We start from the raw sequence: 57,547 nt of genomic DNA, 5'->3' as shown, positions 1-57,547 counted from the left end.
TCCGCAATTGCGGTACTTTTGCTTATATTTTTATATGTTCCAAATATTTTTGGATGCACCGTGAGTATCGTTCCTTCAAAGACTGAGGTGGAAGTTGAAGAGACGATTTCAATTGATATACTGAGAACTAAAACCCATAAAACCTGCGTTCTTCCCCTTGATGAGACGAAAATTGAAGTAGTGGGGGGAGAAATTGTAAAAGAGTATCCGTGGATCACAGGCACGCCTGACAAAAAAACTATCGAAGTAAAATTTACTACAGTTTCCGATGCGGTTATTAAAGTTACAAGAGATTGTCCTAAGGGTGGGTTAATGGTTTGGACTGCAACAATAAAAGTCGTTAATGGTAGTGATACGAACAGTACTACAACGGTTTCCTCAACTCAGGACTCGTCTTCAAGTGGGACATCTTCAAACACGACTGCAACATCGAACACGGGAGCATCAAATAATACAAATGTGAATAATGCTTCCTCAAGCACCGTCACCCCTAATACTTCTTCGAGCACTCCTTCCTCGAATAGTAGCTCTGTTTCTTCATCCAATAGTTCTGAAAGTACTTCAAGTTCTCAAACACAAACAGATAACTCTAAAACAACTTCTTCGGAAGAGCACATAGAGAATCCCTCAAATTCTCAAACAAATACTAACGAAGTTAACACCCAAGAAAAGACTTCGAATACAAGCACCTCAAACATAACGCTTCAAGATATTTTTACTACTCAAAATATCCTATACCTATTGCTATTGTTCCTTGCGCTTCTTCTTTACATCCTCAAGAAGTTTAAATTACGGTATTTATTGCTTTTGTTCTCAGTTGCGGTGCTTGGATTTTATTTTGGTGGATGTCCTTGTATTATGGGGTATATAGAGAAGATATTCATAAGTGCTGTTGGTTCAAAGGTATTTATATTAGGAATTGTTATGATTGGAATAATTACGCCTATAACTCTTTTTAAAGGTAGGATTTTCTGTGGTTGGGTTTGTCCTCATGGTGCATTGCAAGAATTTCTTTTTCAAAAGAAAATTGCTTTAAAAATAAGTCCAAGTTTGGATAGAAAGCTAAAATATATTAAATATTTGGTGCTAATTTTAGTTATTGCTTTTGCAATTGTAAATGGTGTTGGTATCCTATGTAAATTTGAGCCTTTCAAATCCATATACAGCATATCTCTTACAGGGATTGCTCTTATAATAGTTATTTTAACGCTTATCTCTTCGGTATTCATTTACAGACCATGGTGCAGATATATTTGCCCATTTGGTGCTTATCTTGGAGTAGTTGCCTTTATTGGTAGTAAATTACATCTTGTAAACGGTAAAATTTCAAATTCTTGTATCTTATGCAAGAATTGTGTTAGAAACTGTCCTGCAAATGCAACAATTGAGAAAGTTGACCATTATGAAATTGATTGCAAAGAATGTTTTATGTGCGGCGATTGTCATACGTGCTGTCCAAAGAATAAGCCGTAAAAGGGAATTGCTTTTAGGGGTGTATACCTTTAAGTTGTCGTATGCCTAAATAATTTACCCTAAAAACCTTTCTTTAAGTCTTATTGGGATATCGCTCAGTTCTCTTCTATGGGAGTAGATAAGAAGCAATGCATTCAAGAACCAAGCAAGAAGAAACTCTCGATATAAAATATAAACAAAAACGCCAATGAATAGGAATGAACCTACTACCCTAAGAGCATTGTATTCAGGCGATTCCTCATAACCTTTGTGAAATACGAGAGGATATAAAATCAAAGCAATCGCAAAGAGTATTGCGATTTGGAAGTTCGTTAACGCAACCCAAATCCCAAATGTTGTTGCAACTCCTTTTCCACCTCTTCCTTTTAGAAGTGGTGAAAACATATGCCCCAAAAGTGGTGCAATGGCAAGTATACTCAATGGAACACTCCCGAAAATGTTATTTTTAGCGATAAAATACAAAGGCAATGCCCCTTTAGCAAAATCAAGGAGGCTTCCTATGATACCTGCAACACGTCCTGCTGCGTGCCACAAATTGAACCCACCAGGATTTCCATCTCCATATCTTCTTATGTCTTTGTGGAGTATAAGACCTATAAGGTAGGAAAACATGATAGAACCTGCTAAAAATTCAATTAAGAAGTAAAGCGCAAACAATCTTATTTGTTCCACTTTATTTCACCTACCTTCTTGTAAATATTTTTACATCTTTCCACTCTACAAAGCCTCTTATGAAAGTTGCATAAAAAGAATATGAAATAACATAAAGGGTGAAGAAAACAACTGCTGGATAAAATATTGAAGCAATTACCGAAAATTCACCAACTCTTCTTGCAAAAATGTAAATCAAAAATACATATGCAAAGTAAAGATAGAAAAACGGGTATATGCGATAGTATAAAGGTGGAATAAGAGAGCCGAAAAGGAAAAGCATAATCGGCAAAACAATCGAAAAATCTACAATTGCACTTCCCAGTGCGGAGTTTTTTGACCAACCTTTGAAAAGTGAATTAAACCCTTCCGGATACATCCTGAATTTGACAAGGTCGGAACCAAGGAAATTCGTGATAGGTATATTTGCCTTTAAAAATGCCTGCCCAAGTTTAAAATCTTCAACAACCTCATTTTTGACAACGTAATGGGTCCCTACTTTGATATAATTTTCCCTTGATACGGCAATCAAAGGACCATAAATGCCGATTGGCTTTGTGTTTTCAATGATGGTAAAGCTTTTTGATGCCATGGCAGATATGATGGCAAAAATCATTGATAGATTTTCGTAAGGCTTTTTTACAATATGTTTTGGCCACACTGATACAACTCCTTTTGTTCTTAACACTTCCGAAACAATACTTTTAATTGCATTAGATTCAAATTCTACATCTGCATCAACAAATATTAGGATATCTCCTTGTGAATTTTTAAAGCCTTTAAGACATGCGTATGGTTTTCCAAGAAAGCCATTCTCACGCTCAATTATACGCACGACTTTTGCTCCAAAGGATTGTGCGACCTCAAAGGTTCTATCAGTTGAATTATCATCTACGACAATAACCTCAAGGTTTGGATAAGTGCAATTCTTAAGGCTTGTAAGTATCTTCTTGAGATTGTTCTCTTCATTTCTTGCAGGAATTATAACCGATACTAATGGTGTATCAATGGAGTCAACTTTTTCAAGAAACCTCCCTCTATAAAATGCAAAAATTCCACTAAAAATCCCTAAAATTGCTAGCAATATTAGTATTTTCATTATCATCATCAAAATTATAGCATAGTTACCTACAAGTGAAAATGATTTTTGTTACTTATATGATATAATAATATATGAAACGAAAATGTGGAAGAGGTTGTGCAAATTTTACAGACATTGGTGTTTCTCAGAATATAGTCTTGAGAGCGTGGATTTTGTCGTATCTAAAATTGAACGGTCCAAAGCATGGTTATGATATTATCTCTGGATTTATTGAGACTTTTAAGAATTTAGCAGAAGACTTTGGCCCAAGTGAGATGGGTGCCTTTTATAAGATAATGAGAATGTTTGAAATGGAAGGCCTTGTAACATCTTCGTGGGAGATAAGTGTTAGCGGTCCTGCAAAGCGTGTATATACGATAACAGAGAAAGGCATAGAGGAACTTAAAGACCTTGAAAAGAAACTCCAATTTTCAAAGTCAATAATAGAAAAACTAATAAATATGATTAAGGAGGCAAGTAGATGAAAATTGCATTTGTAACAGATGAGGCAAATGGCCTTGAAAGTTTAATCTCGGAGCACTTTGGTCATGCTCCTTACTTTGTAATTGTTGAGGTTGAGGGCGATGAAGTAAAGAATGTTGAGTCAATTAACAATCCCTTTGCAGGTGCTCATGCACATGATGATGTTGCAAATTTTCTTAAAGAAAAAGGTGTTGAAATGGTTGTTGCAGGAAACATGGGAGAACACATGATGTCTGCTTTTGATGATGCTGGTATTGATGTAGTCGTAGGTGCAGAAGGAACTGTCGACGATGTTATTGATGATGTTATCGAAGGAGATTTTGAGGAATATGACGAGGACTTGGAGGAGTTTGAAGAAAGTAATTATGAAGATGAAGATATCAAGGAATTGAGGCAAGATATCGAATCGCTCAAAAAAGAAATCCAACAGATAAAATCAATGCTTCAAAGTATCGAAAATAAACTTAAAGGTTAAAGTTTTTAAAAAAAGGAAGACGCTATAAAAAAAACGATTACCTAAAAGAGAAATCGAAACCACTTTCGCAAGATGAACGAGAAGAGCGTTATAAGTATCTTGGAAAAGAGGTATTAGATTTTAACGAACCCGGGCTTGATTCAATTTCTGAATTCTATGGGATCGCACATGCAATTTGGGACGATTGGGCTGATGGAAGAATTGATATGAATACTGCTTTGCGGAGATTGTCCTTGCTAAAACTTCTAAGTTTCAAAGGAAAGAACAAAAAGATTCAAGATGTAGATGACGAAGACCTTGAAGAAGTAAGAAAATTTATTGATTATGTAAGACAAGTCATTAAAAACGATGGAAGAAGGCACGGAGAAATCATTACAGAGGATTAAATCTATCTTTGAGTTACATATAGTGACTCACTTTCGATAAATATAGAAATTAGAGAGACAAGCAAAATATAAGGAATTAGGGATAAATTTCCCGTAGTTTCAACACCAATAACTGCCATTGCAAAAGGAATATTACCAATTCCACCAATTAATCCAAATGCACCTACTATTCCTAAAAATACTATCTCATTTAGAGTAAGAAGATTCGGGAATATGTATGCAATAAGTTTTCCAAAAGCAATACTTGAAATCTCTCCAATAAAAATGCTCGGCACAAAAAGTCCACCACCTTTTCCTATAATTACTGTGATAGCGCTTGCAATCATTTTAACGAATGGAAGAAATATAAGTTCTTTACTTGAGAGTATTGAAGGATTGTCTTTAATATAGTTAATCCATTCCAAACTCCCTCCCAAAGTTTTTGGGAAGAATGAAATTATGATCCCTACGATGAAAAGGCCAATTGCAGGATAGATAATCTTGATTATCATTGTTTTTCTAAGCAACTTTTTTCCTTTTAACATAAGCCTTATAATTCTTAAAAATACTACTTCAAAGATTCCGATAAAAATTCCCAACAAGACTACTAAAATGAGTAGTTTTATGCTAAATTTTTCGGTTATTCCAAATGGTATTAGCCTTGAATGTATTTTTGCCAACCTTGAAAATACTTCAAAACTTACAATGGAAGACACTAATGAATAAGGCAAAACCTTTGCATTTAATAATTTCTTTTGAATAATTTCTGCACCTAAGATTCCACCCCCTATAGGAGACATAAAAATTGCACCAATTCCTGCACCAATGGAAGAGGCTAAAAGAATTTTTCTTGCAGGAGTGCTTATTCTAAAAATGTTTCCAAGGAAGTATCCAACTGCACCACCAATTCCTCCTGATGGCCCTTCGTAACCTGCACTTCCACCGGCTCCAAGTATTACTGATGAAATCGCAAATTCGCTTGCAAACTCTTTGCCTGTGATTTCAGAGTCGGTATAAATAGCATCAATAATCCTTTCTGTGCCGTAATATTCTTTATCTTTCAAGAGTTTGTGTTGTATAAACCCGCTTAACAAACCTGCAAGTGTTAGAACGGTGATTAAAAGCATTTTTTGTCTTACATCTAATGTAATTGGAAACTCTTTAATGCAAAGGACTTTTTCCAATACAAAAAAGTTTATTCCCTTAATCACTGAATAGAATATGAATACCGCAATTCCTGTGAGTATTCCTACAATTGCATTTATTAAGAGAAATTTTAAAATAAATTTGCCTTTGAGCCTAACACTTTTTGCTCTTAATCTAATTACAGGTTTCATCAGTTTATTTCATTATCCACTACAAATATGTTGCCTTGTGCAATTTTCTTAATCCTTTGTAATCTTTTTTAGCAGATTCTACGAGATACTATTATATTATTACCTATTTGAATTATATACGAAATTGTTCTGAGTCAAAGGAAAATCCCTATATGATTTTTCCCAACATTATATTATGGGAGTTTTCTTATAACTTTATCTAACCACAGATATTGAGTCAAGTGTACTTTTTGTTATAATAGGGCAACATGAGAAACTTATTTGCGCCATGGCGAAAAACATATATTCAAAATGCGCATAAAAAAGATAGGGATTGCTTTATTTGTGTTGCAGCAAATTCCTTAAATGATGAGGAGAGCCTTGTTGTGAAAAGGGGAAATTTTGCAATTATAATACTCAATCGATATCCATATAATTCAGGGCATGTGATGATTTGTCCCAAAAGACACATTAAGTTTCCTTACGAACTCAATGAAGATGAGCAAAAAGAAATCATGCAGTTTTTAGGACTTGCAGTTAAGATGCTTGAAAACGTTTATCACCCAGAAGGCTTTAATATTGGCGTTAATATTGGCCGTGCAGCAGGTGCAGGCGAAGAGCATCTTCATTTCCATGTAGTCCCTCGATGGGGTGGGGATACAAATTTTATGTCCGTATTTGGGGAAACAAGGGTAATTCCCGAAACAATTGAAGAAACCTATAAGAAATTGAAAGAGGAATTTAACAAGGCGTAATTTAGATTACCTTACAGAATCTCTTTTTTCAGAAAGTTGTGTTGTTGGGACTTCTATATCGAGTTCTCTTAATTTGTATGCAACATAAAGTGCTGCTTCAATGCGCATTTTTTGGATATCGCAGCCAATTTCATAAGGCTTGAAGATATCGCCGTTCATAGTATAGTTATTTGCAAGGCAACCGCCAGAGCAATAGAACCTTGCCCAACATGTTGCACATTCTTTTTTATTAAAGAGAAAATTTGCTTTTCTGAATTTTTCTTGCAATTCTTTGTTTGTAATGCCTGAAAATACATCTCCCAACTTTGTTTCTTTTATGCCATCAAATTGATGACATGGATATATTGAGCCATCGGGTGATACTGCAATATATTCAACACCTGCACCACATCCATGAATACGCTTTTGAATACATGGGCCTGCCTCTAAGTCGAGATTAAAGTGGAAGAAGTTCCAAGTGCTTTCTTTTTGTGAATTTACGTATTCTATTGCAAGGTGCTCATACTCCTTTTTAAGAATTTGCAAATCCTCTTTTTTAATTCCAATATCTTCTTCTTTTGTTACGACAGGTTCAAGAGAAATATATTTAAAGCCAAAGTTATGTAGATCCATAACGGTTTTTGATATTTCAAGCGTATTGTGTGTATAGGTGCCCCTTACGTAGTATCCACCAGATTCGGCTCTGTGCTCTGTCACCTTCTTTATTTTCGGAAATACCAAATCAAAAGTGCCAAGACCACTTCTCAGTACTCTATATTTGTCATTTACATGCTTATCACCATCGAGGCTTAATACGATACTCACATCGTTATCATAGAGAAACTTTTCAATCTCATCTGTTAGAATGCTTCCGTTTGTTGTTATTGTGAATCGCCATTTTTTATTCTTATAAGTTTCTTTTGCATACTCTATCGTTTTCTTTACAACCTCAAAATTGAGGAGGGGCTCCCCTCCAAAGAAATCAACTTCAAGAGTAACGCGTCCTGATGAATTTTTTGCAAGAAAATCAATCGCAGCCTTTGCTACATCAAAACTCATCAAGGCATCAGATCCGCCATAATTGCCCTTTTTTGCAAAGCAATAAAGACATCCAAAGTTGCAGGAGTGTGCAACATTAAGGCACATTGATTTTAATATGAGATTGGACTCAAAATATTTTGGAGGTTTTGAAAAAAGAATGCCATCTCTAATGAGTTCATCGACTTCTTCTTGTATTTCGAATGCAACCTCCCCAAACTTTTCCTTTGTTATGTTAAAGGCTTTTTCTTTTGAATCTGTTTCTTGAAGGCTTTTCAAATAAAAATACGTTATCTCATCCAAGTTTAAGAGGCTTCCCGAATTTACGTCAACAGCAAAAAATTCCCCGTTAAAGGGGAAGAGATGCACCAAAGATTCGTCAAACATTCAGACTACCAGATCCACCTTTTAACAGGTTTCTTTATTTCACAAACTTGGTTTCCAACAGTTACACTTGTCTTGCATGCGGACTTACAAGGCGTTTGACATGCCCTGCAGTCATGTGCCTTATCGATATTCCAGAATGGCTTTTTTGCTACAATTTTTACATGCTTTACTGTATTCATCTTATCAAGCCTCCTTACAACATATTATAAATTTTAAATCCATTTTTTGCAAGTTGCGGTAATAATTATTTAGAGATTTTGGTAATTGGTGAATTTTATATTACAAAATCAAGGTAGTTCTCTTTTGTAATCACTTCGAAAGTCGAGTTTTTATAAGTCTCGAAGAATAACTTGGGCGGTTTAACGATTTTATTCCACTTTATTTCAAAAGAGAGTATTTCTCCTTGAGATTCTTCTATTAGGTCTATCTCACCATTGCTATACGTTCTCCAAAAGTACAAATTTGTAAAAGTCCTCAAGTATTTATGTTTTTTTAATCTCTCGGCTATTACAAAATTTTCGAAAAGAGCACCAACATCATCTCTTGAATCTAACTTGTTGAAATTGTTTATTATACCGTTTCTTATCCCTGTATCATAAAAGTAGTATTTGTTCTTGACGTTAATTTCACTTCTTGGACTTCTAATCTTCAAAAACTCTATTAATTTTTGAAAATTGTTTTTGATTTATTGACAGAAATTGTATAATTTTGTAAGATGACAAATTTAAAAGGGGTTGTAATAAAGGAGTTTGAAAGCTCTGGGAAAAAAGGTATTACACTTTCAACTGATGACGGTGTATTCAATATTGTTTTTGAAAAACCTGTTGAGTTATCAAATGTTAAAAAATTGAGTCTTGTAAACCTTAAAGAAGTAGGTGGAGGCTTTCACAGAACATTTTTGTTTAGAGATGACTCTTTTGTGTCATTTTACCCAGGCTTTCTTGTCCAGCCAGAAGAAATTGAGGAAGACAGTTTCTCAACACTCTTTAAGATTTTTAGTGGCGCTCCCCTTAAGGAATCTTTCGAAAGCGAAATCTTTTATGCAGTTAGAGGCATAAAGGAAAGCGAGCGTTTTAAATCCTTAATTGAAAGATTTCCAAAAGACATCAAGGCAAAGTTCAGTTTTTATCCTTATATTTTTGATACGACCTTTGGGTTTTTTATTAAGGATGCACTTTTCTTTGGAAGGTTTCCCGTTGTATTTGAAGGGAATCTTACTAAAGGTGTAGTTCAAGCGCTTTCCTCAAAATTTGAAGAGTATTTAGTTATGAGCAGTGTCGCTACCTTTGAAGAGAGAAAAATTTCTCTTATCGATAAGAAACAGGTGATATCAAAGAGAAACAACTTTGCAAACCTTGTTTATTCATTCTTTAAGGTGCTTGAAAGCAATGTTAACAAAAACAATCCCAATATGGTTGATTATGCATATATCCTCGACCATAAAGAGATATTTGAAGAACCAATCAATGATTTTCTTAAAGAATTTAGAGATGCACGCAAACACATTAAAAAACTTCTTGAAGGGACGCTTGAAAACATTAAGACAACGAGACTTTACAATGCCGAAGGCGATGATTTTACATTTAAGGCTCTCATCAAGGATAACGAATTAAACCTTGATAGGGGTACTCCTTGTATGCTTTTTGAAAGGCCACCTCTTAATATGAGAATTTTTGGCATAGTTAAGTCAGTTGACTTTAATTCAATTTCAGGTGCAGTTGATTACAAAACCGTGTCGCCTGAATTTATTGCACCCCTTAAAACAATTAGAAAAGAAGTTAAAGGAATTGTTAACATAAAAAGAGCATCAGACACTTTGAGGGATTTTCTTATAAACGGAAGATTTTTACCCCACGTGGATAAACTTTTCGGAAATGCCGTTGAGTTAATTGAAAGTGCTCCAACATTTGCGATTATCAAAGGTGATTTTGGAACAGGCAAAAAATTTATTATCGGAGAATTCTTGCGAAAGCACCCAGAAACAAGAAGTCTCATATTCTCTAAAAGTTTTTACAAGCCACTCAGAGAAATTTTTGGAAATTTTGTAGAAAAACGAGTAGAAAACCTTGAAGGAACATACGATTACATTTTCTACTTTGATAGAAATATCGATAAAATAACTATATTAAATTTTGCACCATTTACAAATAATATCATTGTATTTACCTATGATAGCGCGGTTCCATTCGAAAATCTTTTAGACGACCAGAGAATCTTTACACTCGCAAAAGCAGTTGGCTTTGATAAGTGTATTCATAGATTTGTTTCAAAATTTTATCCCTTGCGTTCAGAGGCCACTTTAGATATTTCAGAATTTAAAATTCTTAACAAAGAAAATATCGAAAGTGAATTTATTCCTCTTGTTAATCCAGAAAAAGTTGTGCAGTTTGTGGGTGTTAAGGGCAGCGTTGAATTTGAAAAAAACAAACTCAATAGAAATGAAGCGAATTTTACCATAACTCTTATAAAGCAATTCCTAAAAGGCGGTGTAGAGCGCTCATCAATTGAGGTAATCGTTCCATACGAAAGACAAAAGGCCTATATTATAGAGCAATTGAAAAATAATCAAATTGAAGGTGTAAAAGTCTCTCTTGTAGATGAAGCAATTCAATCTCCAATTGTGATAATAAATTTTGTTGATTTAGAAACTCTTCCAAAGATTTTTGAAGACAAATTTAATCTTGCCTATGCTATAACAAGGGCAAGAAGTAAAGTAATACTTGTTGGTTCGCCAACTTTAACCAAAAAAGAAAAATTTTTATCCTAACAATTTTCTTCTAATATAAATTAATGGTATCTTTGGGGTATGTAGTAGCAATTTTAAGCCAGTTATGGCAGGATTGTCCATAAATCCGTATTGTAGCAAAATTTCAGAAATTTTTTTTCTGTTTAGATTTTTGATTATTTCATCTTTATCACTATCGGTTAAGGAGGTATATACGTCTCTTAAAAAAATTTCTTTTTTGAATTCGTTTGATAATACTTTTTTCCATCGGTTATCATAAGTTTCAAGAATCTTATAAAAATTTGCGCTATCTTTAAATGCTGCGATTACTGTTTCACTAAGAATATTTCCTGCTATAAAGCCTGTCAGAAGTCCACCACCCGAGAATGGCTTAACTTGTCTTGCAGCATCGCCTACAAAAAGAATATTTTTAAAAGCGGTTTTCTTTGGTATGCCGATTGGGATGCTCCATACAACTGGTTTCCCTGTAATTTTTGCACTTGAAAGCACTCCCCATGTTTTAAAAAGAAAGTCTAATTTATCGAGAAGATTTCTTCCAATGTCTTCACCAAATCCAACACGAGCATTGTTTTGGTTTGTTGGTATAGCCCATGCAAACCAATTGTGCGCAACTTGGTTATTCATATATATGAAAGCGATTTCAGTGTCTTTTAATGGAATTTCTACATCAATTTGCACTGTGTAGATTGTGCTTCCATTAATTTCAATATTTAACATCTTTTGAATTGCAGATGTTGAGCCTGTTGCAACTACAATGACTTTTGTACTGAAAATTTTTCCATTTGTAAGGGTAATGTTGGATTCCCCATTTTTTATTTCGATACTTTCAATGTGAGCATTATAAAAGAATTTTGCTCCGCTTTCCTTTGCCCTTCTTTCCATAAGGATGTCGAAGTTGCTTCTGTCAATAACTGCAGCATAGGGAGTGTCTCTTTTAAATTGAAAATTGCTTTCTTTATAGGAGAAAACTTCCGCACCTTTTATATAATTCAAAATGAGAGAATTGTCTAAGTTTGTAAGTTCGATAAATTCCATTGGGACAAGCCCTGAGCAGTGGTTTGGGAATCCAATTTTCGTTTTTGCCTCTAATACTGCAACCGAGATTCCTTCCTTTGCAAGATTATTTGCAACATTGCATCCAATTGGCCCACCGCCAATAACTATCACATCAAACTTTTCCACAGTAGATTATACAACAAATTTACTAATGAAGGAGTGAGGTCTATTCCTTATCATACACCTACCCAGAAAACATAAGGAATTATTTTTACTTTTTAAAGGTAATTAGAATGGGGATTCACCTTCTTCTGTTGTTAGTCTATCAAAGTAGATTTTGCAAGGTGTCCACACCTTTAAGAGAGATTTAAGGATGCTCCTAAGTCAAATTAAAGGAGGAGATTCCTCAGGCTAAAGCCTTCGGAATGACTTTTAATTGGCACTCCGAGGAATGAAATGACGAGGAGTCTTCGACATTTAGGGGGAGTTAGAGGGGGAGAATTGGTAATCCCCCTCTAACTAAAAGAGGAGATTCCTCGCCTTCGGCTTCGGAATGACTATGTATGTGTCATTTCGAACGCAGTGAGAAATCTCCGCCTTTCAGGGGGGGTCATAGGGGAGTGAAGTTTATCCCCTACATTAAAAATAGGAGGTTCTTTGCTTTATCTTCTTACCTCAGACTTTGCTCTCAACAACTCTAACAACAGTTTAAAATTTTTTATTAATGAAGGTAATATGGACTATGGGCTCTTCTATTTAAAAAATAATACACCCCGCCATAGGCGGGGCATGATTTGTAGAAAATAATATTAAGTTTTGTATCAATTTATGTCCATTTCTCATCAAAATACTTTATTGCTTCAATCATGAGCGTTTTGAATTTAGGAAGATTAAGATCAAGTGCAACATAGGCGTTGGGCTCCTTTTTTAAGACGTTATAGAAATCAACGACTGTTTGCCCCCTTGTGAATTCACCCTTTGTCTCAATATCTACGTGTAGGTGTTTAAGTGTAAGAATCGTTGGGTCAATAAGATATGATACGGCGAGTGCATCGTGGATTGGTGCTCCATCAAAACCGAAAAATTCGTTATTTGCCTTTCCGAAAAATCTTAAAAGTGGTGCAATTACACGTGACACATGACCGTTAAGACTTTCAATATAATCGATATCTTCAAAAGTTAAAAGTGCTCTGTTTGTGACATCAAGCCCAACCATCACTATAGGAATTCCGCTTTCAAAGACAATCTTTGCAGCCTCTGGATCAACATAAATATTGAATTCAGCACCCGGCGTAAAGTTTGAATCATGGAAGGCACCCCCCATGAGAACGATTTTCTCAATTTTGTCTTTAATTTTTGGCTCTTTTAGGAGTGAAACCGCAATGTTTGTCAAAGGTCCTGTTGGTACAAGATGAATTTTCTCATCTGAATTCATTACTGTTTCAATAATAAAGTCAACTGCGTGTTTGTTAGTCGCATTTCCTTTTGGTTCAGGAAGATTTGCGCCATCAAGTCCTGAAACTCCATGTATTTGAGGTGCTGTAACAAGATCTCTTAGAATTGGTTTATCAAATCCCCTTGAAACTTTGACATCAGTTCTTCCAATGAGATTCAATACTCTTAAAGCGTTTATATAGGTCTTCTCACCTGTTTGATTGCCTGCAACAGTTGTAATTCCTAAAACTTCAAGTTCCTTGCTTGAAAGTGCAAGAATTATTGCAAGCATATCATCATGTCCTGGATCACAATCAAGTATGATTTTTTTCATTCTTCACCTACCTCTTTTTCTTTTGCAGTTCTTGCAGAATAAATTGTTAATACCAAAACTGTCACAATATATGGGATAACCTGAATTATCTCTGATGGGATATTGATAGGCGCAAGGAAGTTTGCAAGTGCGTAAACAATACCAAAAAGAAGCGACCCTAAAAGTGTTCCTAAGGGCATATTTCCACCGATTGAGGATGCCGCTATTGCAATGAAACCACGCCCTGCTGTCATATCACGTCCAAACCATGAGACATACCCCATTGAAAGATAAAGACCACCTAACGCACCGAAAACTCCTGAAATTATAAGCGCATATAGTTTTATTCTTACAACATTTATACCCACTGAACTTGCTGCATCTGGATTTTGCCCTACGGCCCTTATTTTAAGCCCTAATGGTGTGTGAAAAACAATTACATAGTAGATTGCAACCGACAGAAACGCAATATAAACAAGAATATTTTGATTATTTAAGATTCCGCCTAAAATTGGAATTTCAGAGAGAAAATCTAATTTTATTATTGGAAATACAAGACTTTTGAGCGAGCTTGAAACCCCTTTATCATGCGCAAATATGTAAAGTAGGAATACTGTTATACCTGATGCAAACAAATTCAAGGCAATTGCTGCAAGGATAATATCTGCCTTTAATTTCAGGCTGAAGTAACCAAGTATCAAGGCTATAAGAACACCTGCGGAAATTCCTGCAATAAGTGATAACCATAAATTCTGAGTAAATGCAGAAACAACTACTCCTGCAAATGCTGAGACGAGCATGATTCCTTCAAGGGCAATGTTTGTTGAACCAGAAAGAGACGAGATTGCAACTCCAAGTGCAGGGAAAATAATAGGTGTTGCAACTCTTAAAACCGAAAAAAGAAACGTTGTTGAAAGTATGCTTTTAAGAAGGGGATTCATTTTCGAGCACCTCCTTTTCTGCAACTTGAACGGTAATTCTGTATTTAACGTTTTCAAGGAATGCCTCTGCTGTAATAAGAAGGATAATGATTGCTTCAATTACACTTATTAACTCATAGGGAACATCTGAAAGAAGGTTTAAAACCTGTCCCCCAATTCTTAAATAAGCAAGGAAAAATGCCGCAAACATTATGAGTATTGGATTATTTCGTCCAATAATTGAAACAACCACTCCATCCCAACCATATCCTGGAAGCGATTGCCACAGGAATCGCCTGTGAATTCCCATTACCTCTGACATTCCGCCAATGCCTGCAAAAATGCCACCAATTATCGATGACAATACTATAACTTTGAATACATTTATACCGCTATACTTTGCAAAATGAAAGTTGAATCCAACCATTCTAATTTCATAGCCAAGTGTCGTATGGTACAGGAAATAGTAAGCAATAAAAACCGATGCAATAGCAATTAAGAAGCCTATGTGTATTCTTGTATTGGGAATGAACTGCTTCAAATATACGGTATCGGGAAGTCTGTAAGATGTAAGGTATCCTGCAGATTTATCTCTAAAGTGGTAATTGATAAGATATATGGAAATAAAGTAGGCGATATAGTTAAGCATAAGCGTAAGGACAACCATGTTTGCTCTAAATTTTGCTTTAAGATACCCAGGAATAAATCCCCACAAAGCACCCATAAGGCCTGCAAATGTAAGAACTACAATGATGTAAACAAATCCAGGAAGATTAAGTTTCTGTATAATTAAGGCGAAGGCTGTGCCAAGTGCTGCACTTATAAAAAATGTGCCTTCTGCACCTACGTTAAATTGTTGTGCTTGGAACGGTATTGCAATTGCGATACCGCAAAAGATAATAGGTGTAGCAAGTTCGATAATGTTTCCAATTCTGCTTATAGAACCAAACGGCCCAAGGAAAAGGTATCCTAAAGAAGCGATAGAATTTTTCGAAACAAGAAGAATTATAGAGATGCTAATAACAAAACCAATAAGAATTGCAATAATTGTCCTTAAGAGGTTAAAATATTTAAGAATGAATTTTTCCATACATCACTCACCTTTCTTCAAGCCAAGCATATATGGGCCTAAGTCAACACCGTTAAGCCCCACAACTTTGTCAAAGGACTTTACGATTTCACCATTATAGATCACAAGTATTCGTGAGGAAAGTTTCAGTATCTCATCAAGGTCTGCAGAAACAAGCAAAACTGCACACCCTGAATCTCTTGCATTTTTGATGAAATTATGTACTAACTCTTCACTTCCAACATCGATACCTCTTACAGGTTGTGAAGCGATGATAACTTTTGGATTGCTTGATAATTCTCTTGCGACAACTACTTTTTGTATATTACCACCAGAAAGTGCATTTACTGTTGAGTCAATTGATGGGGTAAGGATATTGAATTGTTTCACAAGTTCGTTTGCGTAGTTATCAATAAATTGATAATTTAGTATACCTCTTTTAGAGAAATTACCCTTATAGTACCTATCAGAGATGAGGTTTTCCTTTATCTTTGCTTTTTCTGCAACACCGTTTTTCATTCTGTCTTCTGGTATATGTGCAACGCCTATTTCACGGATTTCTCGAACAGACCGATCAACTATATTTTGTCCAAGCACATAAACTGCACTGCTTGTTGCCTTTCTAAGACCTGTAAGGATTTCAACAAGTTCGGTTTGCCCATTTCCTTCAACACCTGCAATCCCAACAATTTCCCCCGACCTTACCTCAAAATTGATATTTTTTAAAACATGAATTTTCTCTCTATTTATGTAATTTAGATTTTCAACTTTTAGGGCAATGTTTCCAATATGTTTGCTTTCCTCTATTCTTTCAAATGAAACCTCTCGTCCTACCATTAGTCTTGCAATGTCGTGTTCAGATAGATGCGATGCATCGTCAGTTGCAATTACTTTGCCATCACGCATTACGGTTACTTTATCTGCAATTTCCTTTACTTCTTTAAGTTTGTGAGAGATAAAAATGATTGTTTGCCCTTGCTCCTTTAGTTCTTTCAGTGATTTGAATAATACATCTGTTTCCTGAGGAGTGAGAACTGCTGTTGGTTCATCTAAGATGAGAATGTCTACATTCCTTAAAAGTGCCTTAAGAATTTCAACTCTCTGCTTCACTCCTATAGGAAGTTCTTTTACCTTTTTGTCCAATGGAACTTCTATTTTATATTTTTCTATATAGCTTTGTACGAGATTACGCATCTCTTTTTTATCAAGAAATATCATAAATTTCCTTGGTTCGATTCCCAATGTGAGGTTTTCTACAACAGTTAAGTCCTCTGCAAGCATGAGGTGTTGATGCACCATTCCAATACCTTGCTTGATTGCATCCATTGGTGTTTTGAAATGGACCATTTTTCCTTTTACATAAATTTTTCCTTCTTCGGGCTCTTCCATGCCAAAGATGATCTTCATTAGAGTTGATTTTCCTGCACCATTTTCCCCTACGATTGCATGGATTGTTTTACTTTCTATATCAAGATTAACTTTCTTATTTGCTACAACTCCATTTGGATAAACCTTTACTATGTCTCTCAAGGATATTGCAATTGCCATATGTACCTCCAAACGAAAAAAGGGAAGGCATTTATGCCTTCCCGTGAAGACTAATTTTCTTAACTTCCGAATGCTGTATCTACCTTTATTTCTCCCTTAATGATCTTTTGTGCAAGTTCATTTACCTTGTCCCTAAATTCTTGTGGCACTAATTTTTGATAGTTTTCGTTATCTGCTACACCAACACCATCTTCTGCAAGTCCCAGAGATTCTGCCTTACCGAATTCAAGTTTGCCTTCAAGATAAAGTTTAAGCGCTCTATAAATTGACTTATCGACATTCTTCATCATTGAAGTAACTATATGAGATGCCGCTTCTGGGTCTTTGTCTTTTAGCATGATATACTGGTCTGAGTCAACGCCAATTGCATATTTATTTTTCTCTTTCGCTGCATCAATCAGTCCAAGACCAGTTTCACCTGCAACGTTGAATGCAATATCTGCTCCTTGGTCATACTGGGCGAGCACCAGCTCTTTACCTTTTGCAGGGTCATTAAAGGATGCTGCGTAAGAAACAAGAACTTTTACATCTGGATTGATGTAGTGTGCGCCTTGAATGTAGCCGACCTTGAAGTCGTTAATTACTGGGATATCCATTCCACCGAGGAAACCAATAACTTTATCTTTGTTTGCAAGTGGCATATTGGATGTGGTAATCATTGCGGCAAGCGCTCCTACAAGGAAGGATGCTTCATTCTGCTTGTAAAGAATTGAATAGACATTCCCAAGGTTCCCCTTTGAATAGTCAACAGAAGTGTCGAAAATAATGAATTTTTTGTCTGGATGATTTGGTGCAACCGCTGTAACTGCATCAACCATTTGCCAAGTTCCGATAATGATTATTTCAGAATCTCCCTGTGCAAGTTGCTCAAGGTCTGGCTGCCACTTTGCTGGATCATAACCTCCCTCAATAACTTTTCCATCAACACCAAGGTCTTTAACTGCCATCTCAAGACCTCTGTTTGCTGAGTCAAAGAAAGATTTGTCACCAAGAGTTCCGTTAATGTAAAGAGTGACTTTAACCTTTTTCTGAGTTTCGGTTGTAGTTGTCTTTTTACAACCTGGTGCAACTGCAACGCTTACTAATAAGACTACTGCAAGTAGCACTAATAGTGCCTTTTTCATGCATTACCTCCTTAAAATATGTTTTTGAAAAAATCCAGGAAATTTCTCTTATCTACTTCCATTATGATTTCTGTCCCGTGTCCTTCACCTATAAATGATGCTCCTCTCATAAGGGAGCCATGGGATAATTCCATATGCATTGATGTATTGATTTTGGATTTAATAATGTTTGGACTAAGGAATGTTACAAGCGCCATGGGATCAGGGAGAAATACGCCCCTTACACCGCGAGATTTTTCTACAAAATCCATTACGGCTTTTTCCATCTGAAGTATAAGGGCGCCTTCTTTGCCTTTAAAAGTTTCTTTTAGTTCATCTTCGAAGATTGGTGTTGAAACCACTGGATCCCATGGGACCAAGTGGATTGGGATTCCAAGCCTTAAAACGAATTCCGCAGCCTCTGGATCGTAAAAGAAATTGAATTCGGCAAATCTGGTAACATTTCCAACATTTACTGCACCACCCATTGAAACAATTTTAGACACATAATTTTTAAGTTCTGGATAAAGATTAAAGGCCATTGCAATATTTGTAAGGGGCCCAAGCGTTAGAAGGATTATTCCTGGGTTTTCTTTTGCTAGTTTATAAATTGCAAATGGTGCGGGAATCTCTTCGGCGATTTTTTCCGACTTTTCAAGTTCCACATTGCCAAGACCATTTTCTCCGTGGATCTTTGCAGGTGTTGTTTTTTCAGAAATTAAAGGTTTGTGTGCACCTTTAAAAACCTTAATATCGTTTCTTCCCATAAAGTTAAGAATTCGTAGCACATTATCAGTTACCTGATCCACATATACATTTCCCGAAACGGTTGTAATTCCCACAATATCGATCCCGTATTTTATCGCACTCATAATTGTTACTGCATCATCAATACCGCAATCTGTATCAATGATCATCTTATAATTCACAATGCACCTCCAAAAATTTGACAATCTCATCGTATGTTGGCGACGAGATAGCAGCCCCTTTTCTTGTTACTGATATTGCAGCAGCTGCATTGCCAAATCTCAAAGCATCTTTAATGCTCATTCCTTTGGAAAGGGCTGCTACAAAACTTCCGTTAAATGTATCTCCTGCTCCAGTGGTATCTACCACATCTACTTTAAAAGCAGGAACAACAAAGTCTTCGCTTTCGTTAATGAATCTAACGCCTCTTTCTCCCATTTTAAAAACAATATTTTTTGCTCCAAGTTTCAAAAGTTCGTATGGATCGTTTGAATTTGTGAGTTTCCTTAATTCATTTTCGTTTGGCGTAATAAAATCTGCAAAAGGTATTACCTTTGTGAGTTCATTTTTTACAGGCGCAGGGTCAAAAATCACTGTTGCATTTGATGATTTTGCAATTTGTGATGCCTCAACAAGCACATCCACATGAATTTCTCCTTGAAGAAGTAAAAAATCTCCAACTTTTATATTACTTTTGAGATATTTTAATTCTTCGCTGCCCACCTTTCCATTTGCGCCTTCTATAATTGTAATCCTATTTTCTCCTTTATCATCCACATTAATTACTGCAATGCCTGTTTCTGTATGTTCATCAATAATGAGGTGATTTTCTACATTGAATTTTCGGAGTGAATTAATGGCTATTGTTGAGAATATATCACTTCCAACACGGCCTATGAAGGTGACATTACCCGAAGCCTTCTTTGCTGCGACAGCCTGATTTGCTCCTTTTCCACCTTGATTTATTAGAAATTCTTTACCAACAATCGTTTCACCTGCTTCAGGAAAACGCTCTGCATAAACGACAAGGTCAACATTAATACTTCCAAGTACAAAAATTTTGGCATTATCCATAAATGAATTTTAACAAATTTTAAAATGATTTGCAACAGTATAAAGGAAAATATTTTTTCCAAATTTTCGACACCCCTTACATATTATTAGGCGAAGGGGAAAACCCTTCAAAAATTTTATGGGAGGTAAACATGACTGTTTTAGAGAAAAATGGAGTATTAGAAATTGTATTTGATGTAAATGGTAAGGCAAGGCGTGAAAGTATAACTGGTATTAAGCCTTCTGCAACTGATGCTGATTTATTTGAAGTTGCACAGAGTATTATAAATCTTCTATCGGATACTGTAAGTGACGTTAGGAGAAGAATTGTTAAGACTTATGCTGCATAAGGAGGTAGAGCATGGCTAATATAACTACAAAGGTTTTAAGGCTTGTTTTTAAAACGGAAAATGGTAAGACATATGCAATGGAGTTTGCAAACCCAAAGGATACGATTACTTCTCAAAAGGTTGAGACTTTGGGCAATTTGATTGTTGCAAAGAATATTGTAACTACAAAAAATGGCGATTTGGTGCAGTTTGTTGATGGCGGAATTGTTGAGAGGACTTTTACAGATTTAGTGCCATAAGTTTTGTTTTAGATCAGGGGGCAATTGCCCCCTAAAGTTTAAAGGGAGGCAAATATGGATGAAATTATAACTTTAATTCAAAATGTAGGCTTTCCAATTGCAATTACAGTTTATCTCCTTGTCGTTTTTGGAGCAAAGATTGATAGACTGTCAGATGCAGTTGAGAAACTTGCAAACCTTATTGAAAGTAAGGTGTAGGCCGTGAGGCAAATAAAGTATATTGTTTTACATCACTCTGCAACTGATGTTTATGGCGATGGAAGTGTGCTCGCCGATGCAATAATGTCAAACCAAAGAAGAAAGTGGATAAAGGATTTTCCAAATTATGTTTGTGATTATCACTATATGGTGGGGCCAACGGGAAAAATATTCAAAGGACAACCTGAAGAATTTCCCGGATGGCATGCAACAAATTACGTGGTTAACCTTGAAAGTATAGGTGTTTGTTTTCTTGGTAATTTTGAAAAAAGTAGAATGCAGGTTGCACAATTTGATGCGGGGGTAAAATTATTGAAGGATATTGTTAAGCGCTACGATATAAAAAGCGAAAATGTCGTGCGCCATAAGGATGTTATTTCAGATGAAACAGGAAGGCGCAACTCAACGCTTTGTCCTGGGAAGTATTTCCCATATGAAGAGATGCTTAATACTGTATTTGCCGGAACGAAAGGGACGGAAAATGATTATCTATACAAGGATGTAATTCAAAAACTCAACGAATTAGGAATCATTGTAGGCGATGGAAATTCTTTTCGACCTAAGGACCCAATGACCCGTGAAGAAGGGTTTCTTATCGCCTATAGAATTTTAAAACTCTTGAAGGCATTTTGAAGTTAAGGGGCAGCTTCAAATTTATCCGGAGCGCCCCTTTTTCTTTTTGGTAAACTCGAATATGAAAATTATCAATCCCACAATAATTATTAAATCGCCAATACTGTAAACTCCTGATAGAATTGCTGGCTTTCCAATTGCAATAATATCTGTAAGAGGTCTTAACCTTGTTTGACTATTTCCAAGGATGCCATTGTAGAAGTGTCCGTATTGTTTTAGAAGTTCAATTTTTTCAAATTCTCCTGCAATTGTTAGTTTATCGATATATTGAGGCATGTATCCACCATTTGTAATTATTGCAAGGAAATTAAGTAGAAAACCAACAAGGATTATTTTCATCCCGTGATAGTTGAGGTTCAAAAGGACAAATGCAAGCAAGAATACAAGTGAGGCAATATAAAAATAAGGAGTAAGATATTCATATTCCGAAAATGCAAAATCGGAACTAAAAATACCAAGTTGAATTATGAAGCCAATTATAGCAAGATAAAATCCTCTTATGGAATTTTCAACAACACCTTCAAAGCCTCTATTTATTATTATCCCAAGAATTGCTGCAACAAGAACGAAAACTGTCATTGGGACTGTAGTATCGGGTACATTAACTTGAGAAGTTCTTCTCTCTTTTGGGATATCACTTTTATTGCAATTTCTACAAGATTTGGGTCAAACTGTGTTCCTGCACATGCCTTTAATTCTTTTAATCCTTCGTCAAAACTCTTAACTCTGTCACGGTAGTACCTTTGCGTTGTCATTGCATCAAATGAATCTGCAATTGCTATAATTCTTGAGCCAAGAGGAATTTCTTCTCCTTTAAGGTGATCAGGATATCCTGTTCCATCCCATTTTTCATGGTGATGTCTTATAATTACTGCCCCTTTTCTAAATAGTGATAATCGTGAAACAATTTTTTCTCCTTCGATTACGTGGAGATGTATTACTTCCATTTCATCATCGTTTGGATCTGACTTTTTGAGGATAAAGTCTGGGATTACAATTTTGCCAATATCGTGAAGCATTGCCGCAAGGACAATTTCATTTGTTTGTGATAATGGAAGTTGAAGTTCATTACAGATTGCCTCAGTTATTATTGCAACACGTTTCGTATGGTCAATTGTATCGGGTATTTTTTTATCAACAACTTCTGCTATTGCAAAAAGTGCGTTTTTGGTTTCTTGAATTATTACATATCTTCTTTGCAGGGCATAATATACAGCAATAAGCGATGGTAAAAGAAATGCGTTCATCAAAGGATTATATTTAAAGAAATACATGAGTACTATACCAAGTGGGTAAAGCGTTAAAACTTCTACTGCTATGAATTTTATGTTTTCCACATAAAAACTGAAAAGTGGCCTGTTTACGATAAAGGAAAGAAGGAGATAGAGGAAAAAAGACTCGAGAAAGAAATGAGTTGCTGCTCCAAATATTACTACTCCCAGGTTTTGAGGTGAAGTAAAAGGCAAAATTGGATTGTAAAATTTAGAAAAGAACAAGCTTGTAATTCCCGTTGCTGTCCCTATATTTGCGGTATTGAAAAGGATTTTATACCACTTCTTTTTTGTGATTATATCTGAAATAATAGTACCTAATACTACCACTATGATAGTAAGAGTTGGATTAAAGAGGAATGCCACAGTAAAAGTTATAGCTGTGGAAACGGATAGTTCTGAAACTTCGGTGCCAATTGGAATTATGACAGGATACTTATCCGAGAAAATTATCGATGCTAATAAGATGATTAAGAATACTATATCATTTTTAGTTAGGATAAATTTAAATTTATAAACAGAATAAGCAAGTGTAAATAAAAAAAATAAAAGCAAAAGAAAAACCAATAAATATATCCGCTTTTCTGTTTTCTTCACATTTAATATTATATATCTAAGTTATTTTTCTGTCAATTTTTAATAAATGAAACCCCTCCTTTCTAATGCCATTTCAAATCTGCTAATACTGTCAATGCTATAACCATTACGCTAAGAATGAATGCTAAAACTCTTGCTCCCCACTTCATGATCTTCTACCTCCTTTCTAATGCCATTTCAAATCTGCTAATACTGTCAATGCTATAACCATTACGCTAAGAATGAATGCTAAAACTCTTGCTCCCCACTTCATGATCTTCTACCTCCTTTCTAATGCCATTTCAAATCTGCTAATACTGTCAATGCTATAACCATTACGCTAAGAATGAATGCTAAAACTCTTGCTCCCCACTTCATGATCTTCTACCTCCTTTCTAATGCCATTTCAAATCTGCTAATACTGTCAATGCTATAACCATTACGCTAAGAATGAATGCTAAAACTCTTGCTCCCCACTTCATGATCTTCTACCTCCTTTCTAATGCCATTTCAAATCTGCTAATACTGTCAATGCTATAACCATTACGCTAAGAATGAATGCTAAAACTCTTGCTCCCCACTTCATGATCTTCTACCTCCTTTCTAATGCCATTTCAAATCTGCTAATACTGTCAATGCTATAACCATTACGCTAAGAATGAATGCTAAAACTCTTGCTCCCCACTTCATGATCTTCTACCTCCTTTCTAATTAATTTATTTATTCCACAAAAATTTTATGAACATTTTTGCATTTGTCAAGTGTTTTAGCGTAAAATATACATTTTAATGAACCGAGTTTGGAACTTTGTAAAAAGTATATTGACTCTGATGCATTGTCTCAATATAATATTGTTAGAAATATAAAAACTTATATTATGGGAGGTGGGGGCTATGGTAATTAAGAAGGAGCATGCGGTTATTCTTGAAAAGATATTGTTAAATGAAAATAAAGATCTGTTTGCAACTTATATGTCGCAACTCAATAGCGATACGGTAAGAGAACTTGATATTATGGGTCTTGTTCGTTTTGAAACGCCTATAAAATTAGTCTTAACATATACGGGCAAGGCACTTGCAAATGTCTTAAGAGAACTTTATTCTCTTGGACCGAAATCCAATTATGTGGAAGAATCTTATGGTTCTTCAAGTTTATTTATTATTGAAAAAAGAGGAATTTCTAAACCTGAGGAATGGGATCCAGATTTTAGATTCATTGGAAGCGAAATCATTGCGCTTCTTGATGCCGCAAATAAGGCTGGGCGTGTAGGTCCTCTTGGCATAGAGCCTCTCATGGAAAGAGGTCTTGCTGTAAAAGTTAGAGATGCTGAAACTAAGAAGGAGAGTTATATTTTAAGTGAACAAGGAAAAGCGATCCTCGACATATATACTGTTTCACCAAAGTTAATCATCGATTCAGACCTTGCAAATGTTATAAGAGGCTTACCAATAGGCCCTGCACGATCCTCTGAAATAAAATTATCGGTTCATAATTCACATCTTCTTGAATCAATGAGGCTCATTGCATATTCTGTTCTAAATGGAGAAATATTCGCTTTCACTGCATTAGGCCAAGCAGTAAAAAAGACTTTAATGCTTGGTGGTTTTGGAGAAGAAACAGTACTATCGGAAGACATTCTCAGAGCGATTGCTGATTGGTATGATGAAAAGAAAATAACGGATATTGCTCTTGAAACGTTGCAATCGCTTGGGTATGTTGGAACTGATGGAAACTTACTTCCTGCAGGAGAATGGGCATTGGAGGTTTATAGATTACTCAAAGATGGTCCAAGAAAGGAAGTTTGGTCTTTCGACATAGAGGAAGGTGAGATGATGGCACTTCGTGCGATAAAGTCGCTCTGGGAGAAGGCAAAGACAAATCCCAAAGATCGGCCTACCCTTGAGAATTTAAAGAAAGAGATGATTGGCAGGCGCATAAAACAGTATAAGGAACTCATTGAGCGTTATGGAAGGAAACTCAACGAGATGCCAAAGAAATATCAACAAATTGCAAAGGCTTTTGAAGATGCAAAAGACCTTTCAGCATGGTATGAAGGCTACTTTGATTTGAGGGCGGATTTGCACTCCATGGAAAGCTTTGACCTAATAAAGAGTACCGTTGACGAAGAAGGTGAGGAAGTCTTTGTGATAACCAAATGGGGAGAGAGTGTGCTTGAAAGGAATGTTGAAAGCGTAAGTTCCGACTCCGTTAAAGCAATTACCATCACAAGAAAAACATTCAGTTCCCCCAATATTGAGTGGGTTAAAAAGGCAGAGGAAGAAGGACTTATAGGTGCGAAAGAACCTACAAAAAATGGTTATTTCTTTGCAAATCTTGCAGAACACATTGAAAGACTTCCGCTTCTTACTAAATTTGAAAGAACTGTTTTCTCGCTTATCCCTGAGAAAGGTGCAATTGTTGATGAGGTTATTGAAAAGTTAAAAGACCAATTTGATGAAGGTAGAATTAGATTTGCCTTAGCAAAACTTGAAGCGCGACACCTCATTGAGATATTACCTGACGGGAACGTTATCGAAACCGAAGTAGGAAAACTCATGGATAAGGCTCTGTCGGGAGTTCCAACTGGGCTTGGATTTCCTGTTAACCCATTGCTTATAAGAGTTTTAAGAGCATTAAGAGAAGTCGGAACGCTTTATGTGAAGGAGCGTAAGGTAAGGATTCTTCCAAAAAACATAAAAGAAGCACTGAAGGCTTCAGGTCTTTCGAAAGAGGCCTTCCAAAATGCTCTTGAACTTGCAAGAGCTGCAGGATACATTGGTGAAACAAGTATAAACGAACAAGGTTTGCTATTGCTTGAAGCCGTCGACAAGATGAGTTCCAAAGCTGACCTTGTAAGTTACCACGAGATTCTGGATTGACCTGTATCGTAAGTTTTTTACCCGTAGCAAAGTTTTTTATGTTGCTACGGGCCTTTTTTGATTTAGGAGTTATTGGTATAATGAAAAAGAGGAGGACTAAATGGTTGGATTTATTGTTTTTATTCTTTATTTTATCTTTGCATTACCTTTGATAATAAAAGCATATAAACTTAAGACTAATACCCCGCCATTTCATCTTGTAAAAAGAGAAGTATTTATTCTTGTTTTGGGTGTCATAATTGTAACAATTTTTCTTTCATCGGTAAATTTTATTACGAATCTACTCTGGTTTAAGAGTGTTAATTATCAAAACGTATTTCTAAGAAGAATTTTCGTAAAAATAACTCTTTTCTTGATTGGATTTTCTATTTCATACTTACTGTATTTTGTTTCTTTTTACGTTCCTAAAAGACACGAAGAGCTCGAAGTTGGGGAACGAATTATTAATGTTTCAAGGTTTGTAGTGCCTCTTATTCTTGCCTTTTTTACGGGAAGTGCAACATCTGCCCAATTTGAGCAAGTTTTGATGTTCATTAATAGAACCCCATCAAATATTTTTGACCCTGTTTTCCATAGAGATGTGAGTTTTTATCTTTTTACATATCCATTCTTGAATGGAATTGTATCAACACTTCTTTCTATCTTTGTAATTGCGTTTTTGGTTGAAGAAATTGTTTACCTTATGTATATACGTCCGAATTTTTCAAAGATTTCAAGGATAAATCTACATGCAACAAATCTTTTGTCTATACTTGCAGCCTTAATACTTTTTTCTGTGTCTCTTAAGATCTATTTGAGCGTATATTCTCTATTGTTTCGAAAAGGTGGTGCAGTATTTGGAATTGGATATACAGACTTCTATGTTCGTATACCTATATTTAGGATTATTGCACTTCTTTTGTTTGTAGCAGGCTTAATATTAATAATCTATGCGATAATTCCTCGATTCACCGCAAGAGGACCTGTTTTCAGGATTCTTTTAATAAGTGCTATTGTCGTGGTTGTCTTTTATATCACAGTGCCAAATATTTTTCAAGCGCTTGTGGTTCGTCCCACGGAGCTCCAACGAGAGAAATCATTCCTCACTTACAACATTAATGGGACTCTTCAAGGATTTGGTCTTGATAAGGTAAATATAACAGAAATAAAAGACTTAAATCCAATTACAAAAGATCTTCTTTCTAAAAATCAAACGATAGTTAATAACTTTAGGTTTTGGGATTGGCGAGCCTTAAAAGATACATATCAACAGATCCAATCTATAAGGCTTTACTATACATTTAATGATGTTGATGTTGACAGATATATTCTTAATAATGAATTAAGAGAAGTGCTCGTCTCTGCAAGAGAGTTAGACCAAGGACTTTTACCTGAAACATCCAAGACATGGGTTAATTTACATCTCAAATTTACCCACGGTTATGGTATATGTATGAATACTGTAAATGAATTTACCCAAGAAGGTCTTCCGGATCTTCTTGTAAAGGATATACCACCTATTTCAACTGTGCCAGAACTCCAAGTTATACGACCAGAGATCTATTTTGGCGAACTGACAAATGACTATATCATTGTAAATACAGGAACAGATGAGTTTGACTATCCTAAAGGTGAAGAGAATGTTTATTCAAAATACAAAGAAAACCGAGGTATTAGATTGACACCTTTCAATAGGTTTCTCTACACGATTAGTTTTAACGATATAAACTTCATTTTCTCACGATATATAAATTCGAATAGCAAACTTCTATATATAAGGAACATAAAGGATAGAGTTTCAAAAATTGCACCATATCTTAAATTTGATAGTGATCCATACATTGTGCTTGGAAATAATGGGAAACTTTACTGGGTAATTGATGCATATACTGTTTCTAATTTTTATCCCTATTCTGAGCCCGTCTATGTTTATAATGAAAATGTTAACTACATAAGAAATTCAGTAAAATGCGTCATTGATGCTTATACTGGAGATGTAACTTTCTATATCGTTGATAATAGCGATCCAATTGCGAAGACTCTTTCAAAGGCGTTCCCAACACTTTTGCATAGCTTTAGTGAAATGCCTGAATTTTTGAAGAATCATATGCGCTATCCAGATGACCTAATGAAAATCCAGGGCTATGTTTATCTTACATACCATATGGCTGATCCAGAAGTTTTCTACAACAAAGAAGACGCATGGGATATTGCAAAAGAAAAGTATTATTCACAAACACAGGACGTAATTCCGTATTTTGCAATTGTTAAAGATTCAAGCGGAAAATACACGTTTGCAAGCTTATATGCTTTTACACCACTAAACAAAAGTAACCTTGTTGCCCTTATGATTGCTGACTGTTCAAAGGATAATTTCGGGAAAATAAATCTTTTAAGATTTCCCAAAGATAGGCTTGTCTATGGGCCGCTTCAAATTGAAGCGCGTATTGATCAAGATTCGGAAATATCAAAGGTTCTTACTTTATGGAATCAACAGGGATCTGAGGTAATAAGAGGAAATCTCCTCGTAATACCCATTGATACTTCAATTATATATTTTGAACCTATTTACTTGCAGGCAAACACTGCAAAATTCCCACAAATAAAAAAGATTGTTCTTTCAACACAGGATAAACTTGTTTGGGGTGATACTTTTGAGGATTCATTAAACTTGCTCTTCGGAGAGGTACAAAATGTGCCACAGACTCCGCAAACACAAAATATAAAAGAACTTGTTGACCTTGCGAAAACGCACTTTGAAAATTACAAAAAATATGTTGCAAGTGGTGACTATGCAAAGGCCGGCGAAGAACTTAAAGCTGTTGAGGACCTCATACAACAGATCGAGAATCTAAGCAAAAATCCTTGAGGAGTGATATGCATGAGGCTTATTGATAAAATACTAACAACTGAGATTTTCGGAAACACAATTCTAAGATATTTGGTTAGTCTCTTAATTTTTACTATTCTTTTTCTTGCTATTTGCCTTGCAGAAAAGATCCTTAAAAGAATCATCGATAAAATCAAGGATAAGAAAGACAATTTTGGTATTAGACTTACGCAATTTCTATTTAGAAGGTTAGGGCCAATTTTATACGTATTTGCCTTTCTTATAAGTCTTGAACAGCTCAATCTACAGGACTTTAGAAGCATTTTACACTCTCTTGAACGAGGGCTTATTGCGATTGCTATAATTTACGTTCTTGTTGCGATTATCGATTTTGTTTATTCTGAAATTTTAACAACATCTACCCTTGGGGAAGACCAGAAAAAGGCAATGCAAGTCCTAATGATCTCAATAAAAGTTATAATTGTGTTACTTGGGATAATTTTCATAATAAAGAATTTCATACCTACATTTGATATTACATCACTACTTACAACATTTGGAATTGGTGGCGTCATTATTGGGCTTGGCCTACAGAGAATCATTCAAGATGTTTTGAATTATTTTGCAATTATTTTTGATAAGCCTTTTGTTGAAGGGGAGTACATTGTTACAGGCGATGTGCAGGGCACTGTTAGTAAAATTAATTTGAGAAGTACAAGGCTTATAAGCCTATCGGGCGAAGAGGTAAATATCCCCAATTCTGTTATAACATCGCAGGTTATTAGAAATTGGTCTCGTTTGTCGACAAGAAGGATTCAAGTAAACATTGGTATTGCGTATGAAACAGAAAAGGAAAAACTTGAAAAAATGTCTGAGATTTTAAAACGCGCTGTTGAAAGCGTTGAAAAAACGGTTTTTGCATTTGCAAGATTTTCAAGTTTCGGGTCTTACAGTTTGATTTTTACACTTGCTTATTACATAAATGAAACTGATTACAACAAGTTTATGGAACTACAGGAAAAGGTGAATATTGCCATATTTGATATTTTGAAAAAAGAGGGTATAGAAATTGTCTATCCAATACAAGTTGTTCGTGTAGAAGAAATGAATAATAAGGGGGCTTAATGAATGAAATTGCAGTGTATTTTTCAGGGACAGGGAAAAACAAGTTGTTAGGGGAAGCGATCAAAGAAATACGGGATTGCAAAATTTTGGAGATTAAAGACAATTTGAAGAGAAATTTCTTTAGAGATGCTTTCTACACAATTATTGGAAAAGTGGTTGACATTGAGCCTTCAACTTTTGATTTTGATGAGTTTGAAAAAGTTTTTATCTTGACACCTATCTGGGCTTCCAATATTCCATTTCCAATGAGGAGTTTTATTGTTAAAAATAGAAACGCGCTTATTAATAAAGAGATTATATTTGTTTCATCGTCTGGATTTGGAGAAAGAAACAAATCTGTGCTTACCAAATTGAACGAAATTCTTGGAAGTGTTGTTGAAAAGGCATTATTTGTTAAGGAAGCAGATGTAAATTCTGGAAAATATAGAGAGTTACTTGAAAAATTTTTAAACGAGTTATAATATAATAATCTTTTAAAAGGAGGTAAAAAACAGTTGACAAAAAGTATACAAAATTATTTGCTGTTAAATATGGAGAATAGAAAGCTACTAACTATGCAAAACTTAAAAGAAATTTATGGGATAAGTAAAGGGACTATTTTAAGTTTGGAAAGAAAAGGAGTAACCATTCATGATAACCTTGCAGTGTGAGTTAGAACTCTCTAAAACAGATAAAGAATTACTCTTGAAACTAATGAGAAAATTCTCATCATGTATGAGATATGCATATAAGAGATTGTTAGAAGGCAAAGTTAGAAAAGACCTTAAAAAAGAATTACAACCCATATTTAACATAAACTCAAGATATGTAGATGATGCCATAATGAAAGCCCAAAGTGTCATAAACTCATACAAGGAGTTAAACAAAAATCCTACAAAAGTTATATTCGGTGGCAGAAAACTATTTAACCAGTTAAAAAGTAAACACTTAACAGGTAAAAGATATAAAGAACTAAAAAGAGAATGGAAAGAAAAAAGATTACTTCTATACTCAAGAGGAGACAAAACAAAATCAGGAAACCTAAACATAAGACTAATAAAAGAAAACGATAATTGGTATTTAAGAATAAACACAGATAATAGACAATGGATAAAAGCAAAAATAATAAGAAAAGTAAAAAGAGGAACAGACAAATGGATAGACTTCATATGGAGACTAACAGAGGCAGAATTAACAAACAACTACTTTCCATATTCAGTTGAAATAAAACAAAAAAACGGAAAAATATACGCAAACATCAGTTATGAAGAAATTATACCAGAAATTAAATACACAAAAGAAAACGGTATTGTAGGCTTAGACATAAATGCATCACCAATTCACATAGCATTAGCCAATGTAAGTATAGATGGAAATCTAATAAGATATAAACCAATAAGTCTACATGAATTAATAGGAAAAACTAAGAACCAAAGAGAATATCTTTTGTGGCAAATAGCCTATAAGGTCATAAACTATGCAAAAGAAAATGAAAAAGCTATTGCAATAGAAAGATTAGAAGGTATAAACAAAGGTTACAGAGGCGATGGAAAACCAAAACTAAGAAAAAGATTTGAGCATTGGTCTTACAAATCACTCCTAACCAAAATTAAAATATTAGGACAAAGAAATGGTATGCAGGTAATTGAAGTAAATCCAGCCTATACAAGCATAATAGGAGCATACAAATACTGTCCTCAGTATTTAATAGATAAAGATATAGCAGGAGCATATGTTATAGGTAGAAGAGGATTAGGCTATAAAGATGATATACCAGAAAACTACTTAAAACTATTATCAAATAAAGAATATTTAGAATACTCCATAGCCAAATTAGAAGAGAAAAAAGAAGAACTAAAGGAACTTTTAAAGAATGAGAAAAACATCTATAAAAGAAAACCAATAAAGCAAGAAGTAAGTAAAATTAATAAAGATATTAAGTTGTTAAAACTTAATATACAAAACCTTAATAGTAACCCAAAGACTCAAAAACAGGTAAACCAAAGGAAGGAACCTGTGAGAGATGAATACTTTAAGTATTCATACAAACTTTGGAGAGTTGTTAAGGCAGCCTTTGGTATTCCTATTCTTGGTAAATCCTTTGTAAGGGACTTCTCTCCGTTAAAAACACTCTTAACGGATTGGGATAGGATACCAAGAAGGTTAGTTCCTGTGCTTGGTGCAGGGACTATGGTTAGCCAAATTCCGCCTGTAGGCTATATGGCTAACCTGAATTGGCGGACTAAAAGTAGGCCTACCAAAAGTGTAAGTTTTATACACTTTTGAGGACCAGGTTGAAATGGAGAAAGTAGAATTAAGAAATGCAAAACTTATGGGTGGAATTGGCGCAATTTTGCCACTAATAGGATCACTTTTTGTTAGACGTGGCTACGGCCTCTCATTTATTTTAGGTGTTGCATCCATTATCCTAATTCTTATGGCACTAAATGAAATTTCCAAGAAAGTCCAAAATCCTGATATCTTTTCAAATTACTTAACTGGTTTCATATTACAACTTATAAATTACTTTGTGATGTTAATTTTTGTTGTCGTGGGAGGCCTTGCACTCATTTTTAGTTTTGGCACAGGCTTTATGGGAGGTTTAAGAGGCCTTGGATTTAGGGCAATTTTGCTTTTACTTGTAATTTACGGGCTTCTCATAGCGTCCAACTATTTTGTTAAGAAAAGCTTTGATGCAGTCGGCGATAGTTTGTCTAATCAACATTTTAAGACGGCAGGAATGCTACTTTTTATCGGTGCAATTCTTACAATTGTTTTTGGTATTGGCTTAATTATTGTCCTTATTGGTGAAATTTTTGAGATAATAGGTTTCTTTACACTTCCGGACGAAATAGGAGGAGATGTCTCAAAAGAACCGCAAGGGTAAAAACAAAGGAATTTGAAGGTCTTCTTTGAACTTGTAAAAAAATTTTAAAAGATTTAAAAGACAGATAACGTAAAAGGAGGGTTAAAATGGAAGAAATTGATATTAAAAAAGAAAAGATCATCGCTTTGATTGCCTTGATTTTGCCTTTTCTAAATTCAATTGTATTAAGCATTACTAATCGCAGTGGAATTCGGATTATCTTAGCGAATCCCTTTGGAGACTTTTCTTCTTTTATAGTACTATTACTTCTTCTTTTATCTCTATATCTAATTTCAAAAAAGGTTAGCAATATTGAAATTTTTAGGAATTATCTCAAAGCTTTTACAATTCAAATTGCATTTTTGGTTGTAGTCCTTGCATTATTTTTAACACACGGAACATTAGAAAACATGCCAAAAAGTCTTATTGTGATGATTTTAGTTTTACTTTATTTTTCAGCAATTTTCTCAACTTACTATATGAAGAAAAGTTTCGAGTTAATCGGAAATGAGTTTTCAAATGATTACATCAAAAAGGGAGGAGATCAACTCTTCTGGGGTGTAATATTGACAATAATTTTAATTGGAATTATTGTTGCCTTTGTTGGATGGATAAATATAATAATTGGTTTCTTCCGCCTACCTGATAAAATACAAAGGGAGGTAACTGTTACACAATAGTAGTTCTCCCACATTTTAAAAAGATACACTTCTTTAATTGGAGGGGACTTGCAATTCTCCCCCTCTAACTCCCCCTAAAAGGCGAAGATTTCTCACTGCGTTCGCAATGACAAACTACTATTTTTCGGGTGGAGTTGGAGGAGGGTGTCCTAATTTAGAGGGGGATTAATAATTCTCCCCCTCTAACTCCCCCTTAAAGGCGGAGATTTCTCACATTCGTTCGGGGTGACTTCAATTAGAAAGGGGTACATCTCCTTTCAATCATTTAAAGGGAGACTTGCGATTCTCCTTTTAATTTCTTCTCTAACATCGTGGATTTCAAAAACAAAATCACCACTACAACATTTGGACATATTCAAATATGCTTATATAATCACGGAGACGAAAGTGGTTGAGAAAATTGATATTGAGAAATTATCGAGATTCTTCAAAGGTCTATTGGATCCAACTCGTCTAAAGATGATAATACTTCTCATGGATAAAGGTGAAATGTGTGTGAATAAAATTGTCAAAGCACTTAATATAAGAGAGCTAGCAGTATCTCAACAATTACAGATTCTCATAGATTCTGGCATTGCACGAAAGAGAAAAGAAGGTCAATTCGTTAGATATTTTATTTCGAATGATTTTATAAGGAAATTAATCGAAAGCACGGAAGAGTACTTGACAGGAGGTAATTAATTATGCGTTATCTACTTATAAACGACATTAGAAACAAAAATTGCATTAAGTATAACGATGTTTTGAGTGGTTCAATTAAAATCGAGAATAAGAAGGTAGTTGTAGGCGGTGGGGGGACTTGTTGGCTGTGAAACTGCTCTTTATCTTGCATCTTATGGGAATGAAGTTACAATTCTTGAAATGCTTCCCGAGATTGCAACAGGAATGTAAACACTAAGCAGAAACTATCTTTTAAGAGAACTTTCAGAGCACAAAGTAAGATATTTTGTTAATGCCCCTGTTAGAGAAATAAAAGAAGATGCCGTGATTTTTGGTGATGGGCAATCTGTGGAGATGGATTACTTTGTTATTGCCTTTGGAAGTATTAGTGATCATAAATTGTATGAAACGATACGAAATAAACACGAAACCTATTTGATAGGAGATGTTGTAAAAACGGGGAAAATTATTGATGCGGTTTCCGAAGGCTATGCGATAGGAAGAATAGTCTAAAGTTTTCTTAAGTAGTATCTGTGCCCTTGATACTCAATTCTCTTAATGAGTCCTTTTTTAATAAGTCTTTCAATTACTTCAAAACTTCCCCTATCTTTCTTGATAAGTTTAAGCGCTGCCTCTTCTCTCATGGGGTGTACTGCTGTGATACTGAGGATATCACTTTCAAGGTTTCCTGAAGATGCAAACTCGTTTCCTTCGTATCCTATAAGGTGTTCAACTCTTCCGTTTAATTTGCTTTCAAAAACCGCAAATGCAACATTCAAGGTTTCTTCTGTTGGCACCTTTACCCAACTTTCTTGAGGCGGACGTGTTGGAATTGAGATATATGCTTTGTTAAGATTTTTAATAGTTGACAAATAATTTGCAAGGCGATCAAATTCATCGCCATAATCAATATCGCTTATAATCATCGTTTCGGTTATAAGAGTGCCTTTGAAGGATTCGCTAAAAGTTTTTATTCCCTCAAGTATTTTTTCCAATTCAATTCCCTTAAAGGGTCTATTTATTTTTCTAAAAATCTCTTCCGATATTGCATCTACTTTAAAAGAAACAAGATCAAAATTCAGAAGGTCATTTTGTACTGTTGGATCATAAATCAAACTTGAATTTGTGATGATTGCAACTCTAATGCCAAGAGTTTTGATGAGGTTTACCTCTTTCCCTAAATTTTTGTCGAGTGTTGGCTCACCATCTGGAACAAAAGTTATATAGTCAATTTTCTCTCCTCTTGATAAAACGTCTTGAACCTTTGTTTTTACGGTTTTAAAAACAATCTCCGGATCGTAAAACGCCTGTCGTGTTGTTGTCATCTTGAAATTTCTACCAATTTGACAATAGACGCACGAGTATGAGCAAATCTTCCCCGGGATGTTATTTACTCCGAGGCTTCTTCCAAGTCTTCTTGAAGGTACTGGCCCAAATGCAATTTGTTGTATGTTTTCCATTATATGCCTCCTTATAATTATATCCCAAAATATAGATTGTTTCTAATTTAAACTACTTGTTATAGATTTTTTAAAAACTTTCACATACCCCCTTGACAAAAATAAAAATGCATATATAATCTATATGTAAAAAATATATAGGTATTGTGATAAGATAGATGAGAGGAAAGTTTGTTGATAAATTTTAAGAATTTTTAAGAGAGGAGGTGAATTAAAATGTTCTATCCTTACAGAAGATTTGGTTATGGCCTGGGATGTTTCAAAGGTTTTGCACCTTTCCACAAGTGGCACAGAGGATTTGGTTACGGTTTTGGACCCTATCACATTGATGACAAAGAGCGCCTTGAATTTGCAAAGAAAGAGCTTGAACTCAAGTTAGAGTATGTTTCTAAAGAACTTGCAGTACATCCAGATGATCCTGATCTTAATTTTGAAAAACGTGAACTTGAAAACAGAATCTCTTACATTAACGATTTACTTACAAAGCTTTTGAAGTGATAGAAAGACCCCTGGCATCTTCTGAGGTGCCAGGGGAGATTTTTCAAAAAAATTGTTTAAAAAATTTCTTAAGGAGGTAAAAAAATGAGAATTTGCTTTACAAGCGATGAAGCAAAAGGACTTGATAGTACGATGAGTTATCACTTTGGGCAATGTCCATATTACGTGATTATTGATGTAGTTGATAGTGTCGTGAAGAATGTGGAATCTATTCCAAACCCATTTGCGAATGAGCACAACGCTTATGATTTACCAAATTTCATGAGGCAGAAAGGTGTTGATGTAATTATTGTAGGCAGGATGGGACCAAAGGCACAGACATTCTTCAAAGATTATGGAATAACCCCTGTTGTTGGTGCTTACGGAAAGGTAAAAGATGTCCTTGAGGAGTACCTTCATGGAGAAGTAAAAATTACAACAAGTGAGGAAGAATACCCCCAAGAAGAAAATGAAGAAGTTTCTGAAGGAGATTTATCCACAGAAGTTGACAGGATGAAAAAGGACATTGCAGCACTAAGAAAAGAAATTGCCGATTTAAAATCAATTCTTATTGAGATAAGTAAAAAGATTAAATAAGAGGCGATAAGAGTGAATACCAACATACTTGAAGGACTCATTTTACTTATACTTGTGTTTGTTCTTTATGCCATTTACTTTTTTAAATAATATGGCAGTTGTTTTTACGAGCACTGGCAAGAATAACGGCACTGCAATTGCTATTGCAACAATGGCATTCTCACCAATGGTTGCAATCCCCGCTGCAACAATGCCTATTTTTCAAATCATATTCCTTGTATCGTATTTAAAGGCTAAAGACTGGGTTAAAGAATACTTTAATCGAAAAGGAACCTCATATATTGAGAGAGGAAAACCCGTGAAAGATCTTAACTATGTCACCAAGCAAACTTATAAGCCTGAGCCCGTCGAAAACGATATTTATGATAAGTAGTATTGATAATAAGTAGATTCCCCCTGGGCTTATCTTATTTAGAAACCCAGGGGGTTAAAGACATGAATTTCCACAATTTTCCGTAAATTATAGAAAGGAGGGTAAAATGAATGAAGAGTGTGCGAAGAAGTTATTTGCAGGACCAATAACGACTGACATGCTAACAGATTGTGCTATTCGAATACTAAAGCATGTTGAAATGATCGACATGGACAAAAAAATCATGCTTAGGTACATCACTTATTGCTTTTCTTGCTTTTTCTAAAAATCCACTGGTATTTGCAGGGTTAGTCGTTGTTTATTTCATATTTTTTTGCGGCATGGGAGGGTCATCAATTTCTTTTTTTCTCACAAACTTTTGCTATATCCTATCCAGATTACAGAACCGAAGACTTGTCTTCTTTGCACCTTTTTACCTGTGGAGTGCGTGGTATTTATGCGCCGTTTTTGGGTGCATTGATAGTCTCTGCAATTAGCGTTAAGGCCAATTTTGTTTTTGCGATTTTCATTATAATGATTGCACTATTCTTACTCCTTACGAAAGGAAGGGATATTTTTTCATCATAATTATAATATTGACTTCCTTTTAAGGCCTTGTTTTTACTCTTTTACATCCTTGAAAAATTTGTAATAAAGCAAAATATTAATGCTCATAACAATGCCATAGGCGTAGAAAGGCAAGCCTACATCTTGTAAATTAGACAGTAATCCGAAAATAATGTGCCAAGCGATGATGAGGCAAGCCTTGTAACCTGATTTACTCCAAGTGCCCTTCCCACTTCATCAGTTCAACAAGATAGGTCATCGCCGACTATTGCACTGAGAGCACCATGACTCTCGGCGTAGACATCGAGAGAGGTATATAAATAAAGATACTTTACAACAAGCATCGCAAAGGAAGCAATAATACCGCTTCCACTCTTCTACTTGATGTTGAACTTGTTTCTGATACCAAGCATTGCCCCAATAAAAAGTACAAATAGATTATTTGAAGCGTAAATAAGAATTGCACTTATTGGGAGAAGTATTGCTGAAAAAATTAGTGTTGCTTTTTTGCTATAGATATCGGCAAGAAAGCCATATAATAGTCCAAAAACCCAGTTGTAATCGTTCAAGCAATATAAATCAAACCAAAAATGCAATTGCAATCATTCCTGCAAGACTTCCTAAAACCTCCAAAAAAGGTTATTAATGTGAGACATCTTTTTAGTTTATATAAAAAGATTTTTAATCATTTTATGGGTATTGTCAATACGGTTTAATCAACCATTTCTTTGAACCTGAACGCATTCTTTCCTGCTTTTCCAAGGAAGCAGTTATTGAAAAACCCTGCTTTGATTGAGTATGGAATGCTTTCCATTGCATCCTTAAATGCTTTTAGTTCTTCATCCGAATAAAAATAGTCGTATCGTGTTTTTTCATCTGCCTCATACCAATTTTTATTTCTTCCGTGAAATCTTGCATAGAGCATTTCTTGTTTTCGCCCTTTTAAAATTTCAATCCAATCTGAGAATTTTGGAAGGTGGGGGAGGTTTGGAAGGTCAGGAACAACAAAATTAAAATCGTTGTTTGTGCGTGCAAAACTATTCCAAGAATCGTGCCTTACCTCAATAAAGAGGAAATTCGAATAAGTGAATGCATCATGCAATTTATATAGATACAAGATATTTTCTTCAGTATTCTTAAATGAGTATGGAAATTGCGCAAGAAACGCAAGCAATTTTCCCTCGTTTATAAATACCTTTGAAACTTCAAGGAATTTCCACAAATCGTTAAGTGTTTGCTCATGTGTTATCGACGCATGTACTTTTACAGCAAATTTAAAATAATGAGGTGCTTTATTTACAAGACGCTCAACCGATTTAATACCTGGAATTGCATAGAAAGTTGAATTTAATTCGACAGTATTAAACCCATAGTTTTTGATGTAGTAATCAAATAATTTGCTTTTGCTTATCCCTGGAGGATAAAATGTGCCAATCCAATCATCAAATTGGAACCCGCTTGTCCCTATATACCACTCAACACTATTTTTCATTTCTTTTTTCAATTAATAATACTCTGGAAAATTTTTATTGCAAATTAGTAAACAAGTTATTGCTTGAGCATTTTATTTTTTTGGCCATTTGTAATTACTAAAATTCAATTTTCTTCACTCGGTAGTTCCTTAATAAAATAAACAAACCTTCCATTGTAGGAAAGAAGAAATTTTTTTACTTCAACGCCTTGCATGAGAGCATAGTAAAAGTTATTTTCAAAGTCTTTGTCAATTTCTCCGTTTGGTTTAAAAGCACTTGCATTTCTCAAAATAAGGATAAATAATTTTGGAGTAAAGCCATAACTAATTGATTCTACAAGTTCGAGAAGGTGTCGAGCACCTCTTTTTGTTGGTGCGTCAGGAAAAAGTGCAATGCCATCTCTTACAAGAACACATCCTTTAACTTCAACAAGATATTTTGAATTACCTTCCACAAGAAAATCAAACCTGCTATTTTGAAATTTAAATTCTCTTTTAATCCTAAGATCTTTTGATTCTCCAAATTTAACAATGCCATTTCGTATGAGTGATTCTGCAATGTCATTATGGTACCTTGAGTTTACAAGAATGGTTTCATCATTTATTTTAACTGCAATTACCTCGTATTCTGTTTTCCGCTTTGGGGAGATAACCTTTTTAAGAAGCACCTTTTTACCTTTTTCTAAAAGGCCTTCAAGCCTTCCTGGATCGTGAATATGCGCAAGAACACTTACGCCATTAATCTCAACAACCCCTAAAAATTTGTTGAGCCTTTCAAGAAAAATTCCCTCAAGGTCAATTGCAATTTCGAATAGTGGGACTTTCATCATCCAATTATACTTAACCGAATAAATCTTCTGAAAAATATCTTTCTCCACGGTCAGGTGCAATTGTAACAACTCTTTTAAAGCCGTATTTTTCCTTAACGATTTTTGAAGCAAGCACATTTGCGCCTGTCGATGGTCCTCCAAAAATACTTTCTTTAAGAGCAAGTTCATTTGTAAATTCCCTTGCATCTTTACTTTTTATTGTAATGACTTCATCAATAATTTTTAGGTCAAGAATTTCTGGCTTAAAGCCTGCGCCAATGCCTTCAATTGAGTGAGTTCCTTTTATCCCTTTTGTTAGGTATGGGGATTCTTCTGGCTCAACTCCTATAATCTTTACCTTCTTAATAAATTTTTTAAGTGTTCTTCCAACGCCTGTAATTGTACCACCTGTGCCAATGCCTGCAACAAATGCATCAATGTCAAAATTCATATCTTTTAAAATCTCGTATGCTGTTGTCAATTCATGTGCTTTTGGATTTGAGGGGTTTCCAAATTGATTAAGCATGAGTTTTGCAACGCCATCATCAATAATTCTTTTTGCTTCTTCTATTGCGCCATTCATTCCCAGAGATTTGTCGGTAAGAACTACCCTTGCCCCAAAACTTTTCATAAGAGTTAATCTCTCTTTGCTTAAATTATCAGGCATTGTGAGAATAATGCTTATACCGAAAAATTTTGAAAGGGCACTTAACGCAATACCTGTGTTGCCTGAGGTTGGCTCAACAATTGTATCGTGAATTGAAAGCCTTCTATCGGCAAGTGCATCTTTCAGCATAAAATAGGCAGGTCTATCTTTAATACTTCCAAATGGGTTCAAATATTCAAGTTTCACAAATATGTTTGGATTTTCTTTCAATGCAACAATTGGAGTATTTCCAATTATATCAAGCATTTTTTTCATTTGAAGCTCCTTTCACGATTCTTGCTTTAACACCAACAACTGTTGAATAAGATGGAATATCTTCCAGCACCACACTATTTGCACCAATTTTTACAAAATCGCCAATTGTAATATTTCCAAGAATTGATGCATGATTTCCAATGAGGCAGTTTCTTCCTATTGTTGGGTGTCTTTTGCCGCTCTCAACTCTTCTTGCACCAAGCGTAACACCGTGATATATGATTGTATTTTTCCCTACAAATGCAGTTTCTCCAATAACAACAGAAAACCCGTGATCAATCATGATTGGTGCCTCAATAACAGCCCCAGGATGTATGTCCATATTGTATTTGAGTTTTGTTCTAATGTAGAGGATTTTTGCTAAGACTTTGTGACCGCTCTTATAAAGAGCATGATAAATGCGATAGTTTAAAAGTCCCCTGAAAGAGGGTGTAAAAATAATTTCAAACAGTGATTCAACTGAGGGATCATTTTCCCTGTAAAACCTCAAATCCGCTAAAATTTGTTGGAGGAGATTTCTTACATCCATAGACTCCTCCTAATCTTCCATTTTCCATTTAAACCTCCCCAAAAGTATTTTGCAAGAATTATAACATATAAGGTAATATTTTCAAAACAGTGCATCAAAAAACATTTTTCAAACAAACTTTTAAGTGTTGCAAAATTGAGATAGTTATTGTATATTCAATTGAGGTTAATATGCTTATAGTTTCAAACATTCATTACTCAATTCAGGGAAGAACAATTTTGAAAGATGTTTCTATAACTCTTGATAAGGAGAAGAAATTTATCGTTGGTACAAATGGATCCGGAAAAACAACCCTCCTTGATATTATTGTTGGCCTTAAATTGCCTGACTATGGAATTGTTAAACGTCCAAATTCCATAGGGTATGTACCGCAGGAGATAAAGGCAATTGAAAAAACTGGAATGGAAGTAATAGAAGAAGGTGTCTCCCAAATAAAAGAAATTGAACAGATGATTGAGGAACTTGAAAGTGTGGGAGACTTCTCCGAGGATTACTCATTCTTAATGGAGGAGTATGAGCACCTCGGTGGATATACTTACCGAAGTGAAATCCTATCGATGCTTAGCGATTTTGATCTTGATGAGAAAACCGTTTCAAAGCCAATGTCTGCTATGAGTGGTGGAGAGCGAACAAAATGCCTCATCATTAAAGCAATTATATCAAAGCCTGAACTTCTTATACTTGATGAGCCTACGAATAACCTTGATATAGAAACAATCGAGATGCTTGAAAAATATTTAGCACAGTTTAAAGGAGGGCTTCTCATTGTTTCTCATGATAAAACATTCATTAACAAACTTGCAACGCACATTCTTTACCTTGAGGATGGTGTAATTAAAGAATATCCAGGGAATTACGACAAATTTATAAAGATAAAAACAATTGAAGATGAAACACTAAAGAATGAGCGAAAGCAAATACTTCTTTATCTTGATAAACAGAGAAAGTTTATAGAGAAGTTTCGTTATGGCACACGCTCAAAGCAGGCACTTTCAAGAGAAAAGATGATTGAAAAGATTATTGTTCCAGAGGAAAAATCGCAAAAAGAAATAAAGATAAATATTGAAAGTGGTGATATTGGCTCCTTCAAAGTGCTTGAACTGAAAAGTGTTTCAAAATCATACAATGGGAAAACGATCTTAAAGAATATAAATCTTTCAATAACAAGAGGCGAGCGTATTGCAATTGTGGGAAAAAATGGTGTTGGCAAAACAACTCTTTTAAAAATAATTACAGGCACTGAAACTCCCGATGCAGGTTTAATTTACATTGGGCCAAGTGTTGAAATGCGCTACTTTCCACAAGATGAATTTGTGTTAAACTTAGAAGACACTCTTCTTAATTTGATGCTAAAAGAAGGGCTTGAGGTAAGCGTTGCGCGAAACTACCTATCGGAGTTTGATTTTACAGGCGAAGATGTTTTCAAAAAAGTATCGGAATTAAGTGGCGGCGAAAAAAGAAGATTGCTTTTAGCAAAATTGAATCTCGTAAGTTCGAATTTCCTTGTCCTTGATGAGCCAACAAATCATCTTGATATTGAAACAACCGAAGCGCTTATTGAGGCACTTAAAAATTACAAAGGGACAATTCTTCTTGTAAGCCACGACAGATATCTTATAAAAAACATTTCTCAAAAGGTTCTAACACTTGAAAATAGCACGCTTATTGAAGGCATTCAAAATCCTAAGACAAAAGACAAAAAAGTTGATGCTCAAAAGCAAAAAGAGATTAACAAAATTAAAGCACGAATTCAATATCTTGAAAAACTCTTAAAGGAAACGGGAAACAAGAAAAAAGAAGAAGAGCTCAGAATTTTAAAGAAAAAACTGGAAAGATTAAAATAATTACCCTATAAATTTGCGAATTAAGGATGCTCTTAAGATAAGTTCGTCAAGGTTGTAATTTTTAAGGTCAAGCACCGTTGAGTATATTGCTTTTGTAAGTTCTTTATGCTCTTCATTAACCTCAAAAGATATCCCAAACTCTTCTAATTTTCTTAAAACCTCTTTTGGAAAGAATGGAGAATCAACATTTGCAAATTTCAAAGCATCTTTTAAATCACTCTCAAAATTCTCGTAGAGAGACTTAATTTTAAAGTAATCATCCTTTTCAATTGCAATAAGGTCGAGAATTTCAGGTGGAACGCCAATTGAATAAAGGCTTCCTGTAAATGCTATTGCTCTTGGAAGTTTTAGTTTTGCATTGTCTCTTGAATATCCGAATAGACCTACATGTAGTTTTCTTTTTCTTCTTGAAGGAATATGCTTTGCAACTTTGTTTATAACAGGCTCAAGATTTTCGACATGCAAGAAATATGTTAAGGAACCGCGCTTAAAGAAATCAAGAACGAATTTTTCATCAATTTCTTTTGGGTTTGTAGGGAGTATCCCTTTTAGTTGTTTTAAACCTTCAACAACTTCATTAACAGGATAATCGTATTTAAAAGATGATTGTACCGTGTATGTATGAACGCTTCTATATTCATTTGCTATTTTTAAGACGTTATTTGGCTTAAGGTTTCCTCTAAATGGAGCCGAGCCTACACCAACAATTGGATAAATTGGAAGGCCAATCCTATTAGAAAGCTTCCACAATTTGTAGAGTGCAAGTTTTACGATGAGTACAGCACTTATAAGCCCGTAGTTCATTGCAGGGTCCGAACGAGCAAGGAAAACTCTCAAGTATTCAAAATCTTTTTCCTTCACATATTCTTCAACAATTGAATCGGCATTTACTATATGTTCAAAATCTTCAAAAAGTGGGATTACATAAATTTTCTTTGGCTTGAATTCATTTACCCAATCTTTAACCTTTATATCGCTATCAAAGATTGGTTTTTCCTCTTTTCCTACAACGAAGTCTGTATAGTATCTATAAACTCTTTCAAGACTTTTTGCAGATGTTGTCATTGGTAGTATTACTTCAAAAATCGGCGAGATTTCGTCTTTAAAAACGGTGTATGCTGTATCAAAAGAACGCGGGATACTTTCAAGTGTTTCAAGAAGAATTTTTGCTTCAACGACTTCAAATTCAGGATTTGGAATTCGTAATGTTAAGAAAATATCCTTTCCAAGTCTATTTTCCTTAAAGAAGTATTTGTATTTTGATAGAAGTTTTTTAACAACATAATCATCGCCTTCTTTTCCCTCGTAGTCCCACATCTGTTCGTCTGCTCCAAGATGAGAAAATACATAGAATGCTTCCATTACCTCGTCTTCGCCATCCAATTCGGGATTTTTTGCAAAGAATGGTATCGAAACATTATCAGGATGTTGCGTGCTCATACATCTTGGTATCTTTCTCATATTAGTGTGAAATATAGCAAAAATTGGAATCATGTCAAGCACCTCCAAGAAAAAGAGATTGTTAGAGAAACTGAAAAAATGTTTTTTTAATCTTACTTTCGTAGTTTCGTTAAATTTCCTTCAAAATTATTCGTTGTTAACTATTGACAAATTTAACAAATTTATGTAAAATGTTTTACAACAATTAACAAAGGAGGCTTGAGATGTTCGGAAAAAGTAAAACAATAATAGGAATGGTGCATTTCCCGCCGCTTCCTTCTTCACCGCTTTACGATGACTCTCTTGGAATTGACTATATTTATTCACGAATTGAAGCAGATGTTATTAATCTTCAGGAGGGTGGTATTGATGCAATAATGTTTTGTAATGAAAATGATCGTCCCTACAAACTCGAAGCAAACTATGCAACAGTTGCAACAATGGGTTATGTTATTGGTAAGGTTTCCTCTCTTGTGAAAGTTCCTTTTGGAATTGATGTGCTTTGGGATCCATTTGCTGCAATTTCCCTTGCAAAGGCAACGAAAGCAAGTTTCGTGCGAGAAATTCTTACAGGTGTATATGTATCGGATATGGGTTTATGGAATACGAATGTTGGCGAGGTATACAGATACAAAAAACTTCTTGATGCAAAAGATATTAAAGTTTTCTTTAATATTTCAGCAGAATTTGCATACTCGCTTGATAGAAGGCCCTTAGAAGAGATTGCAAAAAGCGTTGCTTTTTCTTCTCTTGCAGATGTTATACTTGTTTCCGGGCCAATGACTGGAAAAGCACCCACTAAAGAAATGATAGAGAATGTTAAAAAAAATGTTAATGTCCCTGTTTTTGTCAACACGGGTGTGAATGAAAACAATGTAGAAGAACTTTTAAGTGTTGCAGACGGTGCAATTGTTGGCACATCTTTAAAAAAGGATGGATTTACATTTAACCCAATTGACCCTGAAAGAGTAAAAAGATTTATGGAGAAGGTAAATAAATTAAGATGAGAGATCTTGCTCTTGGTATTGATCTTGGAACAACAGCCCTTAAAGCTATCGTAATAGATAGTTCTGGAAAAATTTATTTTGAAAAATCCATAAGTCAGAATCTAATAAGCACTGCGCCAAACTTTGCAGAAATGGACGCAGATGCATTTTTTGAAAATACACTAAGGATTCTTTCTGAAGTTTATAAAATGGGTCTCGATAAAAGAATTGCGTCAATTGGAATCACAGGAATGGTCCCAACACTCATACCCGTAGATGAAAACCTAAAACCTTTAAGATACTCAATTCAACAAAATGATGCGCGTGCCGTGGAAGAAATTGAGTATTTTAAGACTGCTATTGACGAAGATTGGTATTTTAATAAAACTGGAAACACTATAAATCAGCAGGTTATCTTTCCAAAGTGGTTGTGGCTTAAAAAACATGAACCCGATGTGATATCAAAGACAAAATACATTATGGGCTCGTATGATTTTGTGTCAACAAAATTAACAGGGAATCCTCACGTTGAATTAAACTGGGCACTTGAAAGCGGATTGTTTAATATAAAGGAGAATAAATTCGACGAAGAGATTCTTTCAAAAGTTGAAATCGTTAAGTCAATTTTGCCACAAGTAGTTAATCCAAAGGAAGTTGTTGGATATGTTTCTAAGGAAATTGAAGCCCTTACTGGATTTAACAGTGGTGTGCCTGTTATTGGTGGCTCAGCTGATCATATTGCTTCAACGCTTGGAGTTGGACTCATAAATGAAGGAGACCTTCTTCTAAAATTTGGTGGTGCAGGAGATATAATGTTTGTTTCGGATTCTTTGCGTATTGATAAGAGACTTTTTATTGACTTTCACGATGTAGAAGGAAAATATGTCTTAAATGGATGTATGGCTTCCAGTGGTTCTGTTATTAAATGGTATATGAATGTAATAGGCGAAAATGACTTTGATAAGATAACAGATGAGGCTTATAAAAGCTCAATCGGTGCAAACGGAATAATAATCCTTCCTTATTTCCTTGGAGAAAAAACTCCCATCTTTGATGCAAAGGCAAGGGGAGTTATCTTTGGGCTCCAACTATTCCACGGAAGAGGTGATATATTCAGGTCAATTCTTGAAAGTATTGTTTATGGCTTTATGCACCATATAGATGTATTAAATGAAATAGGACTTGATGTTAAAAGAGTATTTATTTCAGACGGTGGCGCAAAAAATCCACTTCTAAGACAAATTACTTCAGATGCTATAGGTCTTCCACTGAAATATGTGAAAACAAATCCTGGTTCTTCTTTGGGTGTTGCTTTTCTTGCTTTGTTAAGCGTAGGTCTTGTGAAAGATGTAAGTGCAGTAGAAACATTTGTTAAGGACTATGAGACCATTGAACCAAATACCTCTAATACCTCGTTATACAGAGAGTATTTTGGGTTATATAAAGATCTTTACAAAGCAGTAAAGCCTCTTTATGAGAGGCTTTATAAGATACAAAATAAAGGAGGTTAAAAGTGGGAACAAAACAAAAGTTGTTTGTAAGAAACGCAACTGGGCTTGTAAGAGAACTTACTCCCTTTGATGCGTTTAACCTTGTTTTTGCTGCTATTCTTATTCCTGTTGGTATTTCACAGGCGCTTCAGTTTGGAGCAGCGAGTTTTCCCGGTGCAAACATTGCCCTTGCATTTGTCCTTGGTTCGATTTTGCTTTTAGGTTTTGGCTTTGTTTACATCTACTATACATTGATTATGCCACGATCCGGTGGTGACTATGTTTGGGTAAGTAGGACTTTAAGTCCGCTTATTGGATTTGTTGTAAATGTCACGCTAACTTTTGTTTTTGTGAACTGGGTTGCATTTAATTTTACGACAATGATGACTTTCTTTATGCCAGCATTTGGATATGTTGCAAATCTTCCTCAGCCATTTATTGACTGGTTTGCAAAACCTGGAAATCAGTTTTTGGTTGCAACGCTCCTTACAATTTTCTTTACTCTTATAATGCTTAAAGGCACAAAGTTTGCTGCAAAATTTATGAGAATCCTTTTCTTAATTGTGTGGGTTGGAGTTGGTTTGTGGTATCTTGGTCTTCTTATTACTTCAAAAGAAGCATTTCAATCAAGTTTTGCAACAATAACGGGAACGCAACCACAACAAATAATTGATATTGCAAAAAATGTTGGATATGTTCCACCTCAGGGAATTAACTGGGGAATGACAATCCTTGCAATGCTTTGGGCTTTCCAAAACCTAACAGGATTTGAATGGACTGGTTATTTTGCTGGGGAAATTAAAAATGTAAGAAGAACAGTTATTGTATCTGTCCTTGGGGCACTACTCATTGGTGGTGCATTGTATGCGCTTGGCTCTCTTTTCGTATATAAAGCGATGGGATTTGATTTCTTCTCGTCTCTGTCGTATGTTGGAATGAACGCATCGGACAAATTGCCTCAAAATATTGTCTTCATATTGCCAGCGCTTACAAAATTCCTAAGTTTGCCTCAATTTATTAAAGTGTATATTGCACTTGCATTCCTTTTGAGTATTGTTTGGTGGACTCCTGCAGGATTCTTGCTTGGCACAAGGAACCTGTTTGCATGGGCATTTGATAGATTAGCACCAGATTGGGTTGCAGATGTAGATCCAAATTTACATACGCCTGTTAAAGCAACCATCATAATGGGGCTTTACATTGAATTGTTGAATTGGTTGAATATCTATGGCGGCCTTGGTGGATATTTGATTAATATCATTGCAGTTATGGCTCTTGCATTTGTTGTTGTTGGAATTGCTGCAATAATCTTCCCTTACAAGAAAAAGGATCTCTTTGAAAATGCACCAGACCTTGCAAAGAGAAAATTGGGTGGTATTCCTTACATGACCATTGCAGGAATTGTAACTGTACTTACATGGGGAACTGTTTTTGTTGCTGCATTTCTTGTTCCACAGTTTGGCTTAAAGATTGAGCCTATTGCAATGATTGAGGCATTTTCTGTACCTGTGATTGCAGTAATTTGGTATGCAATTGCAGTTGCAGTGAGGAAATCTCAAGGTATTGATATTACACAGGTATTTACGGAGATACCACCAGAGTAAAGGTGTTATATGGGTAGAACCGAGGAGCTTGTAAACCTTGCAAAAGATTTGATTGACAAAGCGAAGGCGGAGGGCCCAAACCTCCGTCTTCTCGGTGGGCTTGCAGTGTATTTGAATTCACCAAAAGGGCGTACGATTGAAACTCTTAAAAGAGAATACAAAGATCTCGATTTTGTTGTTAATAGAAAGGGTGTTAAGGGTTTAAGTAGAATCTTCAACGAAAATGGTTTAATGGAAGACAAACAGTTTAATGCTTTACACGGTGCAACAAGACTTTTATATTACAAAGGAAATGAATTCCAAATAGATGTTTTTATTGGCGTATTTGAACAGTGTCATAAAATCGACCTTGAGCAAAGAATTACTATGTTACCTTATACAATTAGCCTTGGAGACGTGTTCTTAACAAAGATTCAGATTCATAAAATGAATGAAAAAGATGTTAAAGATCTTTTAATGTTTTTAATTGATCACGATTTTGGATTGGAAAACAAGGTCGAATTAAACGAACTTGAATATATTCTCAGTATTACCTCAAATGATTGGGGATGGTATACCACGGCACGTGATAATTTGATACTTCTCAAAGACTTTTCTAAGGATTACTTAACGGGAAAGGATTATGATAGAGTTCAAGCGGTCATTGGATACATAATAAATGCAATGGATAATGCTCCAAAAACTCTTTCTTGGAAAATGCGCAGTATCATAGGAAGAAAAATGCCTTGGTATGATGAACCAGAGGAAGTTAGACTTGAATAGGAGGAAAGATGGTAAAGATATTTTTTACAACAGACATTCATGGTTCTGAAAGGTGCTTCAAAAAGTTTGTAAACGCCGGTAAATTTTATAATGCACAAATACTCATTTTAGGTGGAGATATAACAGGAAAAGGTTTTGTGCCTATTGTAAAAATGCCCAACGATTATTATAAGGCAAACTATCAAGGAAAAGACGAAATTGTCTCAAAAAGCGAACTTCCAAAACTTGAAGAAGAAATAAGGTTTAACGGATTATATCCGTATGTGACAAGTGAAGAGGAACTTGAAGTAATAGAAAAAAGCCCTGAAAAAAGAAAAGAAATTTTTAAGTTTGTCATTAAACATACGCTTGAAGAGTGGATGGTTCTTGCAACTGAAAGACTAAAGCCACTCGGTATTAAGATTTATGTGTCTCCGGGAAATGATGATGATCCTGTTGTCGATGATGCGTTGTTGGTTTCTAAGTATGTAGTGAATCCAGATATGCAGGTTGTTGAAATTTTCGAAAATGTAAAAATGCTTTCTTATGGGTATTCAAATCCAACTCCTTGGAATTCGCCACGTGAAAAAAGCGAAGATGAAATTTATAGCGATTTAAAGGCTCTTGCAGAAAAAATGGATTACAATAAATTTACGATTTTTAATATCCATGTACCTCCATATAATACATCTCTTGACATTGCACCTAAACTTGATAAGACATTGAAGCCGGTTATAGAAAGTGGATCGGTTGCGACAGAGAATGTTGGAAGTAAAAGTGTGCGTAAGATAATCGAGGAATTTCAACCTGATTTAGGTTTGCACGGACATGTGCATGAATCTGCCGGGAATATAAAGATTGGAAAAACCGTGTGTCTAAACCCAGGAAGTGAATACTCTGACGGCATTTTAAGAGGGGTTCTTATTAATCTTGATGAGAAAAAGAAAAAATTTACATACCAATTTACGATGGGATAAAAATGGTCGAACTTGATTTTATTTTGGATGTTGTAAAAAAAAGCGGTCAAATTATAAAAAAGAATTTTAAGGGAAGTATACTCATTACACATAAGGGAGAAACAGACCTTGTAACTAACGTCGATAAAGAGGTTGATGCCCTCATAAGAGATGAGATAAAAAAGTATTTTCCTCAATACGGTATTTTGTCTGAGGAAGGGGGAACCTTGCAAGGAAGTTCAAATAAGGTTTTTGTTGTTGATCCACTCGACGGCACTACTAATTTTGTAAAAGGTTATCCAAACGTGTGCATTTCCATAGCGCTTATGGAAGAAAAGGAAGTGATTTTAGGCGTAATATACAATCCTATTTCTGAAGATATTTACTATGCAGTAAAAGGTGGCGGTTCTTTTAAAAACGGAAAGTTAATAAGTGTTTCTAAAACTGAAAACCTCTCAAATTCTCTTCTTGCAACCGGTTTTCCCTACGATTTTTCAGAGTATTCAAATTTTCCTCAATTTGAAGCATTATTTAGAAAAACATTGTCTGTTAGGGTTGATGGAAGTGCCGCTCTCGACCTTGCACGCGTTGCAGAAGGTGTAATTGATGGCTACTGGGAAAAAGGGCTATCTAAATGGGATATTGCTGCAGGCTCACTTATTGTTATGGAAGCAAATGGGGTTGTAAGCGATTTTAGAAATGGGGGAAATTACCTTGAAAAGGGAGAAATTATTGCGGCAAATCCCTTTTTACATCCTCAAATTTTGGAGGTGTTAAATGCTTTATGAAGAGAGAGCAAAAGTAATTCTTCAAGAACTTGAGAAAAACGGAAGTGTAACAATCGAAACTTTGTCAAAAATTCTTAATGTCTCCGAAATGACTGTTAGAAGAGATCTTTCGCGCCTTGAACATGAGGGACTTTTAAGGCGTGTTTATGGAGGGGCTGTAAGTAGTCGTGGAAGAAGTTTTGAGCCACCATTTGTTATAAGGGAAACAAAACATAAAAGGGAAAAGGAAATAATAGGTCGCATTGCCTCAACATTAATAACTGATGGTGATTCAATTGCGCTTGATGTTGGAACAACAACAATTGAAGTTGCAAAGCACCTTGAGAAATTTCACAATCTAACAGTTATTACACCAAATTTGCACATAGTTAATCTTCTTGCAAACAAAAAGGAAATTAGACTTATCCTTCCCGGAGGAATTTTAAGAAGCGGCGAGTTGTCCTTAACAGGAGAGATTGCGGTAAGAAATCTTGAACAATTTTTTGTGGATAAGTTGTTTTTAGGGATTGGTGCAATTGATAAAGATGCAGGTTTAACAGAATATAACCTTGAAGATTCGCTTGTTAAAAAAGCACTTATAAAAAATGCAAAAGAAGTAATAGTTGTTGCGGATTCAAGTAAATTTGATAAAGTTGCATTTTCTTTCGTTGCAGGTCTTGATAAGATTCACTATCTTGTATCAAACGAAAGACCAAAAGGGCCTTTATACGAAAAACTCAAAGAACTTAATGTAACAATTTTAACCAAGGAGGTGTTTGATGCTACTCAAGGATAAAGTAATTGCAATAACAGGTGGTGGTACAGGTATTGGAAAGGCGTGTGCACTTTCATATGCAAAAGAAGGAGCAAAAGTAATTGTTATTGACCTTAATTTTGACTTTGCAAAGAATGTGTCAGATGAAATTGAAAAAAGTGGTGAAATTTCATTACCAATTAAGGCTGATGTCACGAATAGAGAAGAAATTAAAAAAGCAATTGATGTTATCTACGACAAATTTGGACGAATCGATGTATGGCACAATAACGCTGGCGTATCAACAATGAATAAATTTCTTGATCTTACAGACAAAGATTGGGATTTCAACATGTCTGTTAACGCAAAAGGGGTGTTTATAGCATCTCAAGAGGTTTTAAGGCGAATGATTAATCAAGAGATAGTTAATGAAGTAAGAGGCAAAATAATAAACACGGCAAGTATGGCAGGAAAACGAGGTAATGCGCCATTTCTTGCACACTATGTTGCAAGTAAGTTTGCAGTTGTTGGTTTAACACAGGCACTTGCAGGAGAATTTGCACCTTACAAGATTCTTGTAAATGCGATTTGTCCTGGCTATGTAAAAACAAGCATGCAGGAAAGGGAAGTTAGTTGGGAAGCAAAACTTAGGGGAGTAAGCGAAGATGTTGTAAGAGAATTATACATTAAAGATACACCCTTAGGACGATTAGAAACCCCTGAAGATGTTGCAAATGTCGCAATATTTCTTGCCTCAGATCTTTCAAACTTTATTACAGGTGAGGCAATAAATGTTAACGGTGGCGCATTTATGGATTAGCCATGAAAGAAAATTATCTTGAACTAAGAAGTATAAGAAAAACATACGGAAATGTTATTGCAGTAAATGATTTCTCTCTTTCTGTAAACGAGGGAGAACTTGTTTCACTTCTTGGACCGTCGGGGTGTGGAAAGACTACACTTTTAAGAAGTATTGCAGGCTTTGAGCGAGTTGATTCTGGTGAGATTCTTGTAGACAGTAAGGTAATAAATGACATACCACCCGAAAAAAGAGACGTTGCAATAGTGTTCCAATCTTATGCCCTTTTTCCTCATATGACTGTTTTTGAGAATGTTGCTTTTTCCCTCATGATTAAAGGAGTTTCTAAAACGGAGCAAGAAAAAGTAGTTATGCCTCTTCTTCAAATGTTAAGAATTGAGAACCTAAAAGACCGGTTTCCAAGACAGTTATCAGGTGGACAGCAACAGAGGGTCGCTCTTGCAAGAGCACTTGCCAAAAAGCCTAAAATTTTGCTTTTAGATGAGCCTCTTTCAGCACTTGATGCAAAGGTAAGAGAGGAAGTGAGGGTTGAAATTAGAAGGGTCCAAAAGGAACTTGGTATTACTTCAATATATGTGACACATGATCAGGCAGAAGCATTATCAATTTCAGACAGAATTGTTGTTATGAATGCAGGCGTAATTCAGCAGGTTGGCACACCAGTAGAAATTTACAGAAGCCCTAAGAATCTATTTGTTGCAAATTTTGTTGGGGTTGCTAATATTTTCCACGGATATGCTTCAAATGGTGTTTTTGATTGGCATGGTATAAGTTTTAAAATCGAAGATAGAAGAGTTGGGGATTTTGCACTTGCTGTTAGACCTGAACTTATGAAAATTTCAAAAGAACCTCAAGGCATTAACTCCTTCAAGGCAATTGTTGATGTGTCAACTTTTCTTGGCTCATTTGCCCGTATTACATTAAGAGCATTCAACGAGATGGTTCAAGTGGATGTCCCCATTGAGGAGGCTTCAAGATATGAAAAAGGAATGGAAGTTTTTGTGTCATTTGCGGAAAGCGCAGCACTACTTATTGAGCGATGATTAAATTTGGATTTTCTTATAGTGAAGAATTAACATTTAAGGATGTAGAAAATCTTTACAGGGAAGGTTTGACGTGTGTTGAGGTTAATGCAAGAACGCCACAGGCATTCATAGAATTTGCAAAAAAGATTTCCTTTGAGATTACTTTTCATGTGACTTTTCTTAAAGGATTTAATCCTTCATTTCCTACGGAAAGTATCAGAAAAAGTGCTGTTTCAGAAATTTTCAAGGAACTTGATTACGCAAGGTCAATTGGCGCAACGAATATAACATTACACGGTGGTTATATTACATGGTTTGATTTCATAGATCCGAAACTTGCAGAATTTGATTCTTATGTGAAAATTGCAGAGAATGAAAGAAGATTACATTTAGATGCTTTGCGAAAATCAGTAAAGGAAATTCTTTCGGGTAATGGTGACCTTACGATTTCAATCGAAAATCTTTATTTTCCATTTGAACTTATGAATAATCCCTATGAGTTAAAGAGATTTGTTTATACAGTTGATAATCTTTTTGTTACACTTGACTTTGGACATGCAAAAATATCGAAATTTAAAATTTTTGACTATGTATCGTTAGTTTCCTCAAGAATTACAAAACTACACTTACACACTAACGACGGTATTTACGATCTTCACAGGCCTATAGAGGCAAACATAGATGATGACTTTAAAGACTCTCTTATTGTAATTAACAATCTTAAAAATGATGTAATTGGTATTATTGAACTTCACAGGGATTTTAGCGCTATTTCGAAAAGTTTTAAAAATATTAAAAATCTTTTAGGAGGAGGTGCAGTATGAAGAAACTAATTACAGCCATTTTGGTTGTAATCTTCCTGAGTGTTTCTTTCGTAGGTTGTAAGACTTCGACAACCACGACCACTCAGACGGGGCAGAGTGTTATGGACAAACTTGCAGAAGCAGCAAAAGGTGAAGGTGGCGTAATCAACTCTTATGGCATGCCAGATGTATGGGCGAATTATGGTGAGATCTATGGTCAATTTGAAAAACTTTATGGGATCAAACATCAGGACATCGATATGGGGTCTTCTGTTGTCTATTCAAGGATGAAAGAGGAAAATGCATCTAAAAATGATGTTGCAGATCTTAAACCATCTTATGCAATGAAGCTTGCACAGGAAGGATACACAAGTGATTACAAGGTAAGCGTATGGGATAAAATTCCCGAAGGGCAAAAGGGTGTTGCTCCAAACGGTTCTGTTTGGCAAGCAGCATATAAAGGCACACTTGGATTTATCGTAAATACGAACATTGTAAAGAAAGTCCCACACACATGGGCAGAACTCAACGATCCTCAGTATAAAGGACTTGTGAGTTATCTTGACCCAAGGGCAACAGGCACAGGAGTAAATACAGTTGAGGCAGTTTCTTATGCGATGTCAGGAGATCCGTATAACTATCAGGCAGGAATCGACTTCCTCGTTAAGCTTCACAAGAATGGCATTATTGCTTCTGTTGATCCAAAAGTTGATGTAAGTAAATTCCAGAGGGGTGAAGTTGCAATACTTATTAATTTTGATTATAACCTACTTCTTTGGAGAGATACGCTCGGAGTTCCGGCAGAGGTTGTTATTCCAACTGATGGGACAGTAGCAGTGGGTGGAGGCGTAATTATGGCAAAGAATGCGCCACATCCTAACACTGCAAAACTTTTCTTAGAGTTTTTGTTCTCTGATGAAGGACAAAAACTTTTTGCTAAGGCGTATGTAACTCCAATAAGACCTGACATCCAAATTCCACCTGAGATTGCTGCAAAATTTCCACCAAAGGAACAGTATTCAAAGGTTAAATTTATAGATTATCAAAAAGATGCGGAGATTTCACAAGCATTGCAGAATGCGTGGGCACAAGCAGTTGGCGCAAAATAGCATGAGTATAAGATGGGGGAAGGCGATGGGGTCTTTCCCCCTGGTTAAGGTGATTTAAATGAAAAAGATAAGAAAAGAATACCTTTTAATTTTGCCGTTTTTTGTTTTTCTTGGATTTTTTGAACTTTATCCTATTATAAACCTGTTTATAAAATCTTTTTTTAGTGATAAAGGCACCCTTACGCTTCAATTTTACAGAAACATACTGACTATTGATCAATACAAGTTTGCCGTGAGAAATAGTTTGTTATTTTCTACAGCAGCAAGTGTGTTTGGGGGAGTTGTCGGAACATTTGTAGGTTACTTTATCTCTAAATTAAATAGGTCAAGAAAAAATTTCTTACTATCGCTTTATTCTCTTCCTTTAACTCTTTCTGGTCTTGTAGTTGCCTTTGCATTTATAATTTTACTTGGAAGAAATGGAGTTATAAATCAAATAATAAGGCTTATCTTGCATTTGCCTAAGGATTTTTATATTAATATATATTCTTGGCCCGGGATTGTATTTGTTTATGGATTCTTTCAGATTCCTCTTATGACGCTTACAATGGCTGCAGTCTTTGAAAATCTTGATAAAAGCATAGTAGAAGCAGCAAAGAATTTAGGTGCAAATGCAATGCAAACATGGAGATATGTTATTATTCCATCTCTTGCACCTGGTTTCATATCTGGTTTGAGTATTCAATTTGCAGGTATGCTCGGTGCTTTTGGCACTGTTCTTGCACTTGTTGGTGGCGAAAAAAATTTGCTTTCAATCCAAATTTATTTTCAAACATCTGAGTCAACGTATAATTTACCTCAGGCTGCTGCTCTTTCAGTTACTTTAATATTAATTATTTCTATTGTTTTATCCATATTGAATATTTTTGAGAAAAAACTCAAACCAGGAGGATAAAAATGAGAAAGAAAATTTTAGAAAATCTATTTATAATATTGCTTGTTCTTTATATCCTCCTTCCAATTTCAATGCCGATAATATTTTCATTCTCAAAATTTTGGCAGGGAATACTTCCAAAAGGATTTACCTTTGAATGGTATTTACAAATTATTAGACGCCCTAAGAATTATTCGGCGTTGATGATTTCACTCTTTGTTGCAACTTTTGCAACTTTAATTTCTCTATTAATTTCTCTTCCTGCTGCATATGTTGTAAATAGACTCAGAGGTCGTTTTGGAGAAACAGTAAGAAACTTTGTTAATATCCTTCCGATGATTTTTCCGCCAGTTATCGTCGGTTCTGCACTTATCCTTGCATTTTCAAAACCTCCGCTTGCATTCAATGGCACACTATTTATGGTAATCATAGCACATACTCTATTGGGATTTCCTTATATGTTTAGAAACACTCTTGGATCTTTTAGGACTATAGACGAAATTACATTGTCCGAGGCAGCCCAGAGTTTAGGTGCAGGTATCATTGACCGTTTTAGATATGTCATAATTCCTAACGTTATCGGAGGCATTACCGTTGGTGCGTTACTTGTATTTGCAATTTCTATTGGAGAATTTGAGGTAACGAGTATGGTTGCAGGTTTTACTGGGCAAACCCTTCCATTACAACTGTTCCAGCAAATTAGAAACGATATGAGAGTCGCATCGGCTATCTCAGCATTCCTAATTTACATATCCCTTCTTTCGTTTATAGGGATTACATATATAACAGGAAAGACAAGGAAAGACTAAAAACTTAACACAATTATTTTTATCTTTTGTTATTTGTTTTTCAACACTTGTCAAAAAACTTTGCTTTAAACAAATAAATACTATAATTACTTATCATGGGTAAAACCCAAATTTTGAAAGGAGGTAGAGTATGAAGAAACTGAT

62 protein-coding genes (2 of these 62 cut by a window edge) are annotated in these 57,547 nt (G+C 35.1%); 39 read left to right on the top strand and 23 right to left on the bottom strand.

Annotated features, from left to right (window positions below; translation table 11 throughout):
- Window positions 1-1,473 carry the 3' portion of a 4Fe-4S binding protein gene (locus CSE_RS07015; protein WP_014453951.1) on the top strand. The gene continues 30 nt to the left of window position 1, outside the view, so 1,473 of the gene's 1,503 nt are visible here — the last part of the coding sequence; the start codon falls outside the window, past its left edge; the stop codon is at window positions 1,471-1,473.
- A gap of 54 nt (window positions 1,474-1,527) precedes the next feature.
- Here CSE_RS07015 and CSE_RS07010 read toward each other — a convergent pair whose 3' ends face one another.
- Both CSE_RS07010 and CSE_RS07005 read right to left on the bottom strand, forming a co-directional pair.
- Window positions 1,528-2,145, bottom strand: coding sequence for a glycerol-3-phosphate acyltransferase (locus CSE_RS07010; protein ID WP_014453950.1), 618 nt, complete (start codon window positions 2,143-2,145; stop codon window positions 1,528-1,530).
- A gap of 10 nt (window positions 2,146-2,155) precedes the next feature.
- On the bottom strand, window positions 2,156-3,223 hold the full coding sequence (locus CSE_RS07005; protein WP_041726148.1) for a glycosyltransferase: 1,068 nt from the start codon (window positions 3,221-3,223) through the stop codon (window positions 2,156-2,158).
- 74 nt (window positions 3,224-3,297) lie between these two features.
- Here CSE_RS07005 and CSE_RS08025 point away from each other — a divergent pair, with 74 nt between their 5' ends.
- The 3 genes from CSE_RS08025 to CSE_RS08525 all read left to right on the top strand — a co-directional run bounded on the left by CSE_RS08025 (window position 3,298) and on the right by CSE_RS08525 (window position 4,549).
- Window positions 3,298-3,690: a PadR family transcriptional regulator gene (locus CSE_RS08025; protein WP_014453948.1), complete on the top strand. Its 393-nt coding sequence runs from the start codon at window positions 3,298-3,300 to the stop codon at window positions 3,688-3,690.
- A complete protein-coding gene (locus CSE_RS06995) occupies window positions 3,687-4,163 on the top strand; it encodes a NifB/NifX family molybdenum-iron cluster-binding protein (RefSeq protein WP_014453947.1) in 477 nt (158 codons plus the stop codon). The genes CSE_RS08025 and CSE_RS06995 overlap by 4 nt, the downstream gene beginning before the upstream one ends.
- Before the next feature lie 206 nt (window positions 4,164-4,369).
- Window positions 4,370-4,549, top strand: a complete 180-nt coding sequence (locus CSE_RS08525) for a hypothetical protein (RefSeq protein WP_014453946.1) — start codon at window positions 4,370-4,372, stop codon at window positions 4,547-4,549.
- Between the two features lie 2 nt (window positions 4,550-4,551).
- On the opposite strand, the gene CSE_RS06985 is transcribed toward CSE_RS08525, so the two are convergent.
- A complete protein-coding gene (locus CSE_RS06985) occupies window positions 4,552-5,865 on the bottom strand; it encodes a chloride channel protein (protein ID WP_014453945.1) in 1,314 nt (437 codons plus the stop codon).
- A gap of 248 nt (window positions 5,866-6,113) precedes the next feature.
- Between CSE_RS06985 and CSE_RS06980 the strand changes: the two genes are divergently transcribed.
- Window positions 6,114-6,599, top strand: coding sequence for an HIT family protein (locus CSE_RS06980; protein WP_014453944.1), 486 nt, complete (start codon window positions 6,114-6,116; stop codon window positions 6,597-6,599).
- Between the two features lie 6 nt (window positions 6,600-6,605).
- On the opposite strand, the gene scfB is transcribed toward CSE_RS06980, so the two are convergent.
- From scfB to CSE_RS06970, 3 genes are all read right to left on the bottom strand, one after another.
- Window positions 6,606-8,003, bottom strand: coding sequence for a thioether cross-link-forming SCIFF peptide maturase (gene scfB / locus CSE_RS06975; protein ID WP_014453943.1), 1,398 nt, complete (start codon window positions 8,001-8,003; stop codon window positions 6,606-6,608).
- Between the two features lie 5 nt (window positions 8,004-8,008).
- Window positions 8,009-8,182 (bottom strand): six-cysteine ranthipeptide SCIFF, encoded by a 174-nt coding sequence (gene scfA, locus CSE_RS08150; RefSeq protein WP_014453942.1) that lies wholly within the window; start codon window positions 8,180-8,182, stop codon window positions 8,009-8,011.
- Between the two features lie 95 nt (window positions 8,183-8,277).
- On the bottom strand, window positions 8,278-8,655 hold the full coding sequence (locus CSE_RS06970; protein ID WP_014453941.1) for a DUF4143 domain-containing protein: 378 nt from the start codon (window positions 8,653-8,655) through the stop codon (window positions 8,278-8,280).
- A gap of 63 nt (window positions 8,656-8,718) precedes the next feature.
- Between CSE_RS06970 and CSE_RS06965 the strand changes: the two genes are divergently transcribed.
- Window positions 8,719-10,770: an AAA domain-containing protein gene (locus tag CSE_RS06965; RefSeq protein ID WP_014453940.1), complete on the top strand. Its 2,052-nt coding sequence runs from the start codon at window positions 8,719-8,721 to the stop codon at window positions 10,768-10,770.
- Here CSE_RS06965 and CSE_RS06960 read toward each other — a convergent pair.
- The 8 genes from CSE_RS06960 to rbsK form a co-directional block, all read right to left on the bottom strand.
- Window positions 10,762-11,931 (bottom strand): geranylgeranyl reductase family protein, encoded by a 1,170-nt coding sequence (locus tag CSE_RS06960; RefSeq protein ID WP_014453939.1) that lies wholly within the window; start codon window positions 11,929-11,931, stop codon window positions 10,762-10,764. The genes CSE_RS06965 and CSE_RS06960 overlap by 9 nt on opposite strands.
- 640 nt (window positions 11,932-12,571) lie before the next feature.
- Window positions 12,572-13,513, bottom strand: coding sequence for a nucleoside hydrolase (locus tag CSE_RS06955; RefSeq protein WP_014453938.1), 942 nt, complete (start codon window positions 13,511-13,513; stop codon window positions 12,572-12,574).
- The gene (locus CSE_RS06950; RefSeq protein ID WP_014453937.1) at window positions 13,510-14,433 is read right to left on the bottom strand and encodes an ABC transporter permease; all 924 of its coding nucleotides are present in this window, start codon (window positions 14,431-14,433) and stop codon (window positions 13,510-13,512) included. The genes CSE_RS06955 and CSE_RS06950 overlap by 4 nt, the downstream gene beginning before the upstream one ends.
- On the bottom strand, window positions 14,417-15,502 hold the full coding sequence (locus CSE_RS06945; protein WP_014453936.1) for an ABC transporter permease: 1,086 nt from the start codon (window positions 15,500-15,502) through the stop codon (window positions 14,417-14,419). Before CSE_RS06945 ends, CSE_RS06950 begins: the two co-directional genes overlap by 17 nt.
- A gap of 3 nt (window positions 15,503-15,505) precedes the next feature.
- On the bottom strand, window positions 15,506-17,029 hold the full coding sequence (locus CSE_RS06940; protein ID WP_014453935.1) for an ABC transporter ATP-binding protein: 1,524 nt from the start codon (window positions 17,027-17,029) through the stop codon (window positions 15,506-15,508).
- 59 nt (window positions 17,030-17,088) lie between these two features.
- The gene (locus CSE_RS06935; protein ID WP_014453934.1) at window positions 17,089-18,153 is read right to left on the bottom strand and encodes a BMP family lipoprotein; all 1,065 of its coding nucleotides are present in this window, start codon (window positions 18,151-18,153) and stop codon (window positions 17,089-17,091) included.
- A gap of 11 nt (window positions 18,154-18,164) precedes the next feature.
- Entirely contained in the window at window positions 18,165-19,061 is an 897-nt protein-coding gene (locus tag CSE_RS06930; RefSeq protein ID WP_014453933.1) for a nucleoside hydrolase, read from the bottom strand.
- Window positions 19,051-19,953, bottom strand: a complete 903-nt coding sequence (gene rbsK, locus CSE_RS06925) for a ribokinase (protein WP_014453932.1) — start codon at window positions 19,951-19,953, stop codon at window positions 19,051-19,053. The genes CSE_RS06930 and rbsK overlap by 11 nt, the downstream gene beginning before the upstream one ends.
- A gap of 131 nt (window positions 19,954-20,084) precedes the next feature.
- On the opposite strand from rbsK, the gene CSE_RS06920 reads away from it, so the two are divergent.
- Genes CSE_RS06920 through CSE_RS06910 form a run of 4 tightly spaced genes read left to right on the top strand, consistent with a single transcriptional unit; the run spans window position 20,085 to window position 21,352 of the window.
- Window positions 20,085-20,282: a DUF1659 domain-containing protein gene (locus tag CSE_RS06920; RefSeq protein ID WP_014453931.1), complete on the top strand. Its 198-nt coding sequence runs from the start codon at window positions 20,085-20,087 to the stop codon at window positions 20,280-20,282.
- A gap of 11 nt (window positions 20,283-20,293) precedes the next feature.
- Window positions 20,294-20,521: a DUF2922 domain-containing protein gene (locus CSE_RS06915; protein WP_014453930.1), complete on the top strand. Its 228-nt coding sequence runs from the start codon at window positions 20,294-20,296 to the stop codon at window positions 20,519-20,521.
- A 54-nt stretch (window positions 20,522-20,575) separates the two neighbouring features.
- A complete protein-coding gene (locus CSE_RS08330; RefSeq protein WP_014453929.1) occupies window positions 20,576-20,719 on the top strand; it encodes a YvrJ family protein in 144 nt (47 codons plus the stop codon).
- A 3-nt stretch (window positions 20,720-20,722) separates the two neighbouring features.
- Window positions 20,723-21,352 carry an N-acetylmuramoyl-L-alanine amidase gene (locus CSE_RS06910; RefSeq protein WP_014453928.1) on the top strand — a complete coding sequence of 210 codons (630 nt, stop codon included), beginning with the start codon at window positions 20,723-20,725 and terminating at the stop codon, window positions 21,350-21,352.
- A 21-nt stretch (window positions 21,353-21,373) separates the two neighbouring features.
- Here the strand turns inward: CSE_RS06910 and CSE_RS08020 are convergent, their stop codons facing one another.
- Entirely contained in the window at window positions 21,374-21,931 is a 558-nt protein-coding gene (locus tag CSE_RS08020; protein ID WP_014453927.1) for a DUF5317 family protein, read from the bottom strand.
- A complete protein-coding gene (locus CSE_RS08015) occupies window positions 21,928-23,178 on the bottom strand; it encodes an HD-GYP domain-containing protein (protein WP_156785904.1) in 1,251 nt (416 codons plus the stop codon). The genes CSE_RS08020 and CSE_RS08015 overlap by 4 nt, the downstream gene beginning before the upstream one ends.
- A 914-nt stretch (window positions 23,179-24,092) precedes the next feature.
- Here CSE_RS08015 and CSE_RS06895 point away from each other — a divergent pair.
- From CSE_RS06895 to CSE_RS06855, 11 genes are all read left to right on the top strand, one after another.
- A complete protein-coding gene (locus CSE_RS06895; RefSeq protein ID WP_014453925.1) occupies window positions 24,093-26,078 on the top strand; it encodes a DUF505 domain-containing protein in 1,986 nt (661 codons plus the stop codon).
- Window positions 26,079-26,178: 100 nt separating this feature from the next.
- On the top strand, window positions 26,179-28,926 hold the full coding sequence (locus CSE_RS06890) for a UPF0182 family membrane protein (RefSeq protein ID WP_014453924.1): 2,748 nt from the start codon (window positions 26,179-26,181) through the stop codon (window positions 28,924-28,926).
- 12 nt (window positions 28,927-28,938) lie between these two features.
- Window positions 28,939-30,012, top strand: coding sequence for a mechanosensitive ion channel family protein (locus CSE_RS06885; RefSeq protein WP_014453923.1), 1,074 nt, complete (start codon window positions 28,939-28,941; stop codon window positions 30,010-30,012).
- Complete coding sequence (locus CSE_RS06880; protein WP_014453922.1) at window positions 30,012-30,473, top strand: flavodoxin family protein; 462 nt, start codon at window positions 30,012-30,014, stop codon at window positions 30,471-30,473. Before CSE_RS06885 ends, CSE_RS06880 begins: the two co-directional genes overlap by 1 nt.
- Before the next feature lie 169 nt (window positions 30,474-30,642).
- Entirely contained in the window at window positions 30,643-32,277 is a 1,635-nt protein-coding gene (locus tag CSE_RS06875) for an IS200/IS605 family accessory protein TnpB-related protein (protein WP_014453921.1), read from the top strand.
- Window positions 32,278-32,290: 13 nt separating this feature from the next.
- Window positions 32,291-32,878, top strand: coding sequence for a DUF996 domain-containing protein (locus CSE_RS06870; protein ID WP_014453920.1), 588 nt, complete (start codon window positions 32,291-32,293; stop codon window positions 32,876-32,878).
- A gap of 86 nt (window positions 32,879-32,964) precedes the next feature.
- Window positions 32,965-33,537 (top strand): DUF996 domain-containing protein, encoded by a 573-nt coding sequence (locus CSE_RS06865; RefSeq protein WP_014453919.1) that lies wholly within the window; start codon window positions 32,965-32,967, stop codon window positions 33,535-33,537.
- Between the two features lie 387 nt (window positions 33,538-33,924).
- Window positions 33,925-34,218: an ArsR/SmtB family transcription factor gene (locus tag CSE_RS06860; protein WP_014453918.1), complete on the top strand. Its 294-nt coding sequence runs from the start codon at window positions 33,925-33,927 to the stop codon at window positions 34,216-34,218.
- Between the two features lie 2 nt (window positions 34,219-34,220).
- Window positions 34,221-34,349, top strand: a complete 129-nt coding sequence (locus tag CSE_RS08600) for a hypothetical protein (RefSeq protein ID WP_014453917.1) — start codon at window positions 34,221-34,223, stop codon at window positions 34,347-34,349.
- A complete protein-coding gene (locus CSE_RS08325; protein ID WP_014453916.1) occupies window positions 34,327-34,428 on the top strand; it encodes an NAD-binding protein in 102 nt (33 codons plus the stop codon). The genes CSE_RS08600 and CSE_RS08325 overlap by 23 nt, the downstream gene beginning before the upstream one ends.
- A 123-nt stretch (window positions 34,429-34,551) precedes the next feature.
- Window positions 34,552-34,710, top strand: a complete 159-nt coding sequence (locus CSE_RS06855) for a hypothetical protein (RefSeq protein WP_231837263.1) — start codon at window positions 34,552-34,554, stop codon at window positions 34,708-34,710.
- Here CSE_RS06855 and CSE_RS06850 read toward each other — a convergent pair.
- Complete coding sequence (locus tag CSE_RS06850; RefSeq protein ID WP_014453914.1) at window positions 34,707-35,657, bottom strand: radical SAM protein; 951 nt, start codon at window positions 35,655-35,657, stop codon at window positions 34,707-34,709. The two genes, CSE_RS06855 and CSE_RS06850, sit on opposite strands and share 4 nt — an antisense overlap.
- 216 nt (window positions 35,658-35,873) lie before the next feature.
- Between CSE_RS06850 and CSE_RS06845 the strand changes: the two genes are divergently transcribed.
- From CSE_RS06845 to CSE_RS06835, 3 genes are all read left to right on the top strand, one after another.
- Window positions 35,874-36,155 carry a DUF5320 domain-containing protein gene (locus tag CSE_RS06845; RefSeq protein ID WP_014453913.1) on the top strand — a complete coding sequence of 94 codons (282 nt, stop codon included), beginning with the start codon at window positions 35,874-35,876 and terminating at the stop codon, window positions 36,153-36,155.
- A gap of 84 nt (window positions 36,156-36,239) precedes the next feature.
- Window positions 36,240-36,731 carry a NifB/NifX family molybdenum-iron cluster-binding protein gene (locus CSE_RS06840; RefSeq protein WP_014453912.1) on the top strand — a complete coding sequence of 164 codons (492 nt, stop codon included), beginning with the start codon at window positions 36,240-36,242 and terminating at the stop codon, window positions 36,729-36,731.
- Window positions 36,732-36,798: 67 nt separating this feature from the next.
- On the top strand, window positions 36,799-37,104 hold the full coding sequence (locus CSE_RS06835; protein ID WP_014453911.1) for a hypothetical protein: 306 nt from the start codon (window positions 36,799-36,801) through the stop codon (window positions 37,102-37,104).
- A 923-nt stretch (window positions 37,105-38,027) separates the two neighbouring features.
- On the opposite strand, the gene CSE_RS06825 is transcribed toward CSE_RS06835, so the two are convergent.
- The 5 genes from CSE_RS06825 to epsC form a co-directional block, all read right to left on the bottom strand.
- On the bottom strand, window positions 38,028-38,219 hold the full coding sequence (locus CSE_RS06825; protein WP_014453908.1) for a hypothetical protein: 192 nt from the start codon (window positions 38,217-38,219) through the stop codon (window positions 38,028-38,030).
- 143 nt (window positions 38,220-38,362) lie between these two features.
- Window positions 38,363-39,142 carry a DUF72 domain-containing protein gene (locus CSE_RS06820; RefSeq protein WP_014453907.1) on the bottom strand — a complete coding sequence of 260 codons (780 nt, stop codon included), beginning with the start codon at window positions 39,140-39,142 and terminating at the stop codon, window positions 38,363-38,365.
- A gap of 104 nt (window positions 39,143-39,246) precedes the next feature.
- The gene (gene sfsA, locus CSE_RS06815; protein ID WP_014453906.1) at window positions 39,247-39,951 is read right to left on the bottom strand and encodes a DNA/RNA nuclease SfsA; all 705 of its coding nucleotides are present in this window, start codon (window positions 39,949-39,951) and stop codon (window positions 39,247-39,249) included.
- A gap of 10 nt (window positions 39,952-39,961) precedes the next feature.
- On the bottom strand, window positions 39,962-40,852 hold the full coding sequence (locus tag CSE_RS06810; RefSeq protein ID WP_014453905.1) for a PLP-dependent cysteine synthase family protein: 891 nt from the start codon (window positions 40,850-40,852) through the stop codon (window positions 39,962-39,964).
- Window positions 40,836-41,381 carry a serine O-acetyltransferase EpsC gene (epsC, locus tag CSE_RS06805; protein WP_014453904.1) on the bottom strand — a complete coding sequence of 182 codons (546 nt, stop codon included), beginning with the start codon at window positions 41,379-41,381 and terminating at the stop codon, window positions 40,836-40,838. Before epsC ends, CSE_RS06810 begins: the two co-directional genes overlap by 17 nt.
- Window positions 41,382-41,551: 170 nt before the next feature.
- On the opposite strand from epsC, the gene CSE_RS06800 reads away from it, so the two are divergent.
- Window positions 41,552-43,225 carry an ABC-F family ATP-binding cassette domain-containing protein gene (locus CSE_RS06800; protein ID WP_014453902.1) on the top strand — a complete coding sequence of 558 codons (1,674 nt, stop codon included), beginning with the start codon at window positions 41,552-41,554 and terminating at the stop codon, window positions 43,223-43,225.
- Here the strand turns inward: CSE_RS06800 and ppcA are convergent, their stop codons facing one another.
- Complete coding sequence (gene ppcA / locus CSE_RS06795; protein ID WP_197535270.1) at window positions 43,226-44,719, bottom strand: phosphoenolpyruvate carboxylase; 1,494 nt, start codon at window positions 44,717-44,719, stop codon at window positions 43,226-43,228.
- A 170-nt stretch (window positions 44,720-44,889) separates the two neighbouring features.
- On the opposite strand from ppcA, the gene CSE_RS06790 reads away from it, so the two are divergent.
- From CSE_RS06790 to CSE_RS06725, 14 genes are all read left to right on the top strand, one after another.
- Complete coding sequence (locus tag CSE_RS06790) at window positions 44,890-45,672, top strand: BtpA/SgcQ family protein (protein WP_014453900.1); 783 nt, start codon at window positions 44,890-44,892, stop codon at window positions 45,670-45,672.
- Window positions 45,669-47,162, top strand: a complete 1,494-nt coding sequence (locus CSE_RS06785) for an FGGY-family carbohydrate kinase (RefSeq protein ID WP_014453899.1) — start codon at window positions 45,669-45,671, stop codon at window positions 47,160-47,162. The genes CSE_RS06790 and CSE_RS06785 overlap by 4 nt, the downstream gene beginning before the upstream one ends.
- 2 nt (window positions 47,163-47,164) lie before the next feature.
- Window positions 47,165-48,745, top strand: a complete 1,581-nt coding sequence (locus tag CSE_RS06780) for an APC family permease (RefSeq protein WP_014453898.1) — start codon at window positions 47,165-47,167, stop codon at window positions 48,743-48,745.
- Between the two features lie 9 nt (window positions 48,746-48,754).
- Window positions 48,755-49,507 (top strand): hypothetical protein, encoded by a 753-nt coding sequence (locus CSE_RS06775; protein WP_014453897.1) that lies wholly within the window; start codon window positions 48,755-48,757, stop codon window positions 49,505-49,507.
- Between the two features lie 8 nt (window positions 49,508-49,515).
- Complete coding sequence (locus tag CSE_RS06770) at window positions 49,516-50,463, top strand: metallophosphoesterase family protein (RefSeq protein ID WP_014453896.1); 948 nt, start codon at window positions 49,516-49,518, stop codon at window positions 50,461-50,463.
- A 2-nt stretch (window positions 50,464-50,465) separates the two neighbouring features.
- On the top strand, window positions 50,466-51,230 hold the full coding sequence (locus tag CSE_RS06765) for an inositol monophosphatase family protein (protein ID WP_014453895.1): 765 nt from the start codon (window positions 50,466-50,468) through the stop codon (window positions 51,228-51,230).
- The gene (locus tag CSE_RS06760; RefSeq protein WP_014453894.1) at window positions 51,220-52,005 is read left to right on the top strand and encodes a DeoR/GlpR family DNA-binding transcription regulator; all 786 of its coding nucleotides are present in this window, start codon (window positions 51,220-51,222) and stop codon (window positions 52,003-52,005) included. Before CSE_RS06765 ends, CSE_RS06760 begins: the two co-directional genes overlap by 11 nt.
- Entirely contained in the window at window positions 51,989-52,783 is a 795-nt protein-coding gene (locus CSE_RS06755) for an SDR family NAD(P)-dependent oxidoreductase (RefSeq protein ID WP_014453893.1), read from the top strand. The genes CSE_RS06760 and CSE_RS06755 overlap by 17 nt, the downstream gene beginning before the upstream one ends.
- A gap of 2 nt (window positions 52,784-52,785) precedes the next feature.
- Window positions 52,786-53,826 (top strand): ABC transporter ATP-binding protein, encoded by a 1,041-nt coding sequence (locus tag CSE_RS06750; protein WP_014453892.1) that lies wholly within the window; start codon window positions 52,786-52,788, stop codon window positions 53,824-53,826.
- Window positions 53,823-54,632: a sugar phosphate isomerase/epimerase family protein gene (locus CSE_RS06745; protein WP_014453891.1), complete on the top strand. Its 810-nt coding sequence runs from the start codon at window positions 53,823-53,825 to the stop codon at window positions 54,630-54,632. Before CSE_RS06750 ends, CSE_RS06745 begins: the two co-directional genes overlap by 4 nt.
- A complete protein-coding gene (locus tag CSE_RS06740) occupies window positions 54,629-55,720 on the top strand; it encodes an ABC transporter substrate-binding protein (protein WP_014453890.1) in 1,092 nt (363 codons plus the stop codon). The genes CSE_RS06745 and CSE_RS06740 overlap by 4 nt, the downstream gene beginning before the upstream one ends.
- A gap of 58 nt (window positions 55,721-55,778) precedes the next feature.
- Window positions 55,779-56,615 (top strand): ABC transporter permease, encoded by an 837-nt coding sequence (locus CSE_RS06735; RefSeq protein WP_014453889.1) that lies wholly within the window; start codon window positions 55,779-55,781, stop codon window positions 56,613-56,615.
- Window positions 56,616-56,617: 2 nt separating this feature from the next.
- Window positions 56,618-57,403: an ABC transporter permease gene (locus CSE_RS06730; RefSeq protein ID WP_014453888.1), complete on the top strand. Its 786-nt coding sequence runs from the start codon at window positions 56,618-56,620 to the stop codon at window positions 57,401-57,403.
- A 130-nt stretch (window positions 57,404-57,533) separates the two neighbouring features.
- On the top strand, window positions 57,534-57,547 hold the beginning of the coding sequence (locus CSE_RS06725) for an extracellular solute-binding protein (RefSeq protein WP_014453887.1). It continues 1,669 nt past the right edge of the window; 14 of the gene's 1,683 nt are visible here — the first part of the coding sequence; the start codon lies at window positions 57,534-57,536; its stop codon lies beyond the right edge, outside the window.

The organism is Caldisericum exile AZM16c01 (assembly GCF_000284335.1).
GTDB classification, from domain to species: Bacteria; Caldisericota; Caldisericia; order Caldisericales; family Caldisericaceae; genus Caldisericum; species Caldisericum exile.
Note: the sequence above shows the minus strand (reverse complement) of the source record. Positions and strands in the feature narration are given on the sequence as shown.

What these genes read in the sequence shown, in the direction of transcription:
- CSE_RS07005 (WP_041726148.1), bottom strand. Translation starts at nt 3,223, where the DNA reads ATGAAAATACTAATATTGCTAGCAATTTTAGGGATTTTTAGTGGAATT.
- CSE_RS08025 (WP_014453948.1), top strand. Translation starts at nt 3,298, where the DNA reads ATGAAACGAAAATGTGGAAGAGGTTGTGCAAATTTTACAGACATTGGT.
- CSE_RS06995 (WP_014453947.1), top strand. Translation starts at nt 3,687, where the DNA reads ATGAAAATTGCATTTGTAACAGATGAGGCAAATGGCCTTGAAAGTTTA.
- CSE_RS08525 (WP_014453946.1), top strand. Translation starts at nt 4,370, where the DNA reads ATGAATACTGCTTTGCGGAGATTGTCCTTGCTAAAACTTCTAAGTTTC.
- CSE_RS06985 (WP_014453945.1), bottom strand. Translation starts at nt 5,865, where the DNA reads ATGAAACCTGTAATTAGATTAAGAGCAAAAAGTGTTAGGCTCAAAGGC.
- CSE_RS06980 (WP_014453944.1), top strand. Translation starts at nt 6,114, where the DNA reads ATGAGAAACTTATTTGCGCCATGGCGAAAAACATATATTCAAAATGCG.
- scfB (WP_014453943.1), bottom strand. Translation starts at nt 8,003, where the DNA reads ATGTTTGACGAATCTTTGGTGCATCTCTTCCCCTTTAACGGGGAATTT.
- scfA (WP_014453942.1), bottom strand. Translation starts at nt 8,182, where the DNA reads ATGAATACAGTAAAGCATGTAAAAATTGTAGCAAAAAAGCCATTCTGG.
- CSE_RS06965 (WP_014453940.1), top strand. Translation starts at nt 8,719, where the DNA reads ATGACAAATTTAAAAGGGGTTGTAATAAAGGAGTTTGAAAGCTCTGGG.
- CSE_RS06955 (WP_014453938.1), bottom strand. Translation starts at nt 13,513, where the DNA reads ATGAAAAAAATCATACTTGATTGTGATCCAGGACATGATGATATGCTT.
- CSE_RS06950 (WP_014453937.1), bottom strand. Translation starts at nt 14,433, where the DNA reads ATGAATCCCCTTCTTAAAAGCATACTTTCAACAACGTTTCTTTTTTCG.
- CSE_RS06945 (WP_014453936.1), bottom strand. Translation starts at nt 15,502, where the DNA reads ATGGAAAAATTCATTCTTAAATATTTTAACCTCTTAAGGACAATTATT.
- CSE_RS06940 (WP_014453935.1), bottom strand. Translation starts at nt 17,029, where the DNA reads ATGGCAATTGCAATATCCTTGAGAGACATAGTAAAGGTTTATCCAAAT.
- CSE_RS06935 (WP_014453934.1), bottom strand. Translation starts at nt 18,153, where the DNA reads ATGAAAAAGGCACTATTAGTGCTACTTGCAGTAGTCTTATTAGTAAGC.
- rbsK (WP_014453932.1), bottom strand. Translation starts at nt 19,953, where the DNA reads ATGGATAATGCCAAAATTTTTGTACTTGGAAGTATTAATGTTGACCTT.
- CSE_RS06920 (WP_014453931.1), top strand. Translation starts at nt 20,085, where the DNA reads ATGACTGTTTTAGAGAAAAATGGAGTATTAGAAATTGTATTTGATGTA.
- CSE_RS06915 (WP_014453930.1), top strand. Translation starts at nt 20,294, where the DNA reads ATGGCTAATATAACTACAAAGGTTTTAAGGCTTGTTTTTAAAACGGAA.
- CSE_RS08330 (WP_014453929.1), top strand. Translation starts at nt 20,576, where the DNA reads ATGGATGAAATTATAACTTTAATTCAAAATGTAGGCTTTCCAATTGCA.
- CSE_RS08020 (WP_014453927.1), bottom strand. Translation starts at nt 21,931, where the DNA reads ATGACAGTTTTCGTTCTTGTTGCAGCAATTCTTGGGATAATAATAAAT.
- CSE_RS06895 (WP_014453925.1), top strand. Translation starts at nt 24,093, where the DNA reads ATGGTAATTAAGAAGGAGCATGCGGTTATTCTTGAAAAGATATTGTTA.
- CSE_RS06890 (WP_014453924.1), top strand. Translation starts at nt 26,179, where the DNA reads ATGGTTGGATTTATTGTTTTTATTCTTTATTTTATCTTTGCATTACCT.
- CSE_RS06885 (WP_014453923.1), top strand. Translation starts at nt 28,939, where the DNA reads ATGAGGCTTATTGATAAAATACTAACAACTGAGATTTTCGGAAACACA.
- CSE_RS06880 (WP_014453922.1), top strand. Translation starts at nt 30,012, where the DNA reads ATGAATGAAATTGCAGTGTATTTTTCAGGGACAGGGAAAAACAAGTTG.
- CSE_RS06875 (WP_014453921.1), top strand. Translation starts at nt 30,643, where the DNA reads ATGATAACCTTGCAGTGTGAGTTAGAACTCTCTAAAACAGATAAAGAA.
- CSE_RS06870 (WP_014453920.1), top strand. Translation starts at nt 32,291, where the DNA reads ATGGAGAAAGTAGAATTAAGAAATGCAAAACTTATGGGTGGAATTGGC.
- CSE_RS06865 (WP_014453919.1), top strand. Translation starts at nt 32,965, where the DNA reads ATGGAAGAAATTGATATTAAAAAAGAAAAGATCATCGCTTTGATTGCC.
- CSE_RS08600 (WP_014453917.1), top strand. Translation starts at nt 34,221, where the DNA reads ATGCGTTATCTACTTATAAACGACATTAGAAACAAAAATTGCATTAAG.
- CSE_RS06855 (WP_231837263.1), top strand. Translation starts at nt 34,552, where the DNA reads ATGGATTACTTTGTTATTGCCTTTGGAAGTATTAGTGATCATAAATTG.
- CSE_RS06850 (WP_014453914.1), bottom strand. Translation starts at nt 35,657, where the DNA reads ATGGAAAACATACAACAAATTGCATTTGGGCCAGTACCTTCAAGAAGA.
- CSE_RS06845 (WP_014453913.1), top strand. Translation starts at nt 35,874, where the DNA reads ATGTTCTATCCTTACAGAAGATTTGGTTATGGCCTGGGATGTTTCAAA.
- CSE_RS06840 (WP_014453912.1), top strand. Translation starts at nt 36,240, where the DNA reads ATGAGAATTTGCTTTACAAGCGATGAAGCAAAAGGACTTGATAGTACG.
- CSE_RS06835 (WP_014453911.1), top strand. Translation starts at nt 36,799, where the DNA reads ATGCCATTTACTTTTTTAAATAATATGGCAGTTGTTTTTACGAGCACT.
- CSE_RS06820 (WP_014453907.1), bottom strand. Translation starts at nt 39,142, where the DNA reads ATGAAAAATAGTGTTGAGTGGTATATAGGGACAAGCGGGTTCCAATTT.
- sfsA (WP_014453906.1), bottom strand. Translation starts at nt 39,951, where the DNA reads ATGATGAAAGTCCCACTATTCGAAATTGCAATTGACCTTGAGGGAATT.
- CSE_RS06810 (WP_014453905.1), bottom strand. Translation starts at nt 40,852, where the DNA reads ATGAAAAAAATGCTTGATATAATTGGAAATACTCCAATTGTTGCATTG.
- epsC (WP_014453904.1), bottom strand. Translation starts at nt 41,381, where the DNA reads ATGGATGTAAGAAATCTCCTCCAACAAATTTTAGCGGATTTGAGGTTT.
- CSE_RS06800 (WP_014453902.1), top strand. Translation starts at nt 41,552, where the DNA reads ATGCTTATAGTTTCAAACATTCATTACTCAATTCAGGGAAGAACAATT.
- ppcA (WP_197535270.1), bottom strand. Translation starts at nt 44,719, where the DNA reads ATGATTCCAATTTTTGCTATATTTCACACTAATATGAGAAAGATACCA.
- CSE_RS06790 (WP_014453900.1), top strand. Translation starts at nt 44,890, where the DNA reads ATGTTCGGAAAAAGTAAAACAATAATAGGAATGGTGCATTTCCCGCCG.
- CSE_RS06785 (WP_014453899.1), top strand. Translation starts at nt 45,669, where the DNA reads ATGAGAGATCTTGCTCTTGGTATTGATCTTGGAACAACAGCCCTTAAA.
- CSE_RS06775 (WP_014453897.1), top strand. Translation starts at nt 48,755, where the DNA reads ATGGGTAGAACCGAGGAGCTTGTAAACCTTGCAAAAGATTTGATTGAC.
- CSE_RS06770 (WP_014453896.1), top strand. Translation starts at nt 49,516, where the DNA reads ATGGTAAAGATATTTTTTACAACAGACATTCATGGTTCTGAAAGGTGC.
- CSE_RS06765 (WP_014453895.1), top strand. Translation starts at nt 50,466, where the DNA reads ATGGTCGAACTTGATTTTATTTTGGATGTTGTAAAAAAAAGCGGTCAA.
- CSE_RS06760 (WP_014453894.1), top strand. Translation starts at nt 51,220, where the DNA reads ATGCTTTATGAAGAGAGAGCAAAAGTAATTCTTCAAGAACTTGAGAAA.
- CSE_RS06755 (WP_014453893.1), top strand. Translation starts at nt 51,989, where the DNA reads ATGCTACTCAAGGATAAAGTAATTGCAATAACAGGTGGTGGTACAGGT.
- CSE_RS06750 (WP_014453892.1), top strand. Translation starts at nt 52,786, where the DNA reads ATGAAAGAAAATTATCTTGAACTAAGAAGTATAAGAAAAACATACGGA.
- CSE_RS06745 (WP_014453891.1), top strand. Translation starts at nt 53,823, where the DNA reads ATGATTAAATTTGGATTTTCTTATAGTGAAGAATTAACATTTAAGGAT.
- CSE_RS06740 (WP_014453890.1), top strand. Translation starts at nt 54,629, where the DNA reads ATGAAGAAACTAATTACAGCCATTTTGGTTGTAATCTTCCTGAGTGTT.
- CSE_RS06735 (WP_014453889.1), top strand. Translation starts at nt 55,779, where the DNA reads ATGAAAAAGATAAGAAAAGAATACCTTTTAATTTTGCCGTTTTTTGTT.
- CSE_RS06730 (WP_014453888.1), top strand. Translation starts at nt 56,618, where the DNA reads ATGAGAAAGAAAATTTTAGAAAATCTATTTATAATATTGCTTGTTCTT.